Source organism: Bacteroidales bacterium, assembly GCA_012519055.1.
Classification (GTDB): domain Bacteria; phylum Bacteroidota; class Bacteroidia; order Bacteroidales; family Salinivirgaceae; genus JAAYQU01.
Window position 1 is genome coordinate 1 of record JAAYQU010000027.1, and the last position, 55,945, is coordinate 55,945.

Consider the following 55,945-nt stretch of genomic DNA (forward strand, 5'->3'; position numbering starts at 1 on the left):
AATATAGGTGTTATATGTCACGAATTTGGACACGTTTTGGGTGCCCCTGACTATTATGACACCGATTATGAAACAGGCGGTCAATACTCCGGAACAGGTGACTGGGATATGATGGCAGGTGGTTCATGGAATAATAATGGAGCCACACCAGCACACCATAACGGATACACAAAAACCAAAGTATATAATTGGGCGCCAGCTGTTGTTTTAAATCAACCTGCTTCGGTTACAATTGAACATGCAGCATATAGCACAACAAGCTTTTACCAAATAAATACAACAACCACAAATGAATATTTTTTAATTGAAAATCGCCAAAAACAAGGATTTGATACATATATACCTGGTAATGGTATGATTATTTACCATGTTCACTCAGGTGTAAACCAAGTTGGTAATAAAATTAATGCAACACACCCACAAAGGATGTATCCTGTTTGTGCTTCAGCAACAATGGATCCAACATCAAATCCATCATCATACGGAAATATTAACAGTCAAGGTTGCGCTTGGCCCTATAGTGAAAAAACTTCATTTACTGACCAGACTCTCCCAAGCTCTAAATCTTGGGCTGGCAACAATACAAACAAACCAATAACCAATATAACAAGAGATTATATAGAAAAAACTGTTTCTTTTGATTTTATGGGAGGAGAGGGTAATCCTACCATATTCGAGGCAACGGCTCTCAATGGTTCTGAAATTCAATTAGTATGGGACCATACTACTGTAAATTATATGGTTTTAGCGTACAGTCCAACAGGAGTGTTTGGAACTCCTGCAAATGGCACTAACTATACAGTAGGCAGTACAATTCCAGGCGGAGGCGTAGTGATTTATGCCGGAACAAACACATCATTTATACATCAAAATCTAAACGCGTCAACTGCGCACTACTATAAAATTTGGGCACGTAAAAACAATGTTCCGGAATATTCAAGGGGAAAAAAAGCTTTTGCATACACTGACTGCAATAAGGTTAACCGTTTCCCATTTGTTGAAAACTTCGGAAGCAAATCTTGTCCTCCATGCTTTACAATAGTTGACAGCATAGGTAACAGTAAAGTATGGTTATTTGACAATCCCAGAAACAGACCTTTTGAATCGACAACAGGAGCCAACGGATTTGCAATTTTAGATAGCGAATACTATGGATCGGAAAGTTCTCAAAATTCACAGATGATAACCGGCTTATTCGACTTTAGCGAATATGAAACGGTAAATGTATCATTTGAACATTTTTACAGACATAGAAACAGCACCGCCAGATTTTTCTATAGCACAGACGGAGGAGAAACATATCAACAAATAGCTGCTTATACATCTACAGTTGGGTCGTTTTCATCTCCAGCCACAGCTTCATTTAACCTATCATCACAACTGTCAGGACAAAGTAATGTTAGGTTTAAATGGAGTTATACTGCAGATTTTGGAATATACTGGTGCATTGACGATTTTACGATAATGGCACAAGATCGCAAAGCCATGTCGATAAAGCATTTAAATCAAACGTATGAAAATGGAGGAAAAGTAGTTGACTACGCAACTGTTAATGTTGGAAGTTCAAAAAACTACAGCTTCTACATTCATTCCATAGGCGATTTACCATTAACTGTATCAAACCCAACTGTTAATTCAAGCAAATATACGATTACTACTAACCCTGCATCGACAATCCAACCGGGAGACAGTTCACTGTTTGTTGTAAAATATCAACCCACATCAGCCGGAACTGATACTGTAGTTGTAACAATTAACAACAATACACCCATTAACAACCCATACAGATTTACACTTAAATCAAACGTTGCCAACCAATTTAACGCAACATTTACAATTAACGATGGTCTTGACCCCGTTGAAGGAGTATTAATTGCACTTACCGGTTATGGTTCGCAAACAACCAACTCAAACGGACAAACTACATTCAACAATGTGCAAGCAGGTGTTGATATTTCGTTTACAGCTTCCAAAACAGGGCATATAACTACAACTGGAACAATTAAATTGATTGATGCCAACACTAATTTTACAGTCACTGTCCCAAGAACAGATGTTGATATTACTTTCCATTTAAAAAATGAAACTGGAGGAAATGTAATGAATGCTAGGGTATCAGTTGAAGGATATGGTCAACAAACCACATCCGGAGGTAAAGCTACATTTACTTTGCCACCACTTACCAATGTTGACTTTACTTGCTCTGCTACTAATTACGTAACCTATACTGGAACCATAAATACAGGTACAGCTGACCGAACCGAAGTGATAGTAATGGAAAGAGTAACTTATACTGTAACAGTAAATGTTAATTCAACAACTGGAGAGCCTATAGAAGGGGCGCTGGTAATTCTTGGATCATATCCAGATTACTATACTAATGCGGAAGGCGTTGCTGTTATTACAGGTGTTTTACCTACAAACTCTATTAATCTTTGGGTGGGTAAAGAGGGATGCGATACTCACACATCTACAATTAAAGTTACAGGAGACTGCACAATTGACGTGTCACTTGTTGGTATTGAAAATGACGTATTTGGAGAAATTCAAATATTCCCAATTCCAACATCAGGTATTTTACAAATTAATAATATTGGAGTACCTGCAAATTATAATTTGGTTGATATAAGTGGAAGAGTTTTATTAAGCGGAACCCTTCAAACAGGAGATAATTTAATAAACCTTGGACAACTAAATTCCGGTATTTATCATATTACACTGATATCAGACGGAATGCATAAAACTTATAAGGTAGTAAAACAATAGAGTTACTAACAGAAAAACGGAGGAGATTTTCCTCCGTTTTTTTTATTATTAAAAAGTAAAACCATCAAAAAAAAATAATAACATAGCCAAATAAATAATTGTAAAAAGTTGGCTTTGTTATATCTTTGGGCTTTTATACCGATTGGACAGCTACTATAGTCCAAACTTCACTATTGTTTGTTTGGACTATGTATCTGTAACATCGGTATTTACAATTGTAAAATTTTAAAAAGATTGAACTATTTTAAAATTACAATTGGTATTATGAGCACCGTTGTTTATAACGTTATTCTTTCTTTTATAATTGCCGGCGTCTGGATCTCGGTTTCAACATGGATTGCAGAGCGTCTTGGAACTAAATTGGGTGGGGTGCTAGCACTACTTCCAAGCACTATTTTGGTTTCATTGCTGTTTGTAGCTATTACTGTCGGCAAGGAGTATGCAGCTAATGCTGCATTGTCAGCTCCTTTGGGAATGGCGTTAAATTGTATTTTTTTAACGGTCTTTGTGTTCACTTTAAACAAAGGCTTAGTAAAAGCTACAATCATTTCGTTAATTGTGTGGATATGCTGTGCACTGTTTTTCCAACAACTTAATATTCAGTCGGTTGTTGTTACTACCACTATATTTATTGTGATAATGTCAACCACTTACTTTATCTTAGAACATGTTGCAAAAATAAAATCGGTAGCAAAACGGGAACAAAAGTTCCGAATTTCTCTGATACTGTACAGAGCTATTTTTGCAGGCTCGGTTGTTGGTACGACGGTAATTATTAGCCAATTTGCCTCACACTTCTGGACAGGCATTTTTAGTACATTCCCCGCAGTTATGCTCACAAGTATGGTTATTTTAACACGCTCTCAAGGGAAAGATTTTGCACGTGCCACCGCAAAAACCATGATTCTTGCAAGTGGAAATATCGTTGTTTTCGCTTTCGGAGTCAACTATTTATATAAAATAACAAACATTGCCCTTGCTACTTTTCTTTCTTTTATCTTTGCTGTTGTTTATATTTTGATTTTAATGCCACTACTAATTCGTTCTAAGTAATGTTTGATGATACTTATTTTATGAAAGCTGCTTTTCGCGAAGCCCTGAAAGCATACGAGGCTGACGAAATACCCATAGGTGCTGTTATAGTAGCCAACAATCGTATAATTGGCAAAGGACATAACCAAACACAAAAACTAAAAGATGTTACGGCGCATGCCGAAATTATTGCAATATCATCGGCGACAGAGGCTCTTGGAGCCAAATATTTAGAGGATTGTACTCTTTATGTTACTTTAGAACCGTGCGTTATGTGCGCTGGTGCTCTTTTTTGGACTAAAATAGAGCGCGTTGTCTTTGGTGCTCCCGACACAAAATTTGGAAGTAGTAAATTTGGTAATTTATATCATCCTAAAACCATTGTTAAAGGAAATGTAATGGCTGATGACTGCGCAGACCTTATTAAAGATTTTTTTCAGAAAAAGAGAGGAACGTCACAATCTAATAAATTTTAACTGCCAAACGTATTATCTTATAATTGAACATGATAAATACTAATAACGGAAAACGCATAGTTTATTTAACCTACGACGGACTGACCGATTCTCTCGGACAATCGCAGATTATCCCCTATTTAAAAGAGTTGTCGAAATTAAACAACAAAATTACCATTATTAGTGCAGAAAAGAATGAGGCTTTTTTAAGAAAAAGAGAGGAGATACAATCCTATCTTGAACAAAACAATATTACCTGGATACCAATAAAATACACAAAAAAACCACCTGTACTCTCTACAATAAACGATATTTACAAATTCGCAAAAGAATTAAAAAAAATATATATAAATGAGGGGTTTGATATAGTACACTGCAGAAGCTACATTACATCAATTGTTGGGTTAAAATTCAAAAAAAGATATGGAGTAAAATTTATTTTCGATATGCGAGGGTTTTGGGCTGACGAACGTATAGATGGCAATATCTGGAGTTTATCAAATCCATTATACCGTTTGGTTTACAAATACTTTAAAAGAAGAGAGAGAGAGTTTTTAACAAATGCCGACCACGTTGTAAGTCTTACAAACAATGCGATAGAAACTATAAACAGTAGCTTTGACATTAAAGTTTTAGATACAGATTATTCTGTTATTCCATGCTGCGCCGATCTTGACCATTTTCAAAAAACAGATAAAAACGAAACGGACAGAGCTACTTGGAGAAAAAAGTTAGGGATTAAACAAGACGCTTTTGTATTAACATATCTAGGTTCGCTAGGAACGTGGTATTTAACTGAAGAGATGGTTAAATTCTTTAAAATATTGGTAACAAAATTTTGTCCGGATTCTGTTTTCTTAGTTGTTACACACGATAACATAGAGATAATACACAAATCGGCAATTATACATCAAATATCGTTAGATTTAATCAAAACGTTACATGCCGATAGAAGCCAATTGCCTGAAATTCTTTCTGTTAGTGATGCAGCTGTCAGCTTTATAAAACCTTCGTTTAGCAAAAAAGCGTCGTCTCCTACTAAATTAGCCGAGCTATTCGGACTAGGAATACCTGTTTTTAGCAATATTGGAGTTGGTGATATCGAAGAGTATTACAGAACGATAAAATCGTTAATAGTCAAAGATTTTGAATACGAAACGCTTTATGACGTTTGGGACAATTACTTTTCTTCAGGCAAGGTTGATGAAAAAGTCTTGGTTGATATCGCACACAAATACTTTTCTTTAAATTTGGGGGTTGAGAGATATAATAATATTTATCGTAGCTTATGAAAAAGAGACGTATTCTATATTTAGTTCCTCACAGAATGGGACGTTCGCCGGGGCAACGCTTTCGTTGTGAGCATTTTATTCCCTTTTTAGAGGAGTCGGGATACGAAATAACATACTCAAATATTCTTAGCACATGGGACGATAAACACTTTTATAGCCATAGAAACTATATCATAAAGCTATTCATTGTTATAAAAAGTTTTATAAAACGCATTCGTGATATTATTCGCGTAAAAAATTATGATGCTGTTTTCATTTATCGCGAGGCATTTATGTTGGGAACCGTATTTTTCGAACGAACTATAAAATGGCTAAAAGTGCCAATTATATTCGATTTCGACGATAGCATTTGGCTGAACGATACATCACAAGGAAATCAGAGTTTAAGGTGGCTGAAACGCCCATCGAAAACTGCCGATATTTGTAAACTTGCCACAACAGTTATTGTAGGTAACTCATATTTAGCACAATATGCTAAACAGTATGCTAAAAACGTATTTATCATACCCACTACAATCGACACTGACTATCATAAACCAATGGAAAAAACCATTGAAAACAAAGATTCGGTTATTATAGGCTGGACGGGAACAAGCACAACACTGAAACATTTAGCCACAATCCAATCTACACTATCAGACTTAAAAAAGAGATATGGTGATAAAGTAAAGTTTAAAATAATTGCCGACTTATCTCCTGAAATTGAGGGTGTTGAGTTCGAGTTTGTAAAATGGAACCTTGAGAACGAAATTGAACAACTTTCACATTTTGATATTGGTATAATGCCCCTACCCGACAATCAGTGGGCCCGTGGCAAGTGCGGGTTTAAAGGTCTTCAGTATATGGCATTGGAAATACCTTCGGTAATGTCACCAGTAGGCGTTAACAACGACATTATCACAAATGGTAAAAATGGTTATTTGGCATCAACAGATCAAGAGTGGTTTAACATTTTAAGTATGCTTATCGAAAATCCTGAGCTAAGATTGAAGATAGGCAAAGAGGGAAGAAAAACAGTTTTTGAAAAATTTTCGGTAAAAAACAATAATCTTAACTACCTAAAAATTGTCGATGGTACAACAAAATAGGCATTTCGTAAAAATAACAAGCTCATTAGCACTGTTTTACAAAAAAATATGCCAAATTTGTACATAGTACAATGCAAGAACCATTTATAATTTATTACAAATGTCCTTTACCGTTTTAGTCTCTTTTCTACTTTTATTTACAGGCGTGGGTGAAAAAATCGCTTACGACAACTCGGGGCTAATTACGACCTACAGTGTAGGAGATAAAGCTCCTACTGGACAGTATTTTTACATTGTATCGTCAATGGCTGTCGATAGCACATCTGAAAATGTGGAAATTGACAGTATTTCTAAGAACCTTATGTTAAGTAGCGCATTTTATAATCCGCAATCCGATTCTGTTTTTCGTTTCGACAAAGACCCGTACGAACTGTATTACAAAATACTTCTTGGACGCTCTTACCAAAGCGCTATTGACGTAACAACAAACACATTACAACCTTGTCAGAGTTTATCGGTAAATAAGATTAATTACGGTAGCGGACAACATTTTTACCTAAAGCATATGGGAAACGGTCGTTATAAAATATATCACTGCTCGGGAAAAATAGTGACGATAAGCCTTAATAAAACCAATAATAGCTCAAATGCCATTCTAACTGATGATACAGATTCTCCTGAAAGTGAATGGATTTTTGTTGATTCTGGTACTCTCGAAATTTACAAGCCGCTTTTAGCAATTATAAAGTAAAAGGTACAAGGAAAAAGTACTTTCACCTTGCTCCTTTTACCTTGTTCCTTGCAAATTGCTTTCACTCCAAGGTAACACTTGCGCTACACTTCGTTCCTGACGCTCGTTTCCTCCATAAACTAAAGTCTTGGTCCTGTAAGTGCTGTAATAGGATACTTGTCAATCAATTGTTCTATTGAATCTTTTATTTTGCGAGAAACTAACATAATAGACTCTTTTTAAGGTTATTTATACCTCAAAGATAAAAGAGAATTTTAAATTTACAGGGGAATTATTTTAAAATTACAGGAAGATTATTTTAAAATTACAGGAAACTCAATAGTAGTTAATTTCTTATTGAAAAAAACCTTCTGGCGAACAAACCCCATCTAATTTAACGTCGTGTGGCTCTGACGGTACATCATCAACAATTTGATGGCTAAAGCAAACGCCTATTTTAGTAGCATTCGGTATTTGCGTCAGAAACTTATCATAAAACCCTTTACCACGCCCCATTCTATTACCTTTTTTATCGAACGCCATTCCCGGGACAACAACAAAATCTATTTTATCGTACTCTTTAAACTCTTCGCCAACTGGTTCAAAGATACCAAAAACAGGTTCGGCAACCATTTTATCTTTACCTTCAAAACTGCGTAGAACAAGGTTGTCGCCAACCACTACGGGGAGCAATACCTTTTTTGTATTTTTCACTGATTCAATAAATTCAGTGGTATTTAGCTCACTCTCCATTGACCAATAAAAGACAACTGTTTTAGCGTTTACAAACTTTTCGTACTGCGAAAGAATACTCCACACTCTCTTTGATTGAATTAATCGTTGTTCTGTTGACAACTCCTTAGTAGCTATGCGAATTTCCCTTCGAAGAGCTTTCTTTTGTTCTAAAATTTTTGTCATTGTTACTATTATACAGATAAGCTACTATACGGTCATGCTAATTAGGCGAATAGCCCGACTCAATTAATATTTGATGATGATCGTTCATTTCTAGTAATTCATTAACTGTCACATTTGGATGTTTTTTCATATAGCTTCGCACAATTTGCCATCCTATCCAACATCCTATTCTTCCCGGACTATCATCTCCGAATACTGCAACAAATGGCGCATCATCAGTATATTTTTTAATCTCTCGTAAGTCGGTGTTGAATAGTAGTTTTTTATCTAAGATGTACGCCCACATATGTTTCTCGCTCTTTTTTGCCCAAATAATATCATTTTCGTTAAAGCTTATTTTCAGATGGTCAGGATATTTAGGGAAGGCGGCATCCATAAGGTACAATATTTTACCGTGATAAATCATAACGTTTGCCATATTGTAAACCGAATCAAGATTTTCAAACTCAGTATAAGCCCAGTTACGCACGACTTCAACAGGAAGCAATTCAGGATTAGAACGTTTCCTCATATATCGGGGTACTGAAACGCGTTCATAGAAAATACTATTTTGCCCAAGAAACTTGTCTAAGGAAATTGTAATAGCACTGTCAGTCATTAGTATAGACTCGTTAAATCCTGATACAACGGTATAAATTTCCGGAACTAGGAAATCGGGTATATAGTGTTTAATATATGAAAATGCTTTTTCTATTTCATTTTTTTGTTTTGAAAAATCGCCATATACAACTTTGATTGAATCATAGCTTTCGCGTATTTCGGGGTTTCTCAAAAACAGTTGCAAATAGTCAACAAAATTTCTCGTTTCAGGACCTCCCACACGAGCAATGCGTCTCATGAAAATATCAAATATATCGGGATATTCGACATAAAACTTATCAATAGTTGACACAACAGTCTCATAATCAGGCTCAAACATTGCAGAATCGAGCCTTGTAACGTTAATTTCTACTTTATCGTTTAATTTAATATCAAAAGGGTTGTTATCACACGAAAATAGTGTAAACAAGCATATAAAAGCAATAATAGTTTTAAGCGAAATTGACTTCATGTTTTTAAGTTAAAAATTAACAGTAGTCAGGTTGTTCTACAAAGAAACTAAAAAAAATTAAAATTTTCATTTACTTACGGCTTTAATAAAGTGCGGATGTCAGAAAACAAGAAACGCCTTTCTTAGGTTATACCCTTGAAAAGCGTTTCCGGCTTTTAAAATAGAATAAAGAAATAGCTATTTGGTTTTTAACTGTTCATTGACTGTTTTCAACTCTTCAAAAAGTTTATCTATTAGCTCTTTTTGCTCTTTAATTGCACCTTTTAACTCTTCTATGGTCTCGTTTTGCTCTTTATTCATTTCATTTAGAGATTTGTTTTCTGCATTTAGTTCTTTAATAGCTTCTACTAACACTGGTGTTAGTGTTGCATACTCAATGCTATAGTATATTTCGTTACCTTGTTCATCTTTTCCACCACCGTTCACGATTTCAGGTAACACCTCTTTTACCTCTTGTGCAATAAAACCCACATTGCGTCCGGGGCGGTGGTTGGTTTCATCTTTCCAATTAAAGGTTACGCCTTGCAATTTAAGCACACTTTGTAGTGCATCCTCTAAGGGTTTAATATTGGTTTTTAAACGTTTATCGCTATCCAGTAGCCATGCTTGTGTACCTCCTGCTATACCATCTACTTTAAGTCTCCAATTTCCCGGGTTTACAGTGTTAATACCCACGTAGCCACCCATAATTGCCATGGTATTGAGGGTGTTAATTACTGGAGGTGTTGAGTTATAACTTAATCCTATACCGAATGAACCTTCTTTTGCTGCTTTAATAGAAATGCCCATTGCTGTACTAAACTGTCCGCTTGCTGTGGTTTGATAACCAATTGCAGTACTAATCTGTCCACTTGCTATGTTATTTCGCCCCATTGCAGTGCTAGCCTCTCCACTTGCAGTATTTTGATAACCCATTACTGTGCTATTCTCTCCACTTGCTGTGGTTTCACGACCCATTGCTGTGCTAGTCTTTTTGTTCGCTTGGGTTGCATAACCCATTGCAGTGCTAAAATCTCCACTTGCTGTGGTTTCACGACCCATTGCTGTGCTAGCCTCTCCGCTGGATTTATTTCCAGCACCCATTGCAATGCTCCACGTTCCACTGGCTTTGTTAGTACTACCCATTGTAGTGCTCCACCACCCGCTGGCTTCATTTGCGGCACCCATTGCTAATGCAAAATTATTAGATGCCACACTCTTAAATCCCATTGCAATGCTACCTTTGCCTTCTGCCTTAGTTCCATTTCCTATAGCAAATGAAAAGTCGCCAGTTGCTTCGGGTGCACCTGCTTCTCCCCAAGCATATTGCCCATCACTACCTGCGGGTGCTGCACTACCGAAGGCAAAACTTCTCTGTCCTGTGGCTTTAGCCCCACGCCCAAAAGCGTAGCTTTCAATACCACCTGCGAAAGCCTTTTCTCCAAGAGCAAATGAATTGGTATTGGTTGACTTGGCTTCATTACCAATAGCGGTAGAGTTTGTGCCTGAAGCCACAGCTTTATAGCCCAATGCCTGAGAATAGTCGCCCTGAGCCTGACTCTCATAACCGCTCGAAAAGGAGTTTTCACCAACAGAATCGACACTTAACACATACAGGCGTCCTGCCATAAAGGCATTTTTTTGTGGATACCACAATACTCGGTTTTGATTGGTAATGGTATCTGGTACTGTAGATGTGTTTATATCAAAATAGTTTTTACCCTCACCTTTTGCGGTTGAGCGTCCTCCTACTGTAAAACGTCCACTGCTGCCGTCGCCTGTTTCTTCGCTAACATATATTTTTGTGCTATCAACTGTGGCAACAAAGATGTTTTTTACTGGAAGCCCTTTACCTGAAGAGAGTCCACCAATAGCGAAACCACCTTTCCCAGCTTTAGTAGAATCGGTGCTTATGTATATACGTGCGCTATCCCGGTCTATGAAAAACAGGTCTTGAGTAACCTCCTTACCTGAAGAGAGTCCTCCGATAGCAAATCCTCCCTTCCCTGCTTTGCCTTGATTTTCGCGCAACAGAACTCTTACACTGTCGGGTGTAACTCTAAAGAACTTATTGTCGTTATTTTTGTATGAAGATAGTCCACCAATAGCAAAGCCACCTTTTCCGGCCTTGGCATTGTTGGTATCGTCAACATTAATTCGTACACCCGCTTGATATACACCAAAAACCACTTGTCCCAATTTGTTTTTAACTTCAAATATTGGATCATTATCTCCGGCTGTAGAATCGCTTATTACTTCTACGTTTGGGTTTACGTTAAATGATTTTACGTCTGTTAATTGTGAGTCTCCTGACCATACAGCTATTTTTCCTGCAGTTCCTGTTCCCGTAACGGCATTTGTTGCATGCAAAGCATAAGGAACAGCCATAATAGGAGATGTTCCCATAGAAACAAAATTGTTATCAACCTTTAACTCAATGCTAATCAATATTGTTTCGCTCTCCCATGGTATGTCAGTAAAGTTGCCTGATAAAGCCTCGCCCTGCCCTATTACTAAACTAACTATACCAAAATTGTTGGTAGTACTGTTTTGTGTTTCAGAGTAATATACGGTATTGCTGCTTTGTCCAATGAGGCTTATACGTAAAGTAACCTCTTGATTATGAAGCGTAGCACCATCTTGTTTTTGTATGGCGGCTTGGTAGTTAAAACCTTGTTGTTGTGCTGTTGCAAATAGTGTTATGCTTAACAGCAATGATAAAAACAAATGTTTCATATAATTAGAAGTTAGAAATTTGAAGTTTATTTTCGCAGATATTGAGATATTTAGATGCAAAAAGACTTTGTAAAAATATAGGAAACTATATCGTTTGAAGTGGCTAAACAACAAAAATTAGTGGCTAAACAACAAAACACCTAATTTGATAAGTTTTTTTGTTTCCAAACAGAGGGTTGAACTCCCTCTTTGGCTTTAAACTGACGAAAAAATGTGCTTGTATCGGCATAGCCCAGACGAGAGGCAAGCTCTGTCATTGTTATTTTTGAATCGTCAGTTATGATAAGCTTTGCCTCCTCTATTCTCAAAATATTAATCCACTGACGGAATGTAATACCCTTTTCTGTGTTGAAGTAGGATGATATGTAGGTGCGATTTGTGCCCAAGAACTTAGCCAAGTCGTCCATTGTAATGCCCGACTTTAAAAAATGCTTTTCTGCTATCCATTGCTCTATAGATGTATCACTATTGGTATGAAGCATATCTTGGTAACTCGTGAGTCCAGTCACGGTGTTAGGTGCCGAAAACGATTGTTCATATTTGGTTTTTTCAGTCATTGGCATTTCTATTATTTCGAACTGCCATGGATAGTTAAGAAGTCTTATACCGAAAAATGTGTAAAAACAGAGCGAAGTTAGATTGAAAATAGTTTCGTTAACAACACTACAATAATAAGTAACAAACAAGGCAAACGTCCCTATAAAAAGAGCAGCAAAAAAGGCTACTTTAATCCAATGCATGCGGGCCGTAACATCGTCTGAATAGAAGTTATCCATGATAATTCTGAATTGACGAAAGTGGCGCAAAAAACGAACAGTAAAATAGCCAAGGGCTATAAAATATATCACAGTAAGTACAAACACAACTGCTTCTGTTGCCTTTTTAGGTAGTAGTAAATAGCTTAATATGGCTACGGTTATGTAAATAACCAATGCAACTACCTGATATTTAACTATTTTAGAATTAATCTTTTTGGTGTCAAGAAGAAGCATAGTCGAATGAGTAAAGATAAACGCTTGCGTTATTGCAACTGTCAGGTTTATAACTTGCGAAAACAATATATCTCGGGAACCGACGATTGTTGTACCACTTAACTGCACCAATAATTCTGGTAACGAGCCAACAGCAACTGCCAAATATGCCACTGTTAATATTCGTTTTACGATACGATAATTTCGCAACGTAGCCTTATTTTCATTAAATTGCGTAAGAAAAAGCAATCCAAAAATAGAAGTCGCGATAAACAGTGCTGTAAGTGAATTATAATATATTAAAGTGCTCATCGAACTATCATATGTTTCTAAATCCTGTATGCTACTTTCAATACTTTTATCAATCTAAATACAAAAATAAAAAAATGAGTTGTAGTTTTAAATTTTACCAACAAAATTTATTATCAAAAAACATTATCTTTGTTTTTTGTATTATGCAGATTAACAACAATCTAAACTACTTGTAAATGAAAAAGATACTTATAGCATTTCTAATTTTCACATCAATTTCAGTCTATTCACAAGAGAAAAAACTCTCTTTTGGTATAGATATTATTCCTTCAGTAAACTGGACAGCTACTAATACCAAAGATGCTAAAAACGACGGTGTTTCTGCTGGAATATCTTATGGGGCAAATCTTACAGCATTAAGAGGACAAAATTGGGGCTTTCTTACAGGCGTTCGAATGTCACACCTGAATTTTAATGTTAAATACAACTATCTGTTTGGTTTCCAGACATATGACTCGCTCTATTCTTCCATAAGTTCGGGCTCTTCTGTAGAATACAAAATGCAACAAATAGAGGTCCCGCTTGGTTTTTCATTTCGTTCACGTGAAATAGGATACACAACCATAACAGGTGAAGTTGGTGTTATACCTGCTTACTGCATTAAAACAAAAGTTAATATCAACAGCGCTAATGTTAGTAGAGAAACTGCAAAAAATGAAATATCAATGTTTTCAGCCGGATACTTTCTAGGAGGAGGAGTATTATATAGCTTGGGTGGCAGTACTGCTATTAAAGCAATGCTTTCATTTTCAAGTGGTTTGACAGATTTGACTACTGATAAAAACAGCAAAGAAGATCACGTTTACTATTACAGATTAGGCTTAACTTTAGGGATAATTTTTTAATTGCCAATAGCTTATTATTAAGCAATAGTAACTAACAAAATCTTAATAACGGGACATAATTGTCAAGATTTTACTTTAGAACAGATTAATAACAACAATATGAAGATTGTTTTATCACAAATAAATACTCATGTTGGAAATTTTGAGTTGAACACTCAAAAAATAATCGAAGCTATCGAAAATGCTAAGATAAAAAAAGCTGATTTGGTTATTTTTCCAGAGCTATCTGTTTGCGGGTATCCTCCCAAAGATTTACTAAAAAGCAGGGGATTCATAGAAAAGTCTCAAAAAGCAATAAACGATATTTTACTACATACTACAAATATTGCTGCAATTATTGGTGCTCCTTCAATATCCAACAGTAAAAAAGATAACAAAAGACTATATAACTCCGCTTATGTTTTAGACAACGGCATAATAAAACACATAATACACAAAACTGCTCTTTCAAATTATGATGTATTTGATGGGTGCCGATATTTTAACTCAAACAAAAATTTTAATATTGTTGATATAAAAGGAATTCCAATTGCTATTACAATAAGTGATGACATTTCATGCGGTATGTCTTTATTCGACCCTTACAGAAATATAGAACACTGTACAAACAATCCGCTTGAAGAATTAAAGAAGTTAAATCCTTCACTTATAGTAAATATTTCGGCAAAGCCATTTTCGTATTTACAGGAAAACAGAAAAATAGAGATGTTTCGACAAATAGTTTCAAAATACAACATTCCGCTGATAAACGTAAACTTAGTTGGAGGTAATGGCGACTTGATTTTTAATGGAGAGTCATTAGTTTTAAATCAAGATTTAAAAGTTGCGGCACAGTTAAAGAGTTTCTCGGAGGATACACTAATTTTTGATTTTTCGAATATCCACAAAACCATTATAACACCCTCCCTCCAAACAGATTCTTTAATAAAAATCAAAGAGGCTTTAATTTTAGGTATCAGAGATTTTTTTGCTAAGAACAGTTTTTCTAAAGCCTTGATTGGACTCTCTGGTGGCTTAGATTCAGCTGTTGTGGCTGCTTTGGCAACAGAGGCTTTGGGTAATAATAATGTTATTGGAGTGTTGATGCCTTCGGAATTTAGTTCCGACCATTCGGTTGTAGATGCAATGCAACTGGCAAAAAATTTGGATATTGAATATCATCAAATACATATAAACTCACTTTTTGACAGTTATCGCAAAACCTTGCAACCAATTTTCAGAGATTTACCTTTTGGGCTAGCCGAAGAAAATCTGCAAGCACGTATTAGAGGGACATTATTAATGGCTATCAGCAATAAATTTGGACACATAGTTTTAAATTGCAGTAATAAAAGTGAATTTGCAGTCGGATATTCAACCATGTACGGCGATTCGGTCGGGGCGATATCAGTTATCGGAGATGTTTACAAAACTGACGTCTATTCGTTGGCGAAACTAATTAACTTTAAACAAACAATAATTCCAAACAATATCATAACAAAGCCACCATCGGCAGAATTACGCCCCAATCAAAAGGATACTGATAGTTTACCTGATTACGATGTGTTAGATAAAATTTTGTTCAATTATATTGAGAAGCAAATGTCTGAGTATGATATTGTTGATTTAGGTTTTGACGCAGATGTTGTAAAAAAGGTAATTCGATTGGTAAACAGTTCGGAATACAAGCGTTTGCAAGCTCCTCCAATACTTCGGGTATCTTCCAAAGCTTTTGGCTTCGGACGCAGGTTTCCTATTGTATCAAAACTAGATTAGTCCTCCTATCTAGCTATTAGTTTTTACTACCATAAGCCAAGTCCCCTGCATCGCCTAATCCGGGCACTATATAAGATTTTGATGTGAGTTCATCGTCAACAACTCCAACCCAAAGAGTTACATTTTTGTTACTTAAGTGTCGTTGAACATACTCGACTCCCTCTTTCGAGGCGATTATTGCAGCAATATGAACATGCAACGGTGTTCCACTTTTCAATAACGCATTATAAGACAAAACCATACTAGCGCCGGTAGCAAGCATAGCATCGCATAAAATCACGGTCTTACCATCAAGCGAGGGTGTAGATATGTGCTCAAAGCTGATTGTAAAAGAACCGTCTGGCTCGTAAGACCTATAGGCTGATATAAAAGCGTTCTCGGCTTTGTCAAAAATATCTAACATACCTTGATGTTGCGGTAATCCAGCCCTTAATATTGTTGCAAGAACTGGCTGCGCTTTTAAAACAGGAACTGAAGCCTGTCCTAAAGATGTTTGTGTCATGCGGTCGGTATATTCCAATGTTTTGCTTATTTCATAAGCCATAATACTGCCTATACGTCTCATATTATTTCTAAAGCGCATGCTATCTTTTTGAATATCAATATCTCGCAATTCTGCCATATATTGATTAAATACCGAGCTATAAGAGCATAAAAGTTTTATTTCCATAATTTTCTGAACTAAAGTTTACATTAATTCCTATAACAAGTTTTTTTCTGAGAAACTAACAAAAGTACTGTCAGTTACTATTATATGATCGTGTAAAACAATGTCTAACGTTTGCGCTGCCGATTTAATTCGTTGTGTTATTTTTTTGTCAGGTTCGCTAATTACTGTGCTACCTGATGGGTGATTATGACAAACTATTATTGATACAGCATTATCAGCCAACACTCTTTGAAAGATAACTCTTAAATCAACAGTTGTTGAAGTGAGCCCTCCTTGCGAAATCTTATACTTCGATATTATTTGGTTTGATGCGGATAGACACAATATCCAAAACTCCTCATGTTTAACTCCTATTAATGTTGGGAGAATTGCTCTGTAGGCATCTTCGGGGGAGTGTACAAATGTTGGAGTTTTCTCGCCTTTTGAGGCTACATAACGTCTTGCCAATTCAATAGCTGCCATTATGGTAACCGATTTTGCTTCTCCTACTCCTTTAAATTTCTGTAAATCAGCAATTGATGCTCCGAAAAACTCTGACAAATCATCGTTGTAAGCTTTCATTATCCGCTTTGACAAATCAACAGCACTCTCTGTGATACTTCCTGAACCTAATAAAATTGCCAACAACTCGGCATTGCTGAGTTCTCTACTTCCTTTTAATAGGAGTTTCTCACGCGGTCTATCTTCGAGTGCCCATTGATTAATTGACAATTTTTTGGAGTTGCTCATGTAAAAGAGTAGGTTTAATTTCCCAAAGCTACAAAAAAAGGGATAACTAAACAGTTATCCCTTTGAAATTTATTGTATATCTATTACAGTTTATTTACAAACAGAGTCAATTTCGACTTTAAGTTCGAAGCTTTATTGTCGTGTATAATGCCTCTTTTTGACAAACGGTCAACAAGCGATACAACTTTTGGTAGAGCTTCTTGTGCTTCTTTCTTGTCTGTCATGGCACGTAATTTTTTAATTGCATTACGTGTAGTTCTTGCATAGTAGCGATTATACAATCTTCTTCTTTCAGTCTGACGAACTCTTTTCTTAGCTGACTTATGATTTGCCATAATACTTTTCTCCTTAATATGTTGAATTTGTAGCCCGTAGGGGAATCGAACCCCTGCTACCAGAATGAAAATCTGGCGTCCTAACCGCTAGACGAACGGGCCTTGCTTTTTTAAGAAACACTACTTTGTTTCTTTTGCGGTTGCAAAGGTAGTTATATTTTCCTGGTTACAAAATTTTTTTACACTTTTTTTCTCATAAAATAGCGGTGTTCAATTAATAAAGTCCAATGAACAATTACTAGTAATTGGTTGTAATTTGAATATAGACTATTCGCTTTTCTTTAAAAAACTCTTCTTTAAAGAAGTCTGTAATTTCGTAAATTTCGCTGTATTGCTTGATTTTATCGAGTTCATGTCTAAAATCTCCTCCTTTAAGATATAGTATTCCGTTGGGAATTGAATTTCTGTCACGCGGTGAGAGCAAATGTTGTGTAAATCCAATAAATTGCGGAATATCTGTTACTGCTCTGCTAACAACAAAATCGAATTTCTTTTTGATGTTTTCGGAACGTGATTGTACAGCTGTAACATTATTTAGCCCTAACTCCTTAGCAACCTCTTTTACTACGGTTATTTTTTTCCCTATACTATCAATCAGATGGAACCCAACATTGGGAAACATTATAGCAAGCGGTATCCCCGGGAAGCCTCCGCCTGTGCCAACATCAATAATTTTAGTGCCGTTAACGAATTTGATAAGCTTGGCTATTGATAGTGAATGAAGTACATGTCGTTCGTATAGGTTTTCTATATCTTTTCTTGAGATAACATTAATCTTCTCGTTCCAATCGGTGTAGAGTGGCTGCAGTTGCTTAAACTGCTCAATTTGAACGGGTTGTAAATCGGGAAAATAGTTTAAAATCTGGTTCATCAAATACTCTGTTTTTTATCGCGAAGTATGTTGTATAAAAGTTCCTTAGCTCTAAATAGTTGAGCTTTAACGGTTCCTATGGGCATATTCATTATTTCGGCAATCTCTTCATAACTGTGCTCTTCAAAATATCTTAACTCTATTAGCTTGCTATACTTGGGTTTTAACTCTTTAACAATAGAACGTAAGATATTTGCCTTTTGTTTGTTTATCAGTAAGCCTTCGGGGTTTAAATCTGGTGTTTCGACCTGTATATATCTGTGATTTCCATCTTCCCATCTGTCATCTTGGCTCACTCCAGCAATTCGGGTATGCTCTTTTTTACGGCGTATAAAATCAATACAATGGTTAGAAGCGATTCTGAATAACCAAGTGCTAAAAGCATAGTACGGAGAATATTTGTCGATATTTTGGAAAACTTTTGCAAATGTTTCGATGGTTAAATCTTCCGCATCTGTCTGATTATTAACCATTTTACAGAGCATAAAATAGACAGAATCCTTGTATCGTCTTAACAAAATGGCAAACGCTTTTTCATCGCCCTTTTGAACTTGCAAAACCAGCTCGTAATCTTCTCGTGCCCTTTGTGACAAACCGGGATTTATCTCCATGGAATTGACCTTTTTCTGAATCTGTTTGACAACATCATTCCAAAGGTAAATAGTGGTAAGATAATATCGAAAATAGGTGCCAATAACCAAATTCCTTTCTCGTTTAACTTCCTCATATTGAGCTTTAGAATGGTCATAAATACGATAAATCGTAGCAAAGAGAGTGCCAATGCTACTAAACACCATTCTTCCACGAAATACAATGGTATTGGTGCAAACCAAACAATCAAACGAGTAAAAGGCTCGAATGCCAACAGGAACTTGTCTCTTTTTTTATACATTGCCGATGCACGCAAATGACGACCTTTTTGATTTCTCCATCTTTTAAAGGTTTCAGGCGCTTTTGATATTGTATGTGCATCAGGGTGTATTTCAATTGTACAATTATTTCTGTTGGCAGCAGCGTTAATCAATAGATCATCATCTCCAGATTCAATATGAGAGTGTTTCGAAAATCCTCCTTGAGCATCATATACGCTTCGCTTATATGCCAAGTTTCTGCCCACTCCCATATATGGAAGTCCCGACAAAGCCATACCAAGATATTGTTGCCCAATAAAGAATGTGTCATATCTAATGATACGGTTGAGAAATCCTTTTTGTGGCTTATATTTACCATAGCCAAGCACTATATCGTAACCTGCATTAAAATGATATGCCATTCTTGTAATCCAATTTTGCGAAGCTGGATAACAATCTGCATCGGTTAGTAATAATTTATCACTTTTTGCACCTTTAATGCCAACTGTCAGCGCAAGTTTTTTCCCGTGGGTAAATTTATCATCTTTAACTATCACTGTGTATCTCAAACAACTGTACTCTTTTACAAGATTTTTCATCAAATCAAGTGAGCCGTCAATGCAAGCATCGAGAATTATGAAAACCTCGTAATTTGAATAGTTTTGCGATACGAGTTTGGGAAGATTATCAATTAAATTCTGCTCCTCGTTACGAGCACAAATTACCACAGAAACATCTCTGTTTATATCTTCAGTTTTTTTGTGCCTATGTAGTGTTACTCTGAAATAGACAAAAAAGTAGTAAATAAGCTGAATAAAGACAGCCACAGCGACAATAAAGAACAAATAGAGGCTCCAGTTTTGCGTAAGTAGCTGTTTATTAATATTTAATAAGTCGAACATAATTCCTGTGAATTAATTTACAATTTTATCAAAGATTTTTGAAGTTACAAAGCAAAATTGCATTCAATAATTAATAACGAAGTATCTTTGTTTATCTAATAAAATATTACTTTACTAAAAAACAACGTATGATCTTTTTTGACACACCTATCAGCTATTTCAAATTTGAAAACCTTAGCAAGTTCTCAGACCGAATTGTCCATTTTATTACAACACGAAACCATTTGAATGACAACAACTTCAGCATCGGACTTAATGATTTCATACCCAACAATAAGGTTATAGACAACAGAAAGGCACTTGCTAATCAATTTAATTTAGAACTGAACAACTTTGTTTTTGCAAATCAAATACATAGCGACAAAATAGCATTAATAACTGATATTCACAAGGGTTTAGGAACAATTAACCGCGAAACTGCAATTGCCGACACCGATGCTATGATTACCCATTACCCGAATATCTGCATTATGTCTCAATCAGCCGATTGTGTTCCTATTCTTTTTTACGATCCTGTGAAAAACGTTATAGCTGCAGCCCACGCTGGATGGAAAGGGACAATTGCCAGAATTGCCGAAAATGTGGTAAAATATTTCGTTGAAAAATATAACTCCAATCCTTCAGATTTAGTTGTCGGAATTGGTCCTTGCATTGGAACGTGTTGCTACGAAGTTGGAGAGGAAGTGATTGAACAAGCCAAATCATCGTTAAAAAATGCAGATGGGTTATTTACTGTAATCCCAAAATTTAAAAACCCTGTATTTGACTTAGTAAAAGCTAATTACAATATTTTGATAGAATTGGGCTTGAACCCCAAAAACATTGAAACAGCCAATATTTGCACAAAGTGCAATAACGAGATGTTTTTCTCTGCACGTGCAGGCGATAGGGGGCGCTTTGGAGCATTCATATTGCTACGCTGAAAATTTAAATTTAGAATTGGTAATTGTAAATGGCGTTTCGACACTTCGCTAGTTATTGAGATAGTTGCACACTTTACAAACATTTAACTACTGATATTGAACCATTAAGAAGTTAAGGTATATTAAGAAGAGGAGACGGAGCATGCTCCGTCTCTACAACACCTTAACATTCAGTTTATTATTCATTGCACACTACGGCTACGCTAAGTGTATCGCACTGTTAATTGCACATTGTTAATTGCTAATTGCTTTCAGCTTTTAACTTTTTTTCGTAGGTTTGGGCTTTTAATTTTTGAAATGTAGTTAAACACAAAATCAATTTTAATATGTCAGACGAACAAACCGAAAAAATCAAGGGTCTTCCCGACAATGCTTACACCGAGTTGAAGGAAGGTGAAGAGTATCAACCCGTAATGTCGCCCTATAAAGATGTACCTGAGGTAAACTTATGGTCGGTATCCATAGGGCTTTTAATGGCTATTCTGTTTTCTGCAGCGGCAGCTTATCTGGGATTAAAAATCGGACAAGTGTTCGAAGCAGCTATCCCAATTGCAATTATTGCTGTGGGATTGTCAACAGCATTTAAACGCAAAGGCTCTTTGGGGGAAAACGTTATTATTCAGAGTATTGGAGCCAGTTCGGGCGTTATTGTTGCTGGTGCAATTTTCACATTGCCTGCCCTTTATATTTTGGGTTTGAACGCCGAGTTTTACAAAGTGTTTCTATCATCGCTTATTGGAGGTGTTTTAGGTATTCTTTTTTTAATTCCATTCCGCAAGTACTTTGTTTCCGATATGCACGGAAAACTTCCTTTCCCCGAAGCCACCGCCACAACTGAGGTGCTTATTTCGGGCGAAAAAGGTGGAAGCCAAGCTAAGTTATTGGTTATCAGTATGCTTATTGGAGGGATTTACGACTTTATAATCGCAACTTTTGGATGGTGGAGCGAGGTTATTACAACCCGCGTAACCGAATTTGGAGCGCAATTAGCAGAAAAAGCAAAATTAGTGTTCAAACTCAATGTTGGTGCAGCAGTTATGGGACTTGGCTATATAATTGGATTACGCTACACAGCCATTATTGCAGCAGGTTCTTTCCTTGCTTGGTTAGTTCTTATTCCAATTATAAGTTATTTGGCTCCTGGAATGACAGTGCCCGTTGGTTTTAATGTTTCGGAGGTACTTTCGACAATGTCAGCCGAAGAGATATTTACTAATTATATACGTCCTGTAGGTATCGGAGGTATTGCTATGGCAGGTATTATTGGCATAATAAATTCATCGAATATAATTAAAAAAGCTTTTGGATTGGCTGCTTCTGAGTTGTTCAAAAAAGATAAATCAGTAGCAAAAGAGGAGCTGCGTACACGTCGTGATATCTCTATGAAGATTATTGCTATCGGTACACTAATTACAATTATTGCAATGTTTATATTCTTCTACTTTGGAATTCTACACAACCTAACACAAACGATTGTAGCTGTTTTGATAGTTATGATAATTGCATTTCTGTTTACCACAGTTGCAGCTAACGCAATTGCAATTGTAGGCTCAAACCCAGTTTCAGGAATGACTTTGATGACATTGATTATTGCTTCAATAGTACTTACATCAGTTGGATTATCGGGAGAATCGGGAATGGTTGCAGCTCTAATAATCGGAGGTGTGGTTTGTACAGCACTATCAATGGCTGGCGGATTTATATCCGACTTAAAAGTTGGATATTGGTTAGGATCATCTCCATACAAACAACAGACATGGAAATTCTTAGGAACTTTGGTTTCTGCCGCTACCGTTGGTGGAGTAATCATTTTATTAAATAAAACTTACGGTTTTACTGGCGAAGGAGCCTTAGTTGCACCACAAGCAAACGCTATGGCAGCTGTGATAGAGCCAATGATGAGCGGAAATCCTGCTCCATGGTTACTTTACGTGGCTGGTGCTTTTCTTGCACTAATTCTGACTTTGATAAAAATTCCTGCATTAGCATTTGCTTTGGGAATGTTCTTGCCCATGGAACTTACAGCACCACTACTTGTTGGTGGTGTGATAGCTCACATTGTATCAACAAGAAGTAAAGATGCTGCTGTGAACAAATCACGCAAAGAGCGCGGAACGCTTATAGCATCAGGATTTATCGCAGGAGGAGCTTTAATGGGAGTTGTTAGCGCAATATTAAAATTTGGTGGTATTGACCTTATCAATGAAGCGTGGGCAAAATCAAACAGCGCCGAAATCCTTGGGTTTGTAATGTTTATAGGACTTTGCGGATATTTAATTTGGGAGTCTTTGAGAGCTAAACCCGAAGTTGAATAAAAAATGCGGTGCCTCATAAGTGCCCAACTGCTGCGTTGCTTTCGATATTCGGGCTCAGTGCCTTGCATTTGGACACTTCTGAGACACCTTGCAACTTTTCAGTTGAATGTTTTTTAACAGCTATTACATTAAAGATTAAACAATTATGATAAATAAACAATCACTTATCGACCGTTTTTTACGGTATGTAAAAATTGATACACAAAGTGACCCTACGGTTACCGACAAATTTCCGAGCACAGAAAAGCAACTTAATCTATCGAACCTCTTGGTTAAAGAACTGAAAGAGATGGGATTATCGGACGTTTCGATTGATAAATATGGATACGTTATGGCTACCATTCCTGCAAACGTCACCCACGAAGTCCCCACAATCGGATTTTTGGCGCACGTTGACACTGCCCCCGATATGTCAGGCAAAGATGTCGCTCCCAGATTTATCGAAAACTACGATGGTAAGGATATCGTACTAAACAAAGAGATGGGCGTAACCCTGTCGGTAAAAGATTTTCCAGAACTAAACAACTATAAAGGTCAAACACTTATCGTAACAGACGGAACAACCCTTTTGGGTGCAGACGATAAAGCCGGAATTGCCGAGATAATGAGTGCTGTGGAGTATATAATGAAAAACAAGGATTTCAAACACGGCACTATCAAAATCGGATTTACTGTTGACGAAGAGGTAGGACGAGGAGTCGATCATTTTAACGTTAAACGCTTTGCCGCCGACTATGCATATACCTTAGATGGTGGAGCAATTGGCGAAATTGAGTACGAAAACTTTAATGCTGCCGGAGCAACAATAACCATACAGGGAAAAAATATCCACCCGGGTTACGCAAAAGACAAGATGATTAACTCAATGCAAGTTGCACACGAGTTTAACGCTATGCTACCGCCTCAACAACGCCCCGAACACACAGCAGGCTACGAGGGATTTTATCATCTGATTGGAATTAATGGAGAAGTTGAAAACACCACGCTACAATATATTGTACGCGACCACGACCGCAACATTTTCGAAGCACGTAAAAAGGCGATGCAGGATATAACAGCCTATCTGAACAATAAGTATGGCGAAAAGGTTGTAACACTCAACCTTACCGACCAATATTACAATATGCGCGAAAAGGTAGAGCCTGTGTATCACGTTGTTGAGCTTGCAACAAAAGCTATGGAAGCGGTAAACGTTAAACCCAAAATAAAACCAATACGTGGTGGCACCGATGGTGCGCGACTGTCGTATATGGGACTCCCCTGCCCTAACCTGTTTGCAGGTGGCGAGAACTTTCACGGACGATATGAATACGTTGCAGTAGAGAGCATGATTAAAGCTACCGAAGTGATATTGAAGATTATTGAGCTTTACGCTAAGAAGTAGTTGTGGCCAATACAAAAATGAGATTGCAAACTTAAAAACCAACTAAAAATGAGAAAGATAGTTTTAGGATTAATAGGATTTTTATTTACAATCTTTTCATCTGGACAAGAATTGACGGTTGATGTAGAAGTTGACACATTGAAAGTTATTAAAACTGTTGAAATACCGACTAAAGAAATATGTTTTGAAATTCCTTATGGAAAAGTATTTATCAGTAAAGCATCTATAATTGAATTATGGGATAATGAACTCGCATTATGGAAGGCTGAACTTGATAAAGCCTCACAAAATAAGGATTGGCAGATTGAGGATTATAAAAAATCAAAGTCGTACCTTGAATTTGTAAAAAGGCAGGAGAGGTTATTTTTAAAATATTTTAGTGACGATCACTATTCCCTAACTCAACAATTTGAGGAACGCAGACCAGAAACAGATACATTGTATCATATGGAGCAACATTTAAAAGAGATTGTTTGCAATCTTCTTAATATTGGTGAATTTGAAGTACATATTGAAAACAAGAGGATTGAAAATGTCATTAAAGCAGAAGTTAGACGATCAACATATTATAATGAGACAATTTCAACGGAATATATAATTAATGATTCAATATATTTTTGGGTTTGTCCGCCGATAATACATTCTGATTTTGATGTAGAACCTGAAGACTTTCATATCTCCAAACCTCCAAAAGATTGATATCAAAAATTAATAAGACACTTGCTACAACACACTACAACTAACAGTGGCATTGATTTCAATAACCACTGTTTTTTGTTCTAACAAATATTATTTTTTAGCATAAAATTTGCAAGATAATTAGTTGATTGTTATTTTTACGCAATCTAAATAAACAATTGAAAAATTGTTACCTTTGCAAAAAAATAAATATGAAGCTTTCGGAATTAAAAACAGGCGAAACGGCAGTTATTGTAAAGATTAGAGGGTACGGCGAATTTCGTCACCGAATTACCGAAATGGGCTTTGTAAAAAGCAAAGAAGTTTATGTGGTTAAACACGCCCCACTCCGCGACCCAATTGAATACAGGGTTATGGGCTACGACGTTTCGCTAAGACACACCGAAGCCGATTTAATAGAAGTAGTCAAGATTGATGAGCCTGGATATCAACAAAAAGCAGGGCAATTCGAAATAATTGACCGTGAAGAACTAAAAAAAGGTCTTGTTAAAAAAGGAAAAAATATTCATGTCGCGTTTGTGGGCAATCCAAATGCTGGAAAAACAACTCTTTTTAATGCGCTCAGTGGCTCTCACGAAAAGGTTGGCAACTACGGTGGTGTTACAGTTGACCTAAAACAGACCGTTTCACACTTTAACGACTACACCATTACATTTGTTGACCTGCCCGGAACTTACAGTCTATCAGCATATTCGCAAGAGGAGATTTTTGTACGCAACTATATTTTTAATAAAAAACCCGATATCGTTGTCAACGTAGTTGATTCGGGCAATTTTGAACGAAACCTATATCTCACCACACAGCTAATCGACATGGACATAAAAGTTATTATGGCTCTGAACATGTACGATGAGATGATCCAAAAGGGTGCAAAGCTCGATAGCCAAAGCCTGTCACAAATGCTTGGTATTCCAATGATACCTACCGTTGGACATAAGGGTAAAGGAATAACTAAACTAATGCAAAAAATAGTCGATGTTTATGAGGATAAAGACCCAATAGTCAGACATATACATATCCACTACGGTGCCGAGGTTGAGAAAGCAATTGAATGTATAGAGCCTTTAATAAATGAAAATAGAGATATTATTGCTCACCGATCGCCCCGATATTTGGCTATAAGAGCATTAGAGTCTGATGCTTTAGTTAGAGGGATTTTATCGAAAGCCGATAATTTTGAGGATATTCATAAAGTAACTAAAGAGAACGCAAAAAGAATTGAGACCTACTATACCGAAAAAATCGAAACTATAATTGCCGATGCCCGATATGGCTTTATTTCCGGAGCATTGCGGGAAACATATAAACAAACAAAACAAAACAGAAGGCAACTAACCGATTCGATAGACGCTGTATTAACCCACAAAATTTTCGGTTTCCCCATATTTTTTGCGTTTATGTTTATAATGTTTTACGCAACATTTAACTTGGGCAAGTATCCCGTAGAATGGATTGAATCGGCTGTTAGCTGGATTAACAGTATAGTTTCAAATATCCTGCCTGATGGCTCTTTCAAAGATTTGCTGACCGATGGAATAATAAGCGGTGTTGGAAGTGTTTTGGTGTTCTTGCCTAATATTCTAATACTATTCTTTTTTATTTCATTTATGGAAGATACTGGTTATATGGCTCGTGCAGCATTTATTATGGATAAAGTAATGCATAAAATGGGGCTGCACGGGAAGAGCTTTATATCGCTTCTTATGGGTTTTGGTTGCAATGTTCCTGCTATTCTGAGTACCCGAATGCTTGAGAATAAAAATGACCGTATCCTTACAATGTTAATCAATCCATTTATGTCGTGCAGTGCGCGGTTGCCTGTGTATATATTGATTATTGGTGCTTTCTTCCCAAAATATCCCACACTTATGTTAATGGGAATATATCTGTTTGGAATTTTATTGGCAGTCGTGACAGCTATTATTTTCAAAAAAACGCTGTTTAAACAGAAAGAGGCTCCTTTTGTAATGGAGCTTCCTCCCTATCGCATGCCAACAGCAAAGGTTGTTTTAAGAAATATGTGGAACAAGAGCTACGAGTATATAAGAAAAGTAGGTGGAACTATTTTAGTTGCCGTAATCATCATATGGTCATTAGGTTATTTCCCAAGAAACAGTGAATTGGACACACAAAAAGAGCAAGAGATAGCCTCTGTTGTTTCAAATAGTGACAGTTACACCAACCCTACAGCAGTAATTGATTCTATTTCAAACGAATACAAATCGAAACATTTCGAACAATCTTATCTAAGGTCTATTGGGACAGCAATTGAACCTATTTTACGTCCTGCCGGCATTGATTGGCAATTAGGAGTAAGTATAGTTACTGGAATTGCAGCCAAAGAGGTAATAATAAGTACATTAAGCGTAATCTATCACGTAAACGATGACAACGAAGATAACACATCGTTAAAAGAGATACTAATTGCTAAATCTAAGAACGATGAATCAGGTATAACACACTTATCTGCGCTGTCGTTCCTTGTTTTTGTGCTAATTTACTTTCCATGTGTTGGAGTTGTGGTAGCGGTAAAAAAAGAGACAAACGGCTGGAAATGGCCCCTATTTTTGGTTGCCTACACTACAATTCTTGCGTGGGTAATTGCTGTAATTGTTTATCAGGTGGGGAGCTTGTTTTTATAGGAAGAATATAAAAAACATAGCCAACTAAATCATTACTGTATAGTTGGCTATGCGATTTCAAATGTCGTTTTGCTTACAAAGCTGATTAACTTATATGAGCTTTATATTCATCTTCACTAAGTAGGTCATCTTTTTCAGACATGTTTGTCATTTTAACTTTAATCATCCAACCTTTTCCGTATGGATCTTTATTAACTGTTTCGGGGCTTGAATTAAGTTCCTCGTTTACTTCAATAACTTCACCTGATAATGGCATAAATAGGTCTGAAACAGTTTTAACTGCTTCTACTGTTCCAAAAACCTCGCCTTTAGATAAGGTTTCGCCTTCAGTTTCGATTTCTACAAATACGATATCGCCAAGTTGTTGTTGTGCAAAATCGGTAATACCAATGGTTGCAATATCTCCTTCAATTACTACCCATTCGTGTTCTTCTGTAAATTTAATATTAGCTGGTAATTTCATAGTTTTATTAATTTTAAAAGATTGTTTGCAAATATATATATTTTATTTCATATGTCTATATTTTTTCTATCTAAGGCAGAATGAAGCTCAAATACCTTATATTCATTTACTTGTCTACTAAATTTGTTTAGCATATTGGCTTCGGGATTATTATTTTGTATGAGATTCTATTTCCGAAATTATCGTAGCGATTTCTCTGTCATACTCTACTTTCTTGGTTACATCAACGAGGACTAGTGTTATTTGCTCAATAATAAATTCGTCGTCATCTTTAGGTATCGGGATGTATGTTTCTGACAGATACATTGTTTGCTTATTAATTTTTACTTTTTGAATTTTCTTTTGTGAGTTACCTGATAGTACTTCAGCCCAAAGCAATTCCTGTTCTCTTTTTGAAGCATCGTCTGGTGTCGTAAATGCATCCAAATAATTACCTACCATTTGTAGTGCTGATAATCCGAAGAATAAAGCAAATGATTCACTTACTTCTGTAATTTTACCTTCTGGAGAAAGAGTAGCGTACATTGTATTTGTATTTAGAATATCCAAAACGGCACTAAGTTCTTGCTCGCGTTTTTCAGCTTCCTCCTGTGTTGCAATCATTTCTTCCATATTTTGACGCATCTCCTCTTCGTGCTGTGCTAACACATCTTTTTGCTCATGTGACTGTTTTAATAGAGCAGCAGTTCTAATATTAGTTTTTGCACTATTAAATGTTGATGCTATATTAGCACCTAATTTATCGACAAACTCCATTTCATGCTCTTCAAACGGTTCGTAACCTAAAATTTCCACCACACCCATCATAACCTCACCACTTATAAGTGGTGCTATCAATGCGCTGCTTGGTATTTTATCGGTAACTAGCTCTGGTTTAATAATCGGAAAATCTTCTGTTGTATTTTCTATGTGTAACGTTTTTTTGTCTAATGCAACTCTACCAATTAACTCTTCTCCAATCTTAACTTTTTTATCAATAATTTTAGGATATCCATAAGCATGTGCTGCAATTAATTCATATTCAATCTCCTCAGAATCATCATTTACAATATACAGGGCACATTGCGGTTTACTCATATAAGAGCAGATGTTCGACACAATATTTTCAGACAATAGTTCAAGATTATCATTGTTTTGACGTAATATTTCTACAAAATGCGCAATTCCTTGGGTAACCCATGCTTGTTTATTATCAATCTCCTTTTGAATATTTTCTTCGATTTTGGCATGTACCAGGCTCTGTCTCATTTTATTCAGAGATTTTCCCAAAAGATCATTTTTACTTAGTAGTTTATATTCTGCATCTAAATTGCCTTTTCCAATTTCGGATGCAAATCCTGCCATTAGGTTAAGTCCGTCAATCAGACGGTTAACGCTTTTAGCGGTATCACTTATCTCGTCATTTGTCTTGATTTTCAGTTTATTCTCATAAGATATGTTACCTACAGCAACATCATGGAGCGACGATGTTAGCGAAGAGATCAGCTTGGTAATATAACGAGCTATAAACCAAATAAAGATACCTAAGATAATCAAGCCCATCACTGCGCTAACAAACGACAAATAATAGTTTCTTTTTGCTTCTTTTAGTATATGCCACGAGGGAGATGCTAAAACAAGTACATAATTGTCAGTGTTTTCTGATATTTTAAAAGGTGCAAACGAAATAAAATAACTTGATTGGCTGAAAGGGAAGTAACCTTCAATTACAGACGATTTACTATTTGCACGGCAATTCTCAAACATATGCATAAATACTGTATCAAAGCCTAGTTCTGTAAAATTTTCTCCAACTAACGAGTCTTCAGAATGAGAAATAATGACGTTGTTATAATCGACAACAAAAATTTGCTCTTTTTTGTTAGTTTTAAACGATGACAAGAATGACTGAAAATCACTAGAATAGCCATTAATAGATGTTGCTCCTATAAACTGATTTCTCTCAACAATTGGAACGCAATAGCTGTTTTGTATAACTGTGGTATTATCGTATTGATATTGATGAGGCGGCAGTATAGTTTCATGCATATTTTTCTGGGATAGTAAATATTGCGACATAACAGACAAATCACTACTATCAAAATCAATAGTATTTTGCATTCTGGTGTAAGAAATATTTATTTGCTCATCATTTTCAATAATAGTTGAAGGCTCAATAGATGTGCTGATTGACAGAAAATTTGGTGAATTAAATAGAATATTCTTAATGGAAGTTTCATAGATTGTCTGTCTCTCTTTCTCACTTATATCGTCATAAACAAGAAAAAGGTTATCTATTGTTTTTGCTGTAACTATATACTCTTGAATAAAAAGTTTTGCCTTATGACTTAACGCTTTGGCATTTGATTGGATTTGACTTTTATTAGTTTCTATAGAGTTGTCTTTAATTCTTTTGCTAACAATACCAATACTTACTCCAAAAACAACTGTCGCTGTGAGCAAAACAAGTATTAGCATTTTATTATGTATTTTCATTCTAATTCTCATGGATATGTAGTATTATAATGTTGAATATAATGATATTAAAATGATTCTATCTGTATTAATTCTTTTTCTACTTCTTCCCAAATGTTTGTTATTTCTTCAACTATTTTGTTGGTTGTGTCATCGATACTCTGTAATGAGACTTGTCTTTCTAATTGTCTTGACAAGCTGTTCATATCTTTAACCCCTAAATATGTCATTTTAGTACGGAATGCAACAATTTTTGCTTTTAACAGACTCCATTCACGTGAACTTAGTAATTCTTTTATTTCGTCAATTTGTATCGGAATGGCTTCTTTATATATTCTTAGTATATTAATGATTTTGTCACTATCGCCCTTATAAACTTTGAACAGATGATCTAAGCGTATATGTTTGAACTTAGAGCTATCTTTCAGCAACTCTTCAATATTCTTCTTGCTCTTCTTTTCTACTTTCTTTCTCGTAGCTTTAACTAATTCGTGCTTTTCTCTAAGTACAGCTAATTGGGCCTCTTTACGTTTTTCTTCGCTTATATCAACAGCGATATTTATAACCTTATAAGGTGTTCCGTTTCCGTCCAATATAGGTATATATATTTCTTGTAGCCAAATTTCCCGACCAAGATATTTTGCATAAAACTCTTGTTTTACCTCTTCACCTTTTTCTAATCTTGACCAAAATGCAATACGAGACTCTCTTTTTTCTTTACTTATGAATTCATGTTGTCCTATTTTTTTCCCTATCGCTTGTTCTCGTTTCATTTGGAACAGTTGGAGTAAACGGTCGTTTATATCTATTACAACTCCGTCCATATCGTATTCTACGTAGCATATTGCACTGGTTACAGAGTCTATAAGTTTTAAATATCGTTTCTCGCGTTCAGACGATTCTTCTTGAGTCGCTGCCAACTCCTCAATGTTTTGTCTCATCTCCTCTTCCTGTTGTGTTAGCTCATCGGCTTGAGTTCTTGATTCGTTAAGGAGTTCAGCTGTACGTACATTTATACGAACAATTGAAATTATTGAGGCTATAGAAACACTAACGGTCTCGACAAAACGTATTTTATATTCTTCAATAGGTTTCAATCCTAAAAGTTCAATGGCTCCTATTAACTCTTCGTTTACTATAAGTGGAGTTATCAACACGCTTCCGGGACTTGTTTGTCCAAGACCTGATGTGATTTTTGAAAAATCAGATGGAACATCATCAATGTATATTGTCTGTTTTTCGATTAAACAACGCCCTACAGCCCCTTGATTTTCATATATCTTATCTTGATTTATTCTATCTTTTGGGAAACCACTTGACGCATATAGTTTTAAATATGTGTCATATTCACTGTTCTCTACCAAATACAGTGCTCCTGATTGCACGTCAATATAATCAACAAGTTTTGTAATAACCTCTTGTCCTAGTTTGTACAAATCGTCATTGTATTGTCTTAATGATACTGCAAACATATTAAGACCTTGTGTGCTCCAATTTTTATGAAAATCTTCTTTTTGGCGCTTTTCTTCATCTTTTTGGGCTTTAATAAGCGAATCGCGCATATTTAAAATACTATTACCTAAGATATCCTCTTCGCTCAGAGGTTCGAATTGGTGTTCATAATCGCCATCCTTAATTTTCTCTGCAAATGCAAGAGTATTTTTTAGCCCACTGATAACTTGATTAACAGACTCGCTCATCAACTGTATCTCATCGCCTGTTTTTATGTTGAGTTGATTTACATTTTGAATATCTCCCAAGGAAAGTTGATAAAGTATTTTCGTAGTTTTTCTCAATGGAAGAACTATCATCATAGAAATAATTATGATAATTAATATTAAAAGAATAAAGCCATGAAATGCGATTTGCTTAGTATAAGCCATATGGGCATCTACTTTCCCTATGATTGTTTTTAGGGGCATATTAATTGCCAAAGCCCATGTAGTGCCACTATTGCCTATTTCTAAAGGCATAAATACTGTGTAGGTAAATGCATTTGTTCTGTTCGAGAAATATTCGAAATCATATGCTTTCCCATTAGTAAAATTTTGAATTATTTCATTAATATCAATATCTAAACTATCAGATTCTAAGTAACTTTTCCCTAATAGTGATTTGTCGGGGTGCGCAATAATTGTTGATCGGTCAGAAACTAAAAAGGCTTCTGAGCCATCGAAGGGTTTAATTGAATCTATCATTCCTACGAAATTTTCCAATGCAATGTCAACTCCCACAATTCCTGCAAACTCATTATTAATATTTAAAGGCACACCAATTGAGGCCATTAAAACTAAATTATCTCCTAGTTTATAAAAATAAGGTTCCGTTATGAACTCTTTGTTAGTTATTTTTATATTATAATACATACTTGCGGTATCGTCACCTTCGAAGTTTATGGAGTCCCCCGCATACTGTATTTGATCTCCTTCCCGAAAAAATGAAGTTATTATTCTGCCAAATTTTTTGGTATAATTTTTATTTAAAAAACGGTACTCCCATGAATCCCAAACTGACGCGTATTTTGGATTCTCACTTGCTGATTTCTTCAATGATGACTTAAAAAAGGCTTTTGCTTCTGATTTAGGTATGTTAGGATATGTAGAGAACACATGGGAAAGTACTCGCATCTCGAAAAAAACGCTGTTAATTTCTGTTTGAACCTCACATCCATAATCGTACGCTACTGTTTTTGCCAAGTCTTTAGATTCTTTAATAGCTACTTTTTCAAAATCATGATTTATATATCTGAAAACTACGAAATAAACTAAAGCCGTCGATGCTGAAACACCTAACGTTAGCTTTAACACTAGACCAAATCTAAATTTTCGGAACCTATTTTTTTTATTTACCGCCATGTTTGCCCGGTTTGTGATTGTTATTAATTGTTAATTGACTTATGGTTTATGACATTAAGCACTAAGTATTTGTTTTACTTTGAGTTAAATCAATAGTTATATTATAAACTTTATCGGGTTCTCCATATGAATTGAGTACAGGTGTGTACAACTCTGTAATCCACATTGTTTTTCCGTTAACTTCTATCTCTTGAGTTATTTGTCTGGTTTCTCCATTTCTTAAATCCAACCACAAACTATCAAACAATTTGGACGTCTGCTTTTTTGTAGCAAAACTGCCCTGTTTTTTCCCTAATAAACTTTCTTTGGGAAGACCCAACACATCGCAAAACTTTTGATTTATGTCTATCAAAGTTCCATCCATATCGTATAAAGCAACCATTGACACCGTGTTTATCGCATCAATTAATTTACGCGTACTCTCTTCGCGCTTTTGCGATTCCTCTTGAGTTGCCCGCATCTCTTCAATGTTTTGGCGCATTTCCTCTTCCTGTTGTGTCAACATTTCGGTTTGTTCTTGTAATTGGCTTAAAAGAGTATCTGTTCTACGTGATATTTTTAACGAATTGATAAATGAGGCTATTCCCTCACTTGATTTTTCAATAAATGTTATTTCATGAGGCTTTAATTTATTGAACGATATTAATTCAAGTACTCCTAATGCTATGTTGTCATTAATTAAAGGGAACAGAGCAATACAGTTTGGACTAGCGTCGCCCAAACCGCTGGAGATGTTTATGTAATTATCTGGAACGTCAGTAAGCAAGACTGTCATTTTTTCAAATGCACAACGTCCAACTAATCCTTCCTCTGGTTTTATTTTGGCATGTATTAGTCTGTCTCTATCATATGCAACTGCTGATACTAATTCATAATAAATATCATCGGAATCATTATCATTTAATATATATAACGCACCTTGACATGCTTCAATCTGATTTATAATAAACCGCACCACCTCATATCCCATATTTTTAATTGATCCTGATGTGTTCCTTATAATGTCAGCCAATTTTGCTTGGTTTTGAGTAATCCATATTTGTATTTTTTCTTCTTCCTGCTTTTTCGCAAGTTCTTCATCTGCTTTTTGTAGGTTTTCTCGCATCTCTATGAGTGCTTGTCCCAGAGTGTCCTGCTCACTTAATTTATTATACTGGGCATTAATATTTCCTGAACCTATTTCTTTTGCAAAACTTAACGCATTCAATAGTCCGTTACTCAGAGTTTCAATGCTTCGTTCCATCTCTCCTATTTCGTCACTGCGCGTCGTATCAAGGTCCTTATTGAACTCAATTTGACCGAGTGCCAATTTTTTAATTAATTGTGTTGTTTGTCTTATGGGACGCGAGATACTATAAGATACTAAATAAACAATGACAGTCATAAGAACAAAACCAATTATGCCTATAAGAAGAGAAAATCTCATCATGCTTTTTGCTGGAGCAAGTACCACATCCATAGGAACCGCAACACAAAGTGTCCATGGTCTATCGTCTCCAATTGATATTATGGGAGAAAAGGCATAAAATCTCTCATTACCCAAAGAGTCGTTGTCTATGACTGTAAAAGAAGTACCGCTCTGTATTTTATCTAAAATCTCATGCCTTGTTGCAAATCCTTTATTTGTTTCTGTGATTTTTTTACCGTAAAAGCTCTTGTTTGGGGCTGTAACCCATGATCCGTCATTGCTTAGTATAAAGGCATAACCTTGCTCAAAAGAGCTCAGATTATCACAAATATCTTGAAAATACCCAAGATCAACATCTACTCCTGTTACACCCACAAACTCGCTATTATAAACAATTGGTGTACTAAAGTTTGTGTTCAAAACGTTGTCTTCCTCTTTGCCCGAGTATGAGTAATATTCAGGATTACTTAACCAATCTTTCTTTGTTGTTTTTAATTGATAATAGGAACTTTTAACATCATCTCCTTCCATATTTCTATACGCATCAAAGTATGTTACTGTTCTATTATTACGGAAATATCCGAATAGATATCGTCCATAAGTATGCTTATATGCCGCATCAATGAACCTTAATTCAAAACTTGTAGCTGTTGACAGAAAACCTTTGTTTTGTTCAATTATATTTTTTTGTGTTTCGAGAAATATAGGAGAGAATTTGTCCCAATCTAATTGATGGAAAGTTGCGCCCAAATCTGCTAGTGTTCGTGTAATTGCAAAAATACCATCCAATTCACCTTTAATTTGTTTTGCATATTCTTCCGAATTTGATATTGCCAACTGCTTTGCAGATTTATTTAAGCTATTTATACTATGAATACTTAAATATCCGAAAGAAACAACATAAACAATTGTTGCCGAGGAAAGTATATAAAGTAGTAATCTTCCTTTTATATTTAGTTTTAATCTATCTGAAATTTTAATCATAACAAGGACATATATGTTAGAATGATTTTTCTATCTGTTTGAGTTTACTATTGTTATTATAACATGTATTCAGTTGCTACACAAATTACTTTAATAAAATTACCTGCAGTGTCATTTACGGGACTATAAACTTCAGATAATTTTCGAATATTACCTGCAAAAGAGTACGTTCTATCAACTTTTACAACTTCACCATTTGACAATAGTTCCCATAAATAGGAGTTTGACATTTCTTCGGGCTCTGATATTTCAACATCTCTTATAAAATTAAAACTTTTTCCTAATAGTTGTTCTTTTGAAATACCCATGAAGTTACAAAAATTATTATTCACATATACAATTTCTCCTGACAAATCTAAATGGAATATATATGCTAAAACGTTAACAGCATCTTTCAAACTCTCTGTCTCTGCGTCTCGCTTTGCAAACTCCTCTTGTGTTGCTATCAATTCCTCCATATTCTGACGCATCTCTTCCTCTTTTTGTGTCAACTCTTCTGTTTGCATCTTTGTTTGCTCAAGCAAGTTGCTTGTTCTTTCAGCAACCTGTCTTGCTGCAATAGTCGATGCAAGACTGTAACATGCCTTTTCAATAAATTCTATTTCATGTTCAGCTATCGGATTAAATGATGCTATTTCAACAACTCCCAATACATCGCCGTTCATTTCTAAAGGAATCAATATAATGTAATTTGGATTTGCTTTTCCTAAACCTGATGTTATGTTTACATAATTTTTTGGTACCTGAGTTAAGTATATTGACGCTTTCTCAAAAGCACATCGCCCTACCAATGATTCGCCTATTTTGTAGGCTTTTGTTATTGAGCGTTTCCTTCCCCATGCAAGCGCTGCAAATGCAACGAACTCAACGTTTTCTTCTTCGTTCTCTGGATTTTCAATTTCTTGAGCAAGAAACAAAACACCCTGATTTGCTTTTACATAATCTACAACAAATTTTAATGCCGAATATGTATGTCCTTGAAAATCTAAATCTTGCCGACGAAGTATTTCGTTCATTTTCGCCACTCCACTATTTATCCAAGTTTGCAACTCTTCACTTTTTCTCCGTTGTATATCCTGATCTCTTGCTTCCTTAAGGTTATTTTGCATCTCAATGAGACTCAATCCAATAACATCGTTTTCACTATGTGCTTTATATTCAGCATCAAGGCGCCCTTCTCCAATTCCTTTTGTAAATTCTGACATTTCAAACATCCTGTCTATCAAAAGATTTAGCGAATTGTTTATTTGTCCTATCTCATCGTTATTATCGTTTGTTAATCTGTTTACAGATTCAATTTCACCAAGTGCCAACTTGTTAATTGCTTTTGACACATCGTTCAAAGGTTTGATAAGTCTTATGGCAAATAAATAAGCAGCTAAAAGCACAATAATAAGTCCTACTAAACATACTATTACTGTGTTGAACAGTATTTCGTTACTTTTAGAAAAATGAGCTTTTTGAGAAAAAGCCAATCCAAAGCTCCAAGGAGTATCTGTATTTCCTGCATAAACAGGTGAAAAACAAATATAATAGTTCGTCTTGTCGCTACCGTTTTGATAAAAGGCAAATCGTTTCCCGACATTTATTAAAGAGTTTATATCGAACTCTCGGTTTTCTAGTATTTCGGTAATATTGTCACCAATTATTTCCCCGTATTCGTGCGAAATAATTGTACCTTGGTTTGAAATAAAAAAAGTTTGACTTCCATCTAAAAACTCTATTTTTTGCACCAAATTATTAAAATAGTTTAACGGCAAATCTATTCCCACAACTCCTGCAAATTGACCTTTGTACATTATCGGGCTGCAGACACTAATTACCTTATTCTCTTGTTCCCCCAAATAGTTTATATAGGGCTCAGATATTGTATTTTCAGGATTTGCTTTTATTTGTTGATACAATCCTTTAGTACTATATCCTGTGTGTTCAAGAGTATCTACTTTGAATTTTACTGCGTTGTTATGTCTATAAAAACCACTCTTAACATTGCCATATTGAAAATTAGTGTTGATCTTATTTAACTCCCATTGTAACCAGATGTTTTGAATGTGATTATGCTCGTTAATAGCACTTTTAAGTATCTCTTTAGTAATGCTGTCACTAATCGATTGTTTATAATTGGGCATCTGACCTAATGTTGTGCTTAAGTTTTGTACTAAACTAAAATCTTGATTTAACTCAGTTGTCAATTTTTGAGCGAGACTTGTTGTTACTTGGGTTAAATACAGTTCTGTATCTTCCCTAAAAATGCGAGATGTTTTTATGCTCAGATAACCTACAGTTAAAATTAGAAGAAAAATTGTTGTTGATAATGCGAAAAACAACAATTTTGCCCTAAATGAAGAGGTTGTTTTTTTATATTTATTTAACATTTTTATCTCCGTATGAATGAGTTATGTCTATTGCAATGTTTATTACTTTTAATATTTTCCCTTGACTATCTTTAACAGGAACATAAGTTTCAGATAAAACAATGTTTTTGAACCCGGCATCAATTATTTGCACTGATGTAACTGTTTCACCTTTACGCAATTTTGCCCACATTTTGTCGTTTTTCTCCCTGTTTTCGACTTTGTCAAAGCTACCTTGTTTTTTACCAATAATCTGCTGCCTGTCAACACCAAGAAGACGTAGAAAATTATCATTGATGTCTGTTAAATATCCATCAATATCATACTCAGATACCATTGAAATTTGATTAACAGCGCTTACTAGCGATGATATTTGTTCTATTCTGTGACGGGCTTCTTCTTGAGTTGCGTTTAACTCTTCGAGAGTTTGTCTGGCTTGTTCTTCTTTTAACGCCAAGGCCTTACTCTGTCTTTGTGATTGTTCTAGCAAACGCACAGTCTTTTGGTTTGTTATGACATTTGCCACTGTAACAGCCATGTCATCACCTACTTTTTCCAAAAACTCAATTTCAAAATCTTCGTACTCCTTGAAAGAGATTAACTCAACAACTCCTAATACCTCTTCATTTGTTTTCATAGGAACAAGCACAATAACATTGGGTGTAGCATTGCCGAGCCCCGATTTAATTCTGGGATAATTGTCTGGAATCTCAGTAAGATATATGGTTAGCTTTTCAGATGCACAACGACCAACTAAGCCTTCTTCAAGTTTTATTTTGCCTTTGGCGATCTTTTCTCTTCCAAATGCTATTGCTGCCGTCATTTCAAAATAAAGATCGTCTTCAGTATCATAATTCTTCACATATACTCCACCTTGTACTGCATCAACATATTCCATAGTAAACTTCAATGCAGAAAAAGTCAGCTGGCTCATACTTTGACTATGCTGACGTAATATTTCACTTACCTTGTTTATACCTGTCGCTGACCACTGCTTTCGATCGTCTAATAGCTTTTGTTCGGCCTCTCTCTTATTCAAAATGCGTTTGTTTTCTCTAATATCAATGAGGGCATTACCAATAATGTCCGATTCGCTAAGTGGCTTAAATTCAGCATCTAAATTCCCTTTGCTCATTTCTGTTGCAAATTTAGCAAGGGTGTTCATATTGTCAATCAATTGATTAATTTGACAACTCATAGCATAAAGTTCGTCATTGGTATTTAGGATTATTTTTTGACTTTCATCAAATACACCTCGACTAAAACTATCAAAAACGCTTATGAAAAGCTTTGTTGGGGAAAGTACTCTTTTTATAATCAAGTATATAATCACCAATGCTAATATAAGCCCCAAAATACCAGCTACTATAGAGAAAATCAAAAACTCATTGTTACTTTTTAAAATATTGTCTAACGGAGTAATCAAACATAAAGCCCACGGAGCTATATCATCATTAATTTTTATGGGGAATATAGTTACATAACTCTCCTTTCTATCGGTAATAAATGAGATGGGTTTACCTGCCTCCACATATTTTAAAAAGTTAAACCCCATGTTTTTAAACTGTTCTAAATTTGTTATGTTTCTGCCGTTTTGGCTGTCGTCAGGATGAAGTGCAACAGTTCCTTTATTGGACAATAGTATAGCATAACTATCTGGGGAAGAAGTTGTTTTACTTATCAAACTTTCCAAAGATATATCAACACTTACAACACCTTTAAAAACATTGTTTTTGATTATGGGTACTGTAAAATTTGCTACTAAATTCTCAGAGCCATTATTATTTGAGTAAGATGCTAAACGAGGGTCGTCTAAAGCAGATATTCCACTTGCTTTAACTTTGTTAATAGCTAAGTCTGTAATTTCATTCGTTTTAGAATCTTCATCAGCGGTAAGTTTTTTAACCTTATTGCTCAAACGATAATAAGCAAAGTTGAAATTATTTTTATGTGTATCGTTAATATTACTTGTGTCGGCAACAACAGAATCTTCTTCGTTCTGAAATATGCACCATATTGCTAAAATATTAGCATTACTTACCATAGCTCTAGCAATATTGTTTTCTATGTATTCAGCACGTTTTTCCTCAATTGTATATTCCCGTGTCTCAATAATGCTTTTTAAAAAGTATGCTGAACTTTGACACTCTTTAAATACTATTTGACTTTTATAGGCATTTTCACTACAAACTGCATCTAATGTCTTTTTGATGCTATCAATTGTTTCTTGATTTCTTTTTATAGAAACAGCAATTAATACTGGAATAAGCACAACAATAACTACAAGAGTTGTGTATGCTATCAGTTTAGAACTAAGGTTCTTTTTTCTACTTCTTGATGAAAAATTTTTCATTCAGAGCTTGTTTTAACCCGAAAACATTTTTAAAAGTAAGAACAATTGTGCTTAAATGCTATAAAAAGCCTTAAATGTTAATCGAAATAGATTTGAATTTCCCAAAGTTATTAATTTCTTTTAATTTATAGCATACACGATTGTATAAAAACGGCTTATTTCAACACGTTTTTTACAGTGTTCTTATACCCATAATTTCTCTTACTTCTCGGACTGTTTTTGATGCACTCTCTCGCGCTTTCTCTGCTCCTATTCTAGCTGTCTTTTTTAGCATATCTTCGTTGCTGCTTAGCTCTTGCATTCGCTCATAAATAGGTGTTGTAAATTTTATAATATCCTCTGCCAGCTGCTTTTTTAGGTCTCCATACCTGATAGTGCAATTTGCATATGATTCACGGAAAAATTTAACTGTCTTACTATCTGAAACAACGTCCATTATTGTAAACAGATTGTTTACGCTTTCCGAAACGGGCGAATTTGGCTTGGTTGGACCCGAATCGGTAACTGCTTTCATAACTTTTTTGCGAATAACTGAAGGCTCATCGGCTAAGAAAATTCCATTTCCTTCTGATTTTCCCATTTTTCCTGACCCATCAAGACCTGGTATTTTTATTAGCTCTTGACCAAAATTAAATGCAGTAGGTTCTTTAAAATACTGAACGTTATAGATATTGTTAAATCTACTTGCAAAGGTTCGTGTCATCTCCAAATGCTGCTCTTGATCTTTCCCCACTGGAACTTTAGCCGCATGATGAATAAGAATATCGGCAGCCATTAACACAGGATAAGTTAGTAATCCAGCATTAACGTTGTTGGGATTTAGCCTTACTTTATCCTTAAAACTGGTGGTACGATTAAGCTCTCCGATATAAACAATCATATTTAGTAACGAATATAGCTCATATGTTTCAGGCACATCACTCTGTACATATATAACCGCTTTCTCAGGATCAAGTCCCGATGCTAAATATTCTATTAAAGTTTGGCGGACATTGCCGTGTAAATCAACCGGATTTGGATGTGTTGTGAGAGAATGTACGTCTGCAATAAAAAACATACAGTCGTTTGTTTCCTGCATTTTCACAAAATTTACCATTGCTCCAAAGTAATTCCCCAAATGAAGCCTGCCTGTTGGGCGAATACCGCTTACTACTCTTTCCATATTTGTAGATTTCTTGTTTTATATATTACTTACAAAACTAATCGCAAATCGGTTATTTGACAAATATTTGTTGTGCAATAATTGCTGTTTTTTACTTAACAAAACATATAAATATATTATTATCAACCTAATAGCGCGATATAAATATGTCAGATTTATAGTTATTTTCAATTTAATGGTAGGTTAAACCAGAAAATACTTTCTTTTACTTATTAATTTTGTATCTTTACTTCGTAAGTTATTTGTTAGCAACAGTTAAAAGAATTAGAAAAATGAAAAGGATTACGACAATTTTATTTTTAATACTTATAGTTGAACAGACTAATGCACAATATTTAGTAATTGGCGATAGCAATTTGGGAGGAAACAATATTCCATTTCAGGACACAATAATATCTTCTTATGATTCCATGAGTTGCTCTACTTTTAATTACTACCTTGATATAGATCAAGATTCAAATCCAGATATACATTTTTATTTAAATTGCTACATAGGAGGACTTGGAAATAGCTTTGAAATCTCTTTAACTACATCTAATGATTTTTCAATCCATATAGATACAAGTTACATAGAACATTTTCAATTCATAAATTCTAACGGGCAGGTTCAAGATACTACAAGAAGAACATCCGTAGTGAAAAAGTATAATTTTGGTGATACAATTTTCAGCAATCAGGTTTTTTGTAATACTGAAGGAACATTGTTGAATTACAGTAGTGGGCACTACCCTCCATGCGTATATAATAATGTTGTTTTATTTCTCGAGGACACATCATATATTGCTTTGGAAAAAAGTAATGGAGATTTATTTTATTTTAAAATATATATGTGCAATAAATCAACTCTTGAACTAATTCATGGAAAGACTAATACCCTACTATCTATAGGCGAACTTACAACATTACAGAGCCACATATTTCCTAATCCTGCTACCAATGTAATTCATTTTAAAGACAACTACGATTCTATAGAGATATATTCAGTAGAAGGCATTTTGTTAATTGAAAGAAATAAGCTAGGTACTCATAAGACTATAGACATATCAAGTCTTAAAAGCGGCTTTTATATAGTTGTTCTTAAAAAGGATAAATACAGCTATACAACTAAATTGTTGAAAATGTAACTAAGCCAACAAGTAGCTTATTTCACTAAGACTACTGTTTTAAACACAAAATTACACATTGCATTTGCAAACTTTTTGTTTCATTTGCCATATAATTTTTAATAATTAATTACTAGTTAAATCCGCTTAAAACTCTTGTGCTCCGATTTATTAGGAGAATTAAAGCTATTTTTATAATTTTGCACTCGCAAAAAAAATCGTATTCAAAAAATTAAAAACAGATGAGCTATGTATAAGATATTTGTTATCGGTTTAGTAGGATTCATGTTAGTTTCATGCAATAAATCAAAGAGTGTTGAAATTGTTGAAACTTATGAAAATGGTGAAATAAAGATTAGAAAGACCACAAAAAACACAAAAGAAAATATCTATTTGTACGAGGAGCTGTACCAATCGGGACAAGTGAAAATTATTGGTGAAATGAAAGACGATAAGCGTTTTGGTGAATGGAGGGCTTATCACGAAAACGGTAACGTTTGGAGTGTAGGCGAATATGTTGAGGGTAAACGTCAAGGCTTTTCTGAGGTATTTTTTCCTGGTGGGGTAATAAACATGTCCGGTTATTATAAAGATGACAGACCCGACAGTCTTTGGGTTATCTATGACAATTTAGGAGACACTTCTCAAGTTACACTATATAGAAATAATGAAATTGTAAAAAGCTATAATAAATCGACAATGGCTCCATTGAAATAACAGAAGGGTTTAAAACATAAAACTTATGAGCAGCAAATTAAAAGTAGGCGTCACATCTGAAATTGGCGATCTAGAGGGTGTAATAATCCATGTCCCCGGATTAGAGGTTGAAAATATGACCCCGAAAAATCACGAAAGTGCACTTTATGGCGATATATTAAATTTATCTATTGCGCAGCAAGAGTACTACTACTTTAAAACTGTATTGGAAAAACATGCCAACGTATTTTTAGTTAATGACCTCCTTGCAGAAACAATCGCAAACTTCCGGGCTAAAGAGTTTTTAATTGATGCAATGTACAAAAATGAAAAGCCACTATTTCCTAAAAAGCAACTTATAATGTTATCTGACAGCGAACTGGCACGACAACTTATTGAAGGTGTTGCACTCGCAAAAGATAATCTTACAAAATATCTTAGTAAAGAGTACTATGCAATAAAACCCTTGCATAATTTCTTTTTCACGCGCGATTCATCAATAGCAATTGGAGACAAAATGCTTATAGCCCGAATGGCAAACAAAGTTCGTGAAAGAGAATCACTCATTATGCAAACAATATTCGAATATCATCCACTTCTACGAACTACAACAGTAAACCCTGTCGAAAAATCACTCTTTAATGACAACGTCGCAATAGAGGGAGGAGACATTCTTGTTGCACGAGAAGACGTTTTAATTATTGGCTTAAGTTCAAGAACAACATCACAAGGAATAGACTTTATTTTAGAAGAGTTTGGAGTGAAGGGTCAAATAAAACACATTCTTGTTCAAGAACTTCCTTCATCTCCTGGTTCTTTCATCCACTTGGATATGATTTTTACTCTTTTAGATCAAGATTCATGCATGGTATTTGAGCCAATTATTCTTAAACCCAATCGTTATCAGACCATACACATAACTATTGATAATGACAATGTTACTGTAAAAAATGAAGCAAATTTATTATCGGCTTTAAAAAAATTAGGAATGGATTTGAAGCCAATTAATTGCGGAGGTACAATAGACACTTGGATTATGGAGAGAGAACAATGGCACAGTGGGGCAAACTTTTTTGCATTGGGACCGGGTAAAGTAATTGGATATGCAAGAAATGTACACACTATACATGAATTAAATAAACATGGATTTGAAGTTCTTGCAGCTGCTGACATTTGCTCTAACAAAGTAAATGTGAACGATTATAAAAAATATGTTGTCACCCTCGATGGAAATGAGTTGCCACGTGGTGGCGGCGGAGCACGTTGTATGACAATGCCATTTGCGAGAAAACAAGTAAATTGGTAAGTCTGCAATTAGCAATTGGAACACAGATGACACGGATTAAACAGATTACCACAGATTTAATGTGGGTGCAACCCTTGTAGTCGCCCAAAACTTAATGGTTCTTAATACCTTAATGGTTTAATTATTATATTGAAGTTGAAAGAGATTTAATAAAAATCGGGTATCAAAACACACCATTTTATACAATATATTATATCTTTGTCGTTTACAAAAGCAAAATGGTTGAAGTTGTTACGCAATTTTGGAGTAAATTTGTTTGAAAAATCGGCAAAGTTGTTATAAATTTGGAATAAAAATATCAATAAACGAATAAACATTTTTAATATGAAGGCATTACGGCTGGTTATATTGCTTGTAGGAATTACTCTATTTTCGGGTTTAAATGCCCAAACGGTAGTTACCACAAAAGCTGATGAAGCACTGAATAAAGGAAAGTATTTCGAAGCTATTGACTTGTATAAATATGCATTTGCTAAGGCAAAAGACCCTTTAACAAAAAGATATATCAATTATCAGGTAGCTTGTTGTTACAAAATTATTAACGATTACAGACAGGCAGAATCATGGTTTAGAAAAGTAACCCGTAGAGATCCGCACTCAAACTTGGCATATTTATACTATGCCGAAGCCTTACATGCAAATGGTAATTACGATGCTGCAATAGAAAACTACAAAAAATTCCTTGAGTTTGAACCATCAAGTCAACGCGGACAGCGTGGCCTTAAATCAGTTGAGTCAGCAAAAAAATGGACGGAAAATCCTACCCGACACAAAGTCATTCCAATGTATTACTTCAACTCAAGAGAGAGTGATTATGGTGTAGCATACGCACGTGACAATTATCAAGGAGTATTTTTTACATCTGGGAATGACAAATCTTCTGGAGGAAAAATTAACCCTGTAACCGGTCAATATTATTCCGATATTTTCACATCGGTAATAGATAGGAAAGGAAATTGGTCAAAACCAGAACCTATTGATGGAGAAGTGAATACCGATTATGAAGAGGGAGCGTTGTGTACAAATGCCAAAGCAAATACAATGTGGTTTACATCAATGAGACCAAATGACAGAGGAAAGCTTACAACACAAATATATGTATCGAAAAAGCAGGGCTTATCTTGGGGAAAAGCAGAAAGAGTACCTCTTTTTGAATCAGACTCAATTGCAGTAGGTCATCCTGCAATATCACCAGATGAAAATACACTTTACTTTGTAACAAATATGCCAGGAGGACAAGGAGGAAAAGATATATGGTATTCAACCTTCGAGGGCGGACAGTGGAGCAGACCAAAAAATTTAGGTCCTGAAATAAATACCCCCGGTGACGAAGTTTTTCCATATGTACACGCAGATGGTACTCTATATTTCAGTTCAGATGGACATTTAGGCATGGGAGGGTTAGATATTTTTAGTGCCAGTAAAGTTGATGGAAAATGGGAAGTCAAAAATTTGCAATATCCAATTAACTCTGTTAGAGATGATTTTGGGATTGTATTTGAATCGGAAAAAGAGAGAGGTTACCTTTCATCAAATAGACCAGAATCACGAGGAAAAGATGATATCTTCCAATTTACACTCCCTCCGCTTGAGTTTAAAATGATGTTAACCGTAAAAAGTGAACGCACCAACGACGGAATATCAGATGCTGCAGTTAACATTATTGGAAGCGACGGTACTAATGAAACAAAATCAACAGAACAAAACGGAACACTTACTGTAAATCTTAATCCAAATACAGATTATCGCATTATAACTAGGAAAGGGGGCTTCCTTGCAGGTAGAGGAAAAGAGTCTACATTCGGGATTACTGAAAACAAAACAATCACACCCGTTATTTACATGACACCAAACGATGCTCCCAGACTAGTAAACGTTATGTACGACTTTGGAAAATGGGACTTAAGACCTGAGTCAATGACAGCATTGGAGGAACTTGTGGAAATTTTACGCGACGACAACCCTAATATTACTATTGAGCTTAGTGCTCACACAGATGCTCGTGGTAGTGCCGAATTTAATAAAGACCTTTCGCAAAAACGCGCGCAATCGGTTGTCGACTTTTTAGTTCTATACGGAATCGATATCGAACGTCTTACAGCTGTAGGATATGGAAAAGAGAGACCGAAATTAATTACCCCAAAAGAGGCAGCCGATTTTGAAACAATGCCGGGATACGAATTTTTGAAATCTGGAGTTATTTTGACTGAAACATATATTAACAGTCTCCCCTTGGAAGAGATGCAGGAGATCGCTCATAGTCTCAATCGTAGAACCGAGTTTAGGGTTACTGGAACCGATTACGTACCTCGTATCAGAAGAAGAAAATAAACACAAACGGCATCTGATTTTAGATGCCGTTTTTATTTTTAATCTATTTTGATTAAATTTGTGTTAAACCTTAAATTATATGTCAATGAAAAAAGTTGTTGTATTATCAGGAGCCGGGATGTCGGCAGAAAGTGGAATTCGTACATTCCGCGATATGGGCGGATTATGGGAAGAATACGATGTTATGGAAGTTGCAAGCCCGGAAGGTTGGAGAAAAGACCCCGAACTTGTAACAAAGTTTTATAACGATAGAAGAAAACAGTTGGAAACATCTAAGCCAAATGCAGGCCATATAGATCTGGCAAAAGCCGAAGAAAAATACGATATCCACATAATTACACAAAATGTTGACAATTTGCACGAAAGGGCTGGTAGCTCAAAAGTTCTCCATTTGCACGGAGAGCTTACAAAAGTCCGTTCGACATATGATGATAGTTTGGTTTATGATATTGGATACAAAGAGATTAAAATAGGCGACAAATGCGAAAAAGGATACCAGCTGCGTCCTGATATTGTTTGGTTTGGCGAAGCTGTACCTGCAATTTCAGAAGCTGCAGAAATATCGAGTACAGCAGAAGTCTTTATAATTATTGGAACCTCGATGAATGTTTATCCTGCCGCAGGACTTATTAACTATGTTCCAAGAGGTGTACCTATTTTTGTAGTTGATCCTAATCCAATTGCGGTATCGTCTTACCCAAATATCACATTTGTTAAAGAACCTGCCTCTACAGGAGTGAAAAAGGTTTTTGAGATGTTGGAACCGTAAAGTGAGAGGTAAAAGGTAAAAGATTCATGTAATAGTTAATTGCTTACTTCGACTGTGCTCAGCGCAACGCTTTTAACTTTTAACTCAAATTGCTACCCATAATTCCCTGACAAATACCCAGATTATATAACCGGAAATCATAAATTTTAGCAATGTCCCAAAAACAAAGCCGCCAAAGGTTGCCAAGCTGCCTTTTACGGCTTTTTTTGCATCTGATGAAACTGTTATCTCCCCGATATAAGCCCCAACTAATGGTCCTATTATTATCCCTATCGGAGGGAAAAATATTAGTCCAACTATCAAACCTATAGTAGCACCCCAAGTTGCTCGCTTAGAGGCGCCTGATTTTTTCACAAACCATATGGGCAAAAAATAATCGAGAACTGTAACTATTACTGTAACTGCAAATAAAATCCATAACAATTGGTTATCAATATCTACCAAATCAGTCCATTCTAAAAGCATTAGAGCCAAGAAAGATAAAGGTGGTCCCGGAATTACCGGAACAATGCAACCTACAAGTCCCCCAATCAGAAAAATAATTCCGAGAATTATTAAGAGCGTGTCAATCATATTTTTTTGTTTTTAAAGAGTTTAGCATAATAGAACCTATAACAGAAGGGATCACCAGATTGAATACCCACATAGCAAGTGAAGCAGAAATAATGCCAACATCATTACTGTTAAAAACAGAGAGAAACGCAACACTCAATGCGCTTCTAACAGCTGGTTCGGCAAATGTCAAAATAGGAAGCAAAGCCATAACCAAATACATTATACCAACACCGTAAAATGTCTCGATAAATGGAATTTGAGCATCGAAAATTTTCAGCAACAACCAAAATTGAACTATAAACACCAAATATCTGCAAAAGCTTAAACACCACACTTTTATGGTTAAAGGTATTGTCCAGTATGATATAAAATCGCGAATAGGTTGAATTATAGTACGTTTAAACCATGTAGGATTTAAAATAAAAAATAGAAGTGAAAAAATTAGGACTAATAGAATAAGGAAAAATATTATTACAAATAGATTTATTTTGCCAAAATCAAGCTGAAAGGGGAGCTCGTTGCTTTTTTGCCAAAAATAGAGAGCAAAAGCACCAAATATTAACGTTACAGACAGCTGCAGAATATTTGCAAATACAGTAGCAACGACTGATTTAACTCTAAACTTCGAGGGTATAACCCAAATGCGACCTACGTACTCTCCCGACCTATTGGGAGTAAAAATCGCAACCGACAAACCGAATAAAACTCCCAGAAATGATTTTGGAAACGATATTTTATGAAATCCTGAAAGAGAAAATTTCCATTTGTAACTCTCTAATCCCCAATTGACAAACACAAGTGTCAGAACTAAAGTTATTTGCAGTAAAAAGTTGTTATCAATTGAGATATAAAACAGACGGCTGACATTGAAAAAGTCATCAAAAATAAAACGATAGAGTATATAGCCCCATGATACTACAAGTATTAAACGTTTTGTTAATACGGCAACCCATTGAGGAATTTTGCTTGTAGGAAATTCGTTTTTAACTCTTTCCAAAACTTGTCAATTTAAGTGAAGCAACAAATATATTGATAATTTGTAGTTGTTTACAACAAAAAATCACTCCAACTTGTCTGCTTACTAAAATATTAGTTTGCCAAATCTATCGTATCTGTTTTTCTTCAAATATTCAAACATATCCCTAACAATATTTTTGACTTGTGCAAATAAAAAAGCAATTTTTTAACGTTTTTTTAACAAAATACTTGACAAATCAATTTTTATTCTTTAGATTTGACAGGAATAATGCGCAACTCAAACTGCACTTTTTTGTGATTAAACAAAATAACACGATCTCCCTGTTTTTGACAGAGAGATGGGTGTGCGTTTGAATATTAGATTAAAACTGTTTTAAGCATGTAGCACACCAAAAACAAATACCATGAAAAACAAAATATCCAACATATCACTAACCTTATACTGCCTACTGTTATTTGCTATTTTAATAGCTCCAAAAACCACAAAGGCGCAAGAGTGGAGCGAACCAATAACCATATTTCAAGGAACTTATTATGCAGAAGATCTTGATTTTGTAATTGACAACAATAACCATATACACGTTGTATGGGAATACTATATGTCTGATAACCTTAGAAAAATACTATATTCAAAATCAACCGATCAAGGAGAAACTTGGAGCGAACCTTACGATATAGTTAATAATATATCTCTTTGGATGTGCGGTCCTAAAATAGCTGTTGGACCTGATAATAAGCTATATGTTACATATACTTATAATGCAAGTACTGAAACCACATCTAGGATACATATGCAAATTTTTGATGGCAATATATGGGGAGAGCCAATAGATATAAGCGAAGGTATGAGTAGTTCCCACGAAAGCAGTTTAGTAATGGATAAAAGAGGAATACTACATATATTTTGGCACCGTTTTTCAACACGGGAACTTCTATATCGAACATATTCAAATGGTGATTTTAGTCCTATTTCTAGGCCATATCCAAGTGACAAAAGAGTTTCTAACACTAAAGTCCAACTTGACAAATATAATAATATACACGCGATAACAAGCGAACTTTCACAATCTGGTGTATCACATATTACTTACTTTAAAAAAGTGAGAAACATATGGACATATCCGGATTCTGTATGCAAACCGCGATATGTTAGCATGAGCTTGGCTATCGGAAAAAACTGTGAACCACATATTGTTTGGGTTTCAAGGGCAAATTATATGGATACAACACATTACACAACACTAATTGATAACCGATGGCAAACATCTGTACTTACACCTAAACGTAGCAATAAACATTCATTGATTGTAGAGCTAAATGGCACTGTACATATTGTGCAAAGTGAGGAAACAGGAACAGGGTACAACCAGATGCATTATACATTACAAAACGCTATTTGTGTATCTCAAATAATTGAATCTGGAGAACGAAAATTTTACAACCACAAGCTTGTTACTAAAGACACATTACTGTACCTCATGTTTTTCAATAGTCCATCCTCTAATTCCAATATTCGGCTTTTAATAAGAAAACTTAAAATTGAAAATCAAAACCCAAATAGTATAGAACAAACAGCAGATTTAAAAGGTTTTACTTTACGTGTTTTTCCAAATCCCTCTAAAATTCATAAGGGAATAAAAATAGAAACAAACTCAACAAGCAGTGTGCAAGTGGAGATTTATAATATAAAAGGCTTTTTGGTTTTTAAAACAACTGCACCACCGTCCCAAAATATTATGGAAACAAAAATACCGCCAGGAGTATATTTAGTTAAAGCAGTATCGGATAAACAGGTAAAAACAGAAACAATAGTAATAACCGAATAGATAAAAAACAAACACCATGTGCTATAGGATATCTAATTTACTACTTGCTTTTTACGGTTTATTGCTGTTCGCTATTTTAATAACTCCCCAGAAAGCAAAAGCGCAAGAATGGAGCGAACCGGTTTATATAACTACCCCATATGATATGATATATATCAGCCAATCGGATATGATAATTGATAAAAATGGAGTGTTGCACGTTGTATGGGTTCAGCGCTTTGGGAGTACAACAAATTCCTTTTTGGTATATATTAAATCAATAAACCAGGGGCAGGACTGGACAGAGCCTATAACATTAACATTGGGTATCGGGTATTTGATTTATAATCCTATACTTGCCTTGTATAGCGATAATACAGTTTTATTATCATATTTTTCGCTAAAAACGGAGGTTGAACAATCTAGAATATTTTTAAAGAAATTAGAAGGGGATATATGGGGTGATGAGATTGCAGTTAACGGCTCACATGATTATCGTTATTGGCTTCGCACTCACTGCTTAGCAATAGATAGTAACGACAAAGCATATATTTTATGGCCCAAAGCAGATTTATCTTGCTCTTTGATTGTTATCTATTTTAATAATCAATTTAGTACTATAGTTCAAGGTCCAACAGACAATGCGAAAAGATTTACAACAGGGAAAGCTATGTTTGATAAAAATGATGTTTTGCATTATTCGGGTTTTCGGGGTAACACAATTGGTTATTCTTACTACAGTAACGGACAATGGCTACCCTTTAACTTAGTTGATGATAGTTATAAATACCACGATTTTACATTAGATAAAGACTCTATCCCCTACTTTGTTCTCAATTCTGTTATAGATGGAGGTTCAACAATGTTTGGAAATTATTATAGGAACAGATGGCATTTTGAGAAAATTGCCTCTGGATATAGTGAGTCACACTCTCTGTTTATTGAGCAGAATGGCACAAAGCATATTGCGGGAGGTTGGGGCAATTCGTTAAAATATTATAGAAATAATAATGATGGTTGGACAGATACCCTTTTAGAATCAAAGCAGCCTATTTTTAATAAACTTCTTGCAAAGGACTCACTATTGTATTTACTTAGTAATATAAGGATCAACGATGAACGTACATATTTAGAAATTAGAAAATTGGCTATTGAAAACCAGGTAGGCATTCAAGAACAGCCACGGTTAGTAGATAAGACAATTAATATATATCCTAATCCTGCAAGAGAAACGGTAAATATAAACTTCTTTTCTCCGGAAGGGCAAGCAACAATAAAAATAATAAACTTACAGGGCAAACAAATTTACTCAACTACTGTTAAAAATTCCAATATGGGCATATTTGATTTTCAATGGAATAGAGAGTGTACTAAAGGTAATGTTGCCCCTACAGGAATTTATTTTGTGGTTATTCAAACAGGTGAGCAGGTGTTTGCGGAGAAGTTAGTTTTATTCTAAAGAAAAAAAGATAGCCTTTTAGCTTAATCTTTAGCTGCACCAATAGTTGCCACCGAAACAACTGTCCCTTCTATCTCTAAAACAGTGTGGATACACGCCTCTAAAGTTGAGCCAGTGGTTATAATATCATCGACAAGCAAAATATGTTTATCGCGGATTGCTTGGGGGTCAACGACTTTAAAGATATTTTCTACATTTTTCCACCGCTCAAATTTGCTCTTTTTGGTTTGAGTTGAAGTTTCAAGCGTTCGCTGTACCGATTTGGTATTGACGGGTTTACCCATCGCTTTTCCAATCCCTTGTGCAATCCACTCAGCTTGGTTGTAACCGCGTTTTCTCTCTTTTTTGATGTGTAATGGAATGGGAACTATTACGTCTATTTCATTGAATACAGAGTTTTTAAGTTCGTTACCAAATTCATGACCTAAAACAAACCCTATCTCCTTTTGTCCATGATATTTTAATTTGAATATCATTTGTTGTAACTTGCTTTCTTTGTGGTAAAAACAATACGCTGTAGCATATCTTACTAACACCCTACCCCAAAATATTTGCTCAATTACATTATCACGTTGGTTATGAAAATTTGTGCGATGCAAATTGTACAAACAGTGTAAACAAACCTGACTTTCGCCCTTTATTAATGGATTGCCACAGCCTGCACAAAGCCTTGGATAAAAGAGATTTACTACATCCTCAAAAATTGATATTTCACGTAATTTTACCACTGTGGAGTTACTGCGTTTTCGTAATGTTTAATCCAATGTTTATTGCCTTTTACATATATCGAAATCAGGTCAATTCGTGATTCCATTTCAATATCATTTGCTTTTATATAAGTGTCAGCAGCATTTATAAGCTGCTTTTGTTTGGCACGCGTCATACTATCTTCGGGCGTTGATATCGGACTTGGTGTACGTGTTTTTACTTCAACAAATACCAACGTATTATCCTTAACTGCAATAATATCAACCTCGTATTTTCTGAAACGCCAATTGGTACACCTAATTTGAAATCCTGCGTTTCTTAAATATTTAAGGGCTAACTCTTCGCCATATTTACCTAAATCGTTGTGTTCAGCCATTGTAACTTAGCTTTACTTTTTCTTTTCCAACCTCTATGGTAGCCGAAGCTCCATGCAAGAATGGCAAATTATAATCTATATGACCAAATGGAGCATCGAATGCCCTAACATTGATTTGGTTGATATTGGAATACCGCTCAATAATTTCGTTTGCCGTCATTCCGAAGTTTATGGTATTATCGTTCATTTTGGTAAACTGTCCGGAAATTAGGGCTGCTAAATTCTTAAATTTTCCCCCGATATGAAAGTTAACACACATTCTATCAATATGATACAAATATTCGTCTATATCCTCTAACAGCAAAATAGTGTCGGTTGTATCAATATCGTACTTAGTTCCACGCAACGAGTAAATAACCGATAAGTTTCCGCCAACAATATTACCTTTGGCAATACCCTGAACATCTTTATCGCTTTTACACCACTGTATTGACTCATACTTACCAGTTAAATACGAAAACATTAATTTAAGAGAAGCTCCATTTTCTTTGGTATCGTTGACATTTATGGGCATTGGAGCGTGCATACTTATTAACCCCTCATTGTATAACGCTGCGTGTAAGGCTGTTATATCACTAAAGCCGATTATCCATTTTGGATTTTTCTTTAGAGCCGAAAAATCAATCATATCTAAAATTCTCGCCGTACCATAGCCTCCCCGTGCACACCAAATTGCTTTAACGTGAGGGTCATTTATAGCGTTCTGTAAATCTTCGGCACGCTCATTGTCTGTTCCTCCAAACTGATGGTCAACACTGCCAATCGTTTTTCCGTATTCTACTTTAAAACCTATATTTTCAATCCATTCAGCAGCTTTCAAAATTTCACTCAACACCACTGAACGTGCTGTACATACAATTCTTACAGTATCGCCTTGCTTTAATGACTGTGGAAAACTTAATGGTGTTTGGTTCATCATGTTTGTGGACAGTTACATTGAAATCTCAAGTCAAAAGTAAAACATATTTTTGTTATACCAGTTGTTATTTTATAAAAGTCCATTCTTTTATAAAATTTTACAATGGTTAATGCCGATGTAAAATACACATACCCAAAAGAAAGATAACTGGTTTACACATACTTCGGATTCCGATGGTTCAACAACCATCGAAGTGCGATTATTGTGTTGGCTTCGACTGTTGTTGAGTTTATCGAGACATAAACTCAGCCAACATATCTCGCTCACTGAGTTCATCGTGATACACTAAACGTAGTCGAAGTAAAGTGACCATTGGGACACTTTATAAACTTTTACTTTATTTTTTAACAATTCATTAACTTACCTTTTATTCAACATATACTTAATTCATGCTATTAATAATCAAGTTATTATAAAAATTGCAAAATACACCTAACTCACTACGTAATAATAGGTCTTGCTTTATAAAATTATTTTTTTTACTTTACAATACAAAAGGTATTAACACGTAATAAATTAAAAACCAGACGCTATGAAACGAAATTTATTCTCTATTTTATTGTGCATAGTGGTATTTACAACAGCAACAGCACAACAACAAGGCTTTAACTATCAAGCCGCCATACAAAAACAAGATGGCACAACACTTCAAAACAAAGAGGTTAATTTACGGATTAGTCTGATTAACCAAAACAGCAGCTCCGTTTATTACTCTG

General features: G+C 35.3%; 43 protein-coding genes and 1 tRNA gene. 21 read left to right on the forward strand and 23 right to left on the reverse strand.

The window, feature by feature from the left end; genetic code table 11:
* From GX311_05170 to GX311_05195, 6 genes are all read left to right on the forward strand, one after another.
* Window positions 1-2,766 (forward strand): M6 family metalloprotease domain-containing protein (locus GX311_05170; GenBank protein ID NLK15771.1); only part of this gene is annotated, 2,766 nt, incomplete at its 5' end.
* Between the two features lie 264 nt (window positions 2,767-3,030).
* Window positions 3,031-3,819, forward strand: coding sequence for a DUF3147 family protein (locus GX311_05175; protein NLK15772.1), 789 nt, complete (start codon window positions 3,031-3,033; stop codon window positions 3,817-3,819).
* Window positions 3,819-4,274, forward strand: a complete 456-nt coding sequence (locus GX311_05180; protein NLK15773.1) for a nucleoside deaminase — start codon at window positions 3,819-3,821, stop codon at window positions 4,272-4,274. The genes GX311_05175 and GX311_05180 overlap by 1 nt, the downstream gene beginning before the upstream one ends.
* A 29-nt stretch (window positions 4,275-4,303) precedes the next feature.
* Window positions 4,304-5,545: a glycosyltransferase family 4 protein gene (locus tag GX311_05185; GenBank protein ID NLK15774.1), complete on the forward strand. Its 1,242-nt coding sequence runs from the start codon at window positions 4,304-4,306 to the stop codon at window positions 5,543-5,545.
* Window positions 5,542-6,633, forward strand: coding sequence for a glycosyltransferase family 4 protein (locus GX311_05190; protein ID NLK15775.1), 1,092 nt, complete (start codon window positions 5,542-5,544; stop codon window positions 6,631-6,633). The genes GX311_05185 and GX311_05190 overlap by 4 nt, the downstream gene beginning before the upstream one ends.
* Window positions 6,634-6,733: 100 nt before the next feature.
* A complete protein-coding gene (locus GX311_05195; protein ID NLK15776.1) occupies window positions 6,734-7,324 on the forward strand; it encodes an RICIN domain-containing protein in 591 nt (196 codons plus the stop codon).
* Between the two features lie 333 nt (window positions 7,325-7,657).
* Here the strand turns inward: GX311_05195 and GX311_05200 are convergent, their stop codons facing one another.
* The 4 genes from GX311_05200 to GX311_05215 form a co-directional block, all read right to left on the reverse strand.
* Entirely contained in the window at window positions 7,658-8,221 is a 564-nt protein-coding gene (locus tag GX311_05200) for a 5-formyltetrahydrofolate cyclo-ligase (GenBank protein ID NLK15777.1), read from the reverse strand.
* 37 nt (window positions 8,222-8,258) lie between these two features.
* Entirely contained in the window at window positions 8,259-9,272 is a 1,014-nt protein-coding gene (locus GX311_05205) for a hypothetical protein (GenBank protein NLK15778.1), read from the reverse strand.
* A gap of 177 nt (window positions 9,273-9,449) precedes the next feature.
* The gene (locus GX311_05210; protein NLK15779.1) at window positions 9,450-11,987 is read right to left on the reverse strand and encodes a hypothetical protein; all 2,538 of its coding nucleotides are present in this window, start codon (window positions 11,985-11,987) and stop codon (window positions 9,450-9,452) included.
* A 140-nt stretch (window positions 11,988-12,127) separates the two neighbouring features.
* Window positions 12,128-13,270: a helix-turn-helix transcriptional regulator gene (locus tag GX311_05215; GenBank protein NLK15780.1), complete on the reverse strand. Its 1,143-nt coding sequence runs from the start codon at window positions 13,268-13,270 to the stop codon at window positions 12,128-12,130.
* 176 nt (window positions 13,271-13,446) lie between these two features.
* Between GX311_05215 and GX311_05220 the strand changes: the two genes are divergently transcribed.
* Both GX311_05220 and GX311_05225 read left to right on the forward strand, forming a co-directional pair.
* Window positions 13,447-14,115, forward strand: a complete 669-nt coding sequence (locus tag GX311_05220) for an outer membrane beta-barrel protein (protein NLK15781.1) — start codon at window positions 13,447-13,449, stop codon at window positions 14,113-14,115.
* 99 nt (window positions 14,116-14,214) lie between these two features.
* The gene (locus GX311_05225) at window positions 14,215-15,870 is read left to right on the forward strand and encodes an NAD+ synthase (protein ID NLK15782.1); all 1,656 of its coding nucleotides are present in this window, start codon (window positions 14,215-14,217) and stop codon (window positions 15,868-15,870) included.
* Window positions 15,871-15,886: 16 nt separating this feature from the next.
* On the opposite strand, the gene upp is transcribed toward GX311_05225, so the two are convergent.
* The 7 genes from upp to GX311_05260 all read right to left on the reverse strand — a co-directional run bounded on the left by upp (window position 15,887) and on the right by GX311_05260 (window position 20,228).
* A complete protein-coding gene (gene upp / locus GX311_05230) occupies window positions 15,887-16,540 on the reverse strand; it encodes a uracil phosphoribosyltransferase (GenBank protein NLK15783.1) in 654 nt (217 codons plus the stop codon).
* Window positions 16,541-16,570: 30 nt separating this feature from the next.
* On the reverse strand, window positions 16,571-17,269 hold the full coding sequence (gene radC, locus GX311_05235) for a DNA repair protein RadC (GenBank protein ID NLK15784.1): 699 nt from the start codon (window positions 17,267-17,269) through the stop codon (window positions 16,571-16,573).
* A gap of 83 nt (window positions 17,270-17,352) precedes the next feature.
* Window positions 17,353-17,604: a 30S ribosomal protein S20 gene (locus GX311_05240; protein NLK15785.1), complete on the reverse strand. Its 252-nt coding sequence runs from the start codon at window positions 17,602-17,604 to the stop codon at window positions 17,353-17,355.
* A gap of 30 nt (window positions 17,605-17,634) precedes the next feature.
* A tRNA-Glu gene (locus GX311_05245) sits at window positions 17,635-17,706 on the reverse strand.
* Between the two features lie 136 nt (window positions 17,707-17,842).
* On the reverse strand, window positions 17,843-18,475 hold the full coding sequence (gene rsmG, locus GX311_05250) for a 16S rRNA (guanine(527)-N(7))-methyltransferase RsmG (protein ID NLK15786.1): 633 nt from the start codon (window positions 18,473-18,475) through the stop codon (window positions 17,843-17,845).
* Window positions 18,475-19,086: a sigma-70 family RNA polymerase sigma factor gene (locus tag GX311_05255; GenBank protein ID NLK15787.1), complete on the reverse strand. Its 612-nt coding sequence runs from the start codon at window positions 19,084-19,086 to the stop codon at window positions 18,475-18,477. Before GX311_05255 ends, rsmG begins: the two co-directional genes overlap by 1 nt.
* Complete coding sequence (locus GX311_05260) at window positions 19,077-20,228, reverse strand: glycosyltransferase (protein ID NLK15788.1); 1,152 nt, start codon at window positions 20,226-20,228, stop codon at window positions 19,077-19,079. Before GX311_05260 ends, GX311_05255 begins: the two co-directional genes overlap by 10 nt.
* 128 nt (window positions 20,229-20,356) lie before the next feature.
* Here GX311_05260 and pgeF point away from each other — a divergent pair, with 128 nt between their 5' ends.
* The 5 genes from pgeF (at window position 20,357) to feoB (ending at window position 28,191) form a co-directional block, all read left to right on the forward strand.
* Window positions 20,357-21,151, forward strand: a complete 795-nt coding sequence (gene pgeF, locus GX311_05265; GenBank protein NLK15789.1) for a peptidoglycan editing factor PgeF — start codon at window positions 20,357-20,359, stop codon at window positions 21,149-21,151.
* A 326-nt stretch (window positions 21,152-21,477) separates the two neighbouring features.
* Window positions 21,478-23,466 (forward strand): oligopeptide transporter, OPT family, encoded by a 1,989-nt coding sequence (locus tag GX311_05270; protein NLK15790.1) that lies wholly within the window; start codon window positions 21,478-21,480, stop codon window positions 23,464-23,466.
* Between the two features lie 145 nt (window positions 23,467-23,611).
* The gene (pepT, locus tag GX311_05275; protein NLK15791.1) at window positions 23,612-24,850 is read left to right on the forward strand and encodes a peptidase T; all 1,239 of its coding nucleotides are present in this window, start codon (window positions 23,612-23,614) and stop codon (window positions 24,848-24,850) included.
* Between the two features lie 48 nt (window positions 24,851-24,898).
* Window positions 24,899-25,549, forward strand: coding sequence for a hypothetical protein (locus GX311_05280; protein NLK15792.1), 651 nt, complete (start codon window positions 24,899-24,901; stop codon window positions 25,547-25,549).
* Window positions 25,550-25,740: 191 nt separating this feature from the next.
* Complete coding sequence (gene feoB, locus GX311_05285) at window positions 25,741-28,191, forward strand: ferrous iron transport protein B (GenBank protein ID NLK15793.1); 2,451 nt, start codon at window positions 25,741-25,743, stop codon at window positions 28,189-28,191.
* Between the two features lie 85 nt (window positions 28,192-28,276).
* Here the strand turns inward: feoB and gcvH are convergent, their stop codons facing one another.
* From gcvH to trpS, 7 genes are all read right to left on the reverse strand, one after another.
* A complete protein-coding gene (gcvH, locus tag GX311_05290; protein ID NLK15794.1) occupies window positions 28,277-28,654 on the reverse strand; it encodes a glycine cleavage system protein GcvH in 378 nt (125 codons plus the stop codon).
* Between the two features lie 150 nt (window positions 28,655-28,804).
* A complete protein-coding gene (locus GX311_05295) occupies window positions 28,805-31,141 on the reverse strand; it encodes a GAF domain-containing protein (GenBank protein ID NLK15795.1) in 2,337 nt (778 codons plus the stop codon).
* A gap of 35 nt (window positions 31,142-31,176) precedes the next feature.
* Window positions 31,177-33,963, reverse strand: coding sequence for a GAF domain-containing protein (locus GX311_05300; GenBank protein ID NLK15796.1), 2,787 nt, complete (start codon window positions 33,961-33,963; stop codon window positions 31,177-31,179).
* A 61-nt stretch (window positions 33,964-34,024) separates the two neighbouring features.
* The gene (locus GX311_05305; protein ID NLK15797.1) at window positions 34,025-36,355 is read right to left on the reverse strand and encodes a PAS domain S-box protein; all 2,331 of its coding nucleotides are present in this window, start codon (window positions 36,353-36,355) and stop codon (window positions 34,025-34,027) included.
* A 56-nt stretch (window positions 36,356-36,411) separates the two neighbouring features.
* Entirely contained in the window at window positions 36,412-38,730 is a 2,319-nt protein-coding gene (locus GX311_05310; GenBank protein ID NLK15798.1) for a PAS domain S-box protein, read from the reverse strand.
* Window positions 38,720-41,062 (reverse strand): GAF domain-containing protein, encoded by a 2,343-nt coding sequence (locus GX311_05315; GenBank protein NLK15799.1) that lies wholly within the window; start codon window positions 41,060-41,062, stop codon window positions 38,720-38,722. Before GX311_05315 ends, GX311_05310 begins: the two co-directional genes overlap by 11 nt.
* A gap of 172 nt (window positions 41,063-41,234) precedes the next feature.
* Complete coding sequence (gene trpS / locus GX311_05320) at window positions 41,235-42,224, reverse strand: tryptophan--tRNA ligase (protein ID NLK15800.1); 990 nt, start codon at window positions 42,222-42,224, stop codon at window positions 41,235-41,237.
* Between the two features lie 272 nt (window positions 42,225-42,496).
* On the opposite strand from trpS, the gene GX311_05325 reads away from it, so the two are divergent.
* The 5 genes from GX311_05325 to GX311_05345 all read left to right on the forward strand — a co-directional run bounded on the left by GX311_05325 (window position 42,497) and on the right by GX311_05345 (window position 48,429).
* Window positions 42,497-43,348, forward strand: a complete 852-nt coding sequence (locus tag GX311_05325; protein NLK15801.1) for a T9SS type A sorting domain-containing protein — start codon at window positions 42,497-42,499, stop codon at window positions 43,346-43,348.
* A 228-nt stretch (window positions 43,349-43,576) separates the two neighbouring features.
* Complete coding sequence (locus tag GX311_05330; protein NLK15802.1) at window positions 43,577-44,044, forward strand: hypothetical protein; 468 nt, start codon at window positions 43,577-43,579, stop codon at window positions 44,042-44,044.
* A gap of 25 nt (window positions 44,045-44,069) precedes the next feature.
* Window positions 44,070-45,329 (forward strand): arginine deiminase, encoded by a 1,260-nt coding sequence (locus GX311_05335; protein ID NLK15803.1) that lies wholly within the window; start codon window positions 44,070-44,072, stop codon window positions 45,327-45,329.
* 324 nt (window positions 45,330-45,653) lie between these two features.
* Window positions 45,654-47,660 (forward strand): OmpA family protein, encoded by a 2,007-nt coding sequence (locus GX311_05340; GenBank protein ID NLK15804.1) that lies wholly within the window; start codon window positions 45,654-45,656, stop codon window positions 47,658-47,660.
* A gap of 85 nt (window positions 47,661-47,745) precedes the next feature.
* A complete protein-coding gene (locus tag GX311_05345) occupies window positions 47,746-48,429 on the forward strand; it encodes an NAD-dependent deacylase (GenBank protein ID NLK15805.1) in 684 nt (227 codons plus the stop codon).
* Between the two features lie 84 nt (window positions 48,430-48,513).
* On the opposite strand, the gene GX311_05350 is transcribed toward GX311_05345, so the two are convergent.
* Window positions 48,514-49,002 (reverse strand): DUF456 domain-containing protein, encoded by a 489-nt coding sequence (locus GX311_05350; protein ID NLK15806.1) that lies wholly within the window; start codon window positions 49,000-49,002, stop codon window positions 48,514-48,516.
* Entirely contained in the window at window positions 48,995-49,981 is a 987-nt protein-coding gene (locus GX311_05355) for a hypothetical protein (GenBank protein NLK15807.1), read from the reverse strand. The genes GX311_05350 and GX311_05355 overlap by 8 nt, the downstream gene beginning before the upstream one ends.
* 385 nt (window positions 49,982-50,366) lie before the next feature.
* Here GX311_05355 and GX311_05360 point away from each other — a divergent pair, with 385 nt between their 5' ends.
* Together GX311_05360 and GX311_05365 are read left to right on the forward strand one after the other, a co-directional pair.
* Complete coding sequence (locus GX311_05360) at window positions 50,367-51,788, forward strand: T9SS type A sorting domain-containing protein (GenBank protein ID NLK15808.1); 1,422 nt, start codon at window positions 50,367-50,369, stop codon at window positions 51,786-51,788.
* A 16-nt stretch (window positions 51,789-51,804) separates the two neighbouring features.
* Complete coding sequence (locus GX311_05365; protein ID NLK15809.1) at window positions 51,805-53,226, forward strand: T9SS type A sorting domain-containing protein; 1,422 nt, start codon at window positions 51,805-51,807, stop codon at window positions 53,224-53,226.
* Window positions 53,227-53,249: 23 nt separating this feature from the next.
* On the opposite strand, the gene GX311_05370 is transcribed toward GX311_05365, so the two are convergent.
* From GX311_05370 to GX311_05380, 3 genes are all read right to left on the reverse strand, one after another.
* Complete coding sequence (locus GX311_05370; GenBank protein NLK15810.1) at window positions 53,250-53,702, reverse strand: ComF family protein; 453 nt, start codon at window positions 53,700-53,702, stop codon at window positions 53,250-53,252.
* A gap of 245 nt (window positions 53,703-53,947) precedes the next feature.
* On the reverse strand, window positions 53,948-54,310 hold the full coding sequence (locus GX311_05375; GenBank protein NLK15811.1) for a YraN family protein: 363 nt from the start codon (window positions 54,308-54,310) through the stop codon (window positions 53,948-53,950).
* The gene (locus GX311_05380; GenBank protein NLK15812.1) at window positions 54,303-55,229 is read right to left on the reverse strand and encodes an LD-carboxypeptidase; all 927 of its coding nucleotides are present in this window, start codon (window positions 55,227-55,229) and stop codon (window positions 54,303-54,305) included. The genes GX311_05375 and GX311_05380 overlap by 8 nt, the downstream gene beginning before the upstream one ends.
* A gap of 532 nt (window positions 55,230-55,761) precedes the next feature.
* Here GX311_05380 and GX311_05385 point away from each other — a divergent pair.
* A partial coding sequence (locus GX311_05385) for a hypothetical protein (GenBank protein ID NLK15813.1) occupies window positions 55,762-55,945 on the forward strand: 184 nt, incomplete at its 3' end.

Excerpts from the sequence above, each read along its gene's own strand:
- GX311_05175 (NLK15772.1), top strand. The coding sequence starts at position 3,031 with ATGAGCACCGTTGTTTATAACGTTATTCTTTCTTTTATAATTGCCGGC.
- GX311_05180 (NLK15773.1), top strand. The coding sequence starts at position 3,819 with ATGTTTGATGATACTTATTTTATGAAAGCTGCTTTTCGCGAAGCCCTG.
- GX311_05185 (NLK15774.1), top strand. The coding sequence starts at position 4,304 with ATGATAAATACTAATAACGGAAAACGCATAGTTTATTTAACCTACGAC.
- GX311_05190 (NLK15775.1), top strand. The coding sequence starts at position 5,542 with ATGAAAAAGAGACGTATTCTATATTTAGTTCCTCACAGAATGGGACGT.
- GX311_05195 (NLK15776.1), top strand. The coding sequence starts at position 6,734 with ATGTCCTTTACCGTTTTAGTCTCTTTTCTACTTTTATTTACAGGCGTG.
- GX311_05200 (NLK15777.1), bottom strand. The coding sequence starts at position 8,221 with ATGACAAAAATTTTAGAACAAAAGAAAGCTCTTCGAAGGGAAATTCGC.
- GX311_05205 (NLK15778.1), bottom strand. The coding sequence starts at position 9,272 with ATGAAGTCAATTTCGCTTAAAACTATTATTGCTTTTATATGCTTGTTT.
- GX311_05210 (NLK15779.1), bottom strand. The coding sequence starts at position 11,987 with ATGAAACATTTGTTTTTATCATTGCTGTTAAGCATAACACTATTTGCA.
- GX311_05215 (NLK15780.1), bottom strand. The coding sequence starts at position 13,270 with ATGAGCACTTTAATATATTATAATTCACTTACAGCACTGTTTATCGCG.
- GX311_05220 (NLK15781.1), top strand. The coding sequence starts at position 13,447 with ATGAAAAAGATACTTATAGCATTTCTAATTTTCACATCAATTTCAGTC.
- GX311_05225 (NLK15782.1), top strand. The coding sequence starts at position 14,215 with ATGAAGATTGTTTTATCACAAATAAATACTCATGTTGGAAATTTTGAG.
- upp (NLK15783.1), bottom strand. The coding sequence starts at position 16,540 with ATGGAAATAAAACTTTTATGCTCTTATAGCTCGGTATTTAATCAATAT.
- radC (NLK15784.1), bottom strand. The coding sequence starts at position 17,269 with ATGAGCAACTCCAAAAAATTGTCAATTAATCAATGGGCACTCGAAGAT.
- GX311_05240 (NLK15785.1), bottom strand. The coding sequence starts at position 17,604 with ATGGCAAATCATAAGTCAGCTAAGAAAAGAGTTCGTCAGACTGAAAGA.
- rsmG (NLK15786.1), bottom strand. The coding sequence starts at position 18,475 with ATGAACCAGATTTTAAACTATTTTCCCGATTTACAACCCGTTCAAATT.
- GX311_05255 (NLK15787.1), bottom strand. The coding sequence starts at position 19,086 with ATGGAGATAAATCCCGGTTTGTCACAAAGGGCACGAGAAGATTACGAG.
- GX311_05260 (NLK15788.1), bottom strand. The coding sequence starts at position 20,228 with ATGTTCGACTTATTAAATATTAATAAACAGCTACTTACGCAAAACTGG.
- pgeF (NLK15789.1), top strand. The coding sequence starts at position 20,357 with ATGATCTTTTTTGACACACCTATCAGCTATTTCAAATTTGAAAACCTT.
- GX311_05270 (NLK15790.1), top strand. The coding sequence starts at position 21,478 with ATGTCAGACGAACAAACCGAAAAAATCAAGGGTCTTCCCGACAATGCT.
- pepT (NLK15791.1), top strand. The coding sequence starts at position 23,612 with ATGATAAATAAACAATCACTTATCGACCGTTTTTTACGGTATGTAAAA.
- GX311_05280 (NLK15792.1), top strand. The coding sequence starts at position 24,899 with ATGAGAAAGATAGTTTTAGGATTAATAGGATTTTTATTTACAATCTTT.
- feoB (NLK15793.1), top strand. The coding sequence starts at position 25,741 with ATGAAGCTTTCGGAATTAAAAACAGGCGAAACGGCAGTTATTGTAAAG.
- gcvH (NLK15794.1), bottom strand. The coding sequence starts at position 28,654 with ATGAAATTACCAGCTAATATTAAATTTACAGAAGAACACGAATGGGTA.
- GX311_05295 (NLK15795.1), bottom strand. The coding sequence starts at position 31,141 with ATGAGAATTAGAATGAAAATACATAATAAAATGCTAATACTTGTTTTG.
- GX311_05300 (NLK15796.1), bottom strand. The coding sequence starts at position 33,963 with ATGGCGGTAAATAAAAAAAATAGGTTCCGAAAATTTAGATTTGGTCTA.
- GX311_05305 (NLK15797.1), bottom strand. The coding sequence starts at position 36,355 with ATGATTAAAATTTCAGATAGATTAAAACTAAATATAAAAGGAAGATTA.
- GX311_05310 (NLK15798.1), bottom strand. The coding sequence starts at position 38,730 with ATGTTAAATAAATATAAAAAAACAACCTCTTCATTTAGGGCAAAATTG.
- GX311_05315 (NLK15799.1), bottom strand. The coding sequence starts at position 41,062 with ATGAAAAATTTTTCATCAAGAAGTAGAAAAAAGAACCTTAGTTCTAAA.
- trpS (NLK15800.1), bottom strand. The coding sequence starts at position 42,224 with ATGGAAAGAGTAGTAAGCGGTATTCGCCCAACAGGCAGGCTTCATTTG.
- GX311_05325 (NLK15801.1), top strand. The coding sequence starts at position 42,497 with ATGAAAAGGATTACGACAATTTTATTTTTAATACTTATAGTTGAACAG.
- GX311_05330 (NLK15802.1), top strand. The coding sequence starts at position 43,577 with ATGTATAAGATATTTGTTATCGGTTTAGTAGGATTCATGTTAGTTTCA.
- GX311_05335 (NLK15803.1), top strand. The coding sequence starts at position 44,070 with ATGAGCAGCAAATTAAAAGTAGGCGTCACATCTGAAATTGGCGATCTA.
- GX311_05340 (NLK15804.1), top strand. The coding sequence starts at position 45,654 with ATGAAGGCATTACGGCTGGTTATATTGCTTGTAGGAATTACTCTATTT.
- GX311_05345 (NLK15805.1), top strand. The coding sequence starts at position 47,746 with ATGAAAAAAGTTGTTGTATTATCAGGAGCCGGGATGTCGGCAGAAAGT.
- GX311_05350 (NLK15806.1), bottom strand. The coding sequence starts at position 49,002 with ATGATTGACACGCTCTTAATAATTCTCGGAATTATTTTTCTGATTGGG.
- GX311_05360 (NLK15808.1), top strand. The coding sequence starts at position 50,367 with ATGAAAAACAAAATATCCAACATATCACTAACCTTATACTGCCTACTG.
- GX311_05365 (NLK15809.1), top strand. The coding sequence starts at position 51,805 with ATGTGCTATAGGATATCTAATTTACTACTTGCTTTTTACGGTTTATTG.
- GX311_05370 (NLK15810.1), bottom strand. The coding sequence starts at position 53,702 with ATGATATTCAAATTAAAATATCATGGACAAAAGGAGATAGGGTTTGTT.
- GX311_05375 (NLK15811.1), bottom strand. The coding sequence starts at position 54,310 with ATGGCTGAACACAACGATTTAGGTAAATATGGCGAAGAGTTAGCCCTT.
- GX311_05380 (NLK15812.1), bottom strand. The coding sequence starts at position 55,229 with ATGATGAACCAAACACCATTAAGTTTTCCACAGTCATTAAAGCAAGGC.